This is a genomic window from Pandoraea soli (assembly GCF_902459595.1).
In the GTDB taxonomy this organism is placed as follows: Bacteria; Pseudomonadota; Gammaproteobacteria; order Burkholderiales; family Burkholderiaceae; genus Pandoraea; species Pandoraea cepalis.
Genome location: NZ_CABPSG010000022.1, coordinates 1 through 40,486 on the forward strand (window position 1 = coordinate 1; position 40,486 = coordinate 40,486).

The window sequence follows — 40,486 nt, forward strand, 5'->3', positions numbered from 1 at the left end:
GCCCGCGACGCGCAGGAAGCGGCGGCCGCGAGCGCGGTCGCACGCCTTGACGCGGAACTGGCGGCCGATGACACCGTGGACGCTGCGGCGGCCGGTTCGGTCGCCGCGGCAGCCGGGGCGCCCGACGTCGCCAACGCCGACACCGACGAGCCCGTTGCAAACGCCAAGGCGGGTGTGACATCCGCCGCCGCGCCCGAGGCTGCGGCGGCACCGGTGGTGCCTGCGGCGCAACCGGCTGCACCGAGCGGTCCGCCACCGGTCATCGACGAGCGCATCGACTGCGTCGTCGCACTGCCGTTGGCCAATGTGATCGCGGCGGAGCGTTTGATGCCGCTGACGGTACGCATGCGCCGCGCGGGCAGCAAACCCGTCAACATCGAAGGCCGTGCCGACGAGCATTCACCGTGGGAGTTGATTCGCTCCGGCGGGCGCTATCACCAGTTGCGCATGGCCGTGCAGTTGGCCAACCGCGCGGGCGCCCTCAATGAAGTCGAGTTCTCCGAGTTCTCGAATCTCGTGCAGACGCTCGCCGATGCGGCCGACGCCTTGCCCGAATTGCCCGACATGATGGAGACGGTCGCCCGCGGTCGTGAACTCGACAGCTTTGCCGCGCAATGCGACGCCCAACTATCGGTGAATGTGTTGTCGGACGGCGCGCCATGGTCGGCCAACTATGTTCAGGCGGTCGCCACGCAAGACGGGCTGCTCCTCTCGCGCGATGGCATGCGGTTCGTCAAACTCGATGCGCGCCAGAATCCGGTGTTCATGCTGCAGTTCGGCGACACCAACTTCCTGCGTGACGATCTGACGTACAAGGGCGGCGATCTGATCACGATGCTGCTCGATGTGCCGGTGGCCGACGAAGACCTGCTGCCGTTCCGTCTGATGTGCGATTACGCACGTTCGATCGGGCAGCGCATCGGGGGGCGGGTGGTGGACGATCAGCGTCGGCCGCTCTCGGATGCTGCGCTGCAAAACGTCGACAAGCAATTGCTCAAGCTCTACGAACGCCTTGAGGCGCGCGGTCTGCCGGCGGGCTCGCCGGTCACGCGCCGCCTGTTCAGCCAGTAATTTCGAGCCGAAGCGCGGCAGACGACGGTCCGTCGGATGCCGCATTCGATGCACGCCGTTCATCGTCGGGTGAGCGGCGTTTTTGTTCCAATCGATGGATGAAAGCGATCGACAACGCGCAGTTGCGCACGTCGAAGGCATAATGTCCTGACTTCCCGTCTCCCGAGTCTGCTTGCATGTCCCAAACTTCTGTTCCGGGTCAGGGCGCGAACGCCCCTACCGCTACCGATGCAGCGCCCGCCGCCCGTCGCGCGACCGAGTTGCGTGCCGAGTTGGCGCGTCACAACCGCGCGTATTACGAAGAGGATGCGCCGCTGATTCCCGATGCCGAGTACGACCGCCTGTTTGCCGAACTGGTCGCGCTCGAGACTGATCATCCCGAATTGACGCGTCCCGATTCGCCCACGCAACGTGTGGGTGGCAAGCCGGTGGAAGGGTTCGCGCAGGTGGTGCATCGCGTGCCGATGCTCTCGCTGAACAACGGCTTTGCCGACGAGGATGTCGAAGCGTTCGACCGTCGTGTATCGGATGGACTGCGCGATGGTGGTGCGCCCACCGGCGATCTGTTCGGCGCGCCCGTCGAATATGCGGCCGAGCTGAAGTTCGACGGGCTGGCGATCGCGTTGCGTTATGAGCGCGGGGTGCTCGTGCAGGCAGCCACGCGCGGCGACGGCACGACCGGTGAAGAGGTCACCGCGAACATCCGCACGATCAAGACCATTCCGCTGCGCCTGAAGACCGATAACCCGCCCGAGGTGCTCGAGGTGCGTGGCGAAGTGCTGATGTTCCGGGCCGACTTCGACAAGCTCAATCGGGCGCAGGAAGCGGCGCAAGAGAAGGTGTTCGTCAATCCGCGCAACGCGGCGGCGGGCAGTCTGCGACAGCTCGATTCGAGGATTACGGCGAAGCGTCCGTTGTCGTTCTTCGCCTATGGGGTGGGCGAACTGGTGGGTGTCTCGATGCCGGAGACGCACTCGGCCTTGCTCGACTGGTATGTCACGCTGGGCATTCCGGTCAATGAGCGGCGCGAAGTCGTGCGGGGCGCCTCCGGGTTGCTGGCGTTCTACCGCGCGGTGGGTGAGGCACGTGGGACACTGCCTTACGACATCGATGGCGTGGTCTACAAGGTCAACCGTCGCGACGAGCAGGATCGGCTTGGATTTGTCTCGCGCGCCCCGCGCTTCGCGCTGGCGCACAAGTTTCCGGCGCAGGAAGCGCTGACGACGTTGCTGGACATTGAAGTGCAGGTGGGCCGAACCGGGGCGATTACGCCGGTGGCGCGGCTCTCGCCCGTTTTTGTCGGCGGGGCGACCGTCACAAATGCTACGCTGCACAACGAAGACGAGATTCGCCGCAAGGATGTGATGATCGGCGATACGGTGATCGTGCGCCGGGCGGGCGACGTGATTCCGGAAGTCGTCGGGTCGGTGCTCGAGCGACGGCCGGACGATGCAAGAGCGTTCGTCATGCCGACGGCGTGCCCGGTGTGCGGATCGGCCATCGAGAAACTGCCCGACGAAGTGATCGCGCGATGCACGGGCGGCTTGATTTGCGCGGCGCAGCGCAAGCAGGCGTTGCTGCACTTCGCCCAGCGCCGGGCGCTCGACATCGAGGGGCTTGGCGACAAGCTCGTGGAGCAACTGGTCGACCAGCATATCATTCGCACGCCGGCCGATCTTTTCAAACTGGGCGTGGCGAAGCTTGCGGCGCTTGACCGGATGGCGGACAAGTCGGCGTCCAATCTGGTGGCGGCGCTCGAGACGGCCCGTCACACGACGCTGGCACGCTTCATCTTCGCGTTGGGTATTCGCCATGTGGGCGAGGCGACGGCGAAGGATCTCGCGCGTCATTTTGGCAAGCTCGACAACGTGATGGCGGCGAGCATCGAGGAACTGCTGGCCGTGCATGACGTTGGACCGATTGTGGCCCAATCCATCGCCAATTTCTTTGGCGAACCGCATAATGTGGAAGTGATTGAGCAGTTGCGGGCGGCAGGCGTGACGTGGGCGGAGTCCGAGCCGGCGGCTGAGGCACCGCTGCCGCTGGCCGGCAAGACGTTCGTGCTCACAGGCACGCTGCCGACGCTCTCGCGCGATGAGGCGAAAGCCATGCTGGAGGCGCGGGGGGCAAAGGTTGCCGGCTCGGTTTCTGCGAAAACCGACTACGTGGTCGCGGGCGCAGAAGCCGGCAGCAAGTTGGCGAAGGCTGAGGCACTGGGTGTGCCCGTGCTGGACGAAGACGCTATGCGGGCGATGTTGGCCGCGCTTTGATGGGAGGATCCAATCGATGATTCGCGACATCCTGAAGATGGGCGATCCGCGCCTGCTGCGCATCGCCAAACCCGTGGAACATCTCGACACGCCCGAGTTGCGGGAGCTGGTCGCCGACATGTTCGACACCATGAAGCACGCAAACGGCGCGGGACTGGCGGCGCCGCAGATCGGTGTCGATCTGCAGGTGGTGATCTTCGGCTTCGAGCACAACGAGCGCTACCCGGACGCGCCTGAAGTGCCTGAAACCGTGCTCATCAATCCCGTCATCACGCCGCTCACGCAGGACATGGAAGAGGGCTGGGAAGGTTGTTTGTCGGTGCCAGGGCTGCGCGGCATGGTCAATCGTTATTCGATGCTGCGCTATGAGGGGGTCGACCAGTATGGCCGAGCGATCGATCGCGTGGCTGAGGGCTTTCACGCCCGGGTCGTTCAACACGAGTGCGACCATCTGATCGGCAAGCTTTATCCAATGCGCATTACCGACTTCAGCAAGTTCGGATTTACCGAGATTCTCTTTCCGGGACTGGATCCCAAGAGCGACGACTGACGCGGGGGCGAGGCGCCGCCGCGTTATTCTGATTCGCGGCAAATGGCTGATCTTGCCGAGCGTCTGGACTGGATCGCGTGCCAGTTCGATAAGGCCCTCGCCTGAAACACAAAACCCCATGCGCCGAAAAGCATGGGGTTCATCTGCACGCTGAGCCCGCCTCGATGGCGGGCTTTTTCATGGGCTGTGTCGCTGACTCAGAAGCCTTCGCCAGCGCGCAGATAGCGCCACTCACCAACGGGCAGGTTGCCCAGCGTGATGCGTCCCATGCGAACGCGCTTGAGGCCGGTCACATGCAGACCGACCAGTTCGCACATCCGGCGGATCTGCCGTTTCTTGCCTTCCTTGAGCACGAAGCGCAGTTGCTCAGCGTTCTGCCACTCGACCTGTGCGGGCTTGAGCGGTTGATCGTCGAGTTCCAGGCCGTGACGCAGCAGGGCCAGACGGTCTGCCGGGAAATGCGCCTGAACGTTCTCGACATGCTCGTTATACGTAACGCGCACGAGGTACTCCTTCTCGATATCCGAATCTTCCCCGATCAGTTGCTTGGCAATGCGACCGTCTTGCGTCAGGACGAGCAAGCCGGTCGAGTCGATGTCGAGGCGTCCGGCGGGCGCGAGACTGCGTAGATGCGACGGCGAGAAACGCACGCCGGCATCGTCCTCGGCCCAGTGATGCTCGCGCGTGACCAGCACGACAGCGGGCTCGTAGCCGTCCTCCGCCTGTGCGGAGACGTAGCCCACGGGCTTGTGCAGCAGGATCGTCATGCGATTGGCTTGCTCCTTGTGCGCAGCCTGCACGACGGTGATTTCCTGGGTCGGCAGGATCTTCGTACCGAGTTCGGTCACAACCTTGCCGTCGACGCGAACCCATCCCTTGGCGATCCACTCGTCGGCTTCGCGACGCGAACACAGGCCGAGTTCCGACATGCGCTTGGACAGGCGCAGCGACCCGGCGGCGTCGTGATGGAGCTTGACGTCGTAATCGGTATCGCGCGCGGGGCGTGCGGGGCGTGCCGGCCGAGCGGTCCGCGCGTCGCGATCGTCGCGGGCGAAGCGGCCGCCGGGCGTGCCTTCGCCACGGGCGCCACCTTCGGCGGCACGGCGCGGACGGTCTTCGTCAAAACGGCGCGGGGCGCGGTCATCGGGTCCCCGTTTGGCCGGACGGGCGAAATCGCCACGGGCGCCACCTTCGGCGGCACGACGCGGACGCGCTTCGTCGTCAAGTCGTGCCGGACGCGCGCCAGCAACGCGCTCGCGTTGGCCACGTGCGGGCGGACGTTCGCCCGTCGAACGCTTTTCGTACGGCGTTGTGCTGCCGGCCGCAGGTTTGCGTGGCGCAGCGGCATTTCCGGCCGGGCGCCGTGCACCCGCCGGCGTAGCCGCATCGTCCACTGGACGCGGTCGTGCCGGTTTTGCGGCAGGTTTCTTTCTTGCGCCGCTGGCGTCGAGCATCGACGCGGGCACGGCTTTGGTCGGACGGCTCAGCGCGCCGGACGAACGCACCGGAGCGCGAGTCTTGTCGAGAGTGCGGGGATGTTTGGCACTCAGTTTGGTGCGCGGGGTATCGCTCATGATTCCAATGCTTCGAGTAATTCGGTCTCGACGGCGATTTGCAGACGACTGTCCTGCAAACGGCTGCCATCGAGCAGGAACGTGTCTTCGACACGCTCGCCGAGGGTGTTGATGCGGGCGGTACGCACGCTTACGCCGTGACGCGCAAGCACGCGAGCGACCGCGTACAGCAGACCGGTGCGGTCGTTAGCCGACACCGATAACAAGTAGTACTGACCGCGATCGTCGGGTCGCAAATCGACGCGCGGCGTGACTGGGAAGCTGCGAGACCGTCGCGGCAGCCGGCCCTTGCTGGGCTCTGCCAGCGGATCGACACGCGTGAGCAAAGACACCAGTTCGCTCTCCACCAGATTGATGATGTCGCGATAGCTTGTGTCGAGACCCGGGTCGGTCAGCAGAAAGCTGTCCAGGGCAAAGCCGTGGCTGGTCGTATGCACCTTGGCGTCGAGAATCGACAACCCTTTGCGCTCGAAATAGCCGCAAATGCGCGCGAACAGATCGAGCTGGTCGCGCACGTAGACCATCACCTGCAGCCCTTCGCCAATCGGTGAGGGACGTGCCTTGACAATAGGGGTCGCGCTGTCCACGTGCCGCCAAAGATGGCGCGTCTGCCACGCGACGTCGGCCGGATCGTTGCGCAGGAAGTAGGCGACGTCCAGCGTATTCCAGAGCGCCTCCTGCGCGCGCTCCGGCACGGTGTAGAGGCGCAGCAGCCCGAGCGCCTCTTCCTTGCGCGTTTTGAGCTGCGAGCGCGGATCTGGATTGGCACCGCCCAGCACCTGCAACGTTAGCCGGTAGAGGTCTTCCAGCAGCTTGCCTTTCCAGGCGTTCCACACCTTCGGGCTGGTGCCGCGAATATCGGCGACCGTCAGGAGATACAGTGCCGTCAGGCGCCGCTCGTTCCCCACTTTCGCCGCAAAGCGGCGGATGACCTCGGGGTCGGTAGTGTCCTGCTTCTGCGCCACCGTGCTCATCGTCAGGTGCTCTCCCACCAGCCAGACGATCAGGTCCGTGTCCTCCTTGTCGATGCCGTGACGCGTGCAGAAGCGTCGCGCATCGGTCATGCCAAGCGTGGAGTGATCGCCACCGCGGCCCTTTGCGATGTCATGGAAGAGGGCTGCGACCGTCAGCGCCCACGGTCGGTCGAAGTTCGCGATCAACTGGCTGCAGAATGGGTACTCGTGCGCGTGCTCCGCCACGGCGAAACGGCGAATATTGCGCACGACCATCAGGATGTGTTGATCGACGGTATAGACGTGGTACAGATCGTGCTGCATCTGACCGACCACGCGACGGAAGTTGATCAGATAGCGGCCGAGCACGCTCGTCTGGTTCATCAGGCGCAAGGCATGGGTGATGCCCTGCGGCTGCTGGAGAATGCCGAGAAACGTGCTGCGATTTTCGGGATCGGCGCGCCACTGCGCGTTCATCAGTTCGCGGGCGTTGTAGAGCGCCCGCAGCGTGCGCGCCGAGAGACCCTTCACGCCGACGACCTGTTCGTAAAGCAGGAAGGTCTCGAGAATGGCGTTCGGGTGACGCTGGTACAACTCGTCGTCCACGATCTCGATCATTCCCTGCTTCTCGACGAAACGCTCGTTGATCACCCGCGTGACCCCGCTGGTTTGCGGGAACAGGCGAGCTTCGACGTTGAGCAGCAGCACCGTATTGAGTTGCGAGACGGCCTTGGCGGCCCAGTAGTAGCGCCGCATGAGCTGCTCGCTGGCCCGCTTGGTGGCGGTGGCGTCGAAGCCGAGGCTTTGCGCGAGCGACGTTTGCATGTCGAATACGAGCACGTCCTGACGCCGTCGCGCCAGCAAGTGCAGCCGCGCCCGCAAGCCCTTCAGGAATTGCTCGTTACGGCGCAGCTCCTTGAGTTCGCGTTCGGTCAGCAGTTCCCGCGCGAACAGTTCCGCCCAACTGTTACCGAGGCCGGCAGCCTTCGTCATCCAGAGAATGACCTGCAGGTCGCGCAGTCCGCCCGGGCTTTCCTTGCAGTTGGGTTCGAGGCTGTACGGGGTGTCCTGATACTTGGCGTGACGCTGGCGGATCTCAAGCTGTTTGCTGCGGAAAAACGCGCGCGGATCGAGATCGGCCGAGAAGCGACGCTCGAAGTCGTCGAAGAGCGCCGCGTTGCCGGTGAGCAGGCGGGCTTCCAGCAGACTGGTTTGTACGGTGACGTCGGCGTGCGCTTCGGTGATGCACTCGTCGACCGTGCGGACCGACGATCCGATCTCAAGCCCGATATCCCACAGGAAGCCGATAAACGGCTCCACGTGCGACGTGAGCGCCTGCGCGTCGGCATCGCCGTGGAGCAGGAGAATGTCGACGTCCGAGTGCGGGTACAGCTCACCGCGCCCATAGCCGCCCACGGCGACGAGGGCGAAACCATCGGGCATCTGGCACTCGTTCCAGGCGTCGCGCATGGCTTGATCGACCGCCTGGCACAAGCCATGCAGAAGCACGTCGATCTTCCCGTGTGTGGAAAAGCGTTCGACGAGTTCGGCCTTGCGATCCTTGAGGGCCTGACGTAGCGGAGACGGGGCGTGCGCACGCGCGTGCATGGCGGCTTCCTGGTAATGAAAGTAACAAGTCAGGCCGGGTGGCCGCCGCGATGACAGGCGGCCGGACGACGGTGGCTCAGGTGGCGGTGGCGAACGACGTCACGTATGACGAACCGGGCGGCGGTGGCGGCGTCAGGGCGGAGTGCGTGAGCACCTCGTGGCCCGTCGGCGTCACGAGCACCGTGTGCTCCCATTGCGCCGACAGACTGCGATCGCGCGTCTTGACCGTCCATTGATCGGGCATCGTCCGAATCTCGCGCTTACCCGCGTTGATCATCGGCTCGATGGTAAAGATCATGCCCGCCTGCAACTCAAGACCGGTGCCTTGGCGACCGTAATGCACGATCTGCGGGTCCTCGTGGAATACCTGTCCGATGCCGTGGCCACAGTATTCGCGCACCACGCTGTATCCCTGCGCTTCGGCATGCGTCTGGATGGCTTGGCCGATGTCGCCCAGATGCGCGCCCGGGCGCACCTGGTTGATGCCGAGCCACATGCATTCATACGTCACCTGCGCCAAACGCTTCGCCAGGATCGAGCCTTCGCCGACGATGAACATGCGGCTGGTATCGCCGAAGTAGCCATCCTTGATGACGGTGATGTCGATGTTCAGGGCGTCGCCGTTCTTGAGTGTCTTGTCGCCGGGAATGCCGTGGCAGATCACGTCGTTGACCGAGATGCAGGTGGCTTTGGGGTAGGGCGGATAGCCCGGCGGCTGATAGTTCAGCGGTGCCGGCACGGTGCCCTGCTCGTTGAGCATGTACTCGTGGCAAAGCCGGTCGAGTTCCCCGGTCGTGACGCCTGCGCGCACATGCGGCGTAATGAAATCGAGCACCTCGCTGGCCAGTCGGCAGGCGACGCGCATCATTTCAATATCGTGGGCATTCTTGAGGGTGATGGCCATTGCTGAATCGGAGAGATTACGTAAACAGTGCCGCATTATCGCACCAACAGACGGTTTTCGCCCCGTCCGGCTTGGATTTCGGAGCGTTCCGACGATGAATTTCCAAGGTTCCCGGCGTGGCGCGCGGCTGCGCAGTGAACTGGCCGGAGTGCGGCGCGAACCGGGCGTTTCCGACTTGTCATCACAAGTTCACGCGTCGCTTGAGTGCTGGTGGGCTGCGATGCTATAATCTCGGGCTAAGTCGAGGACGAATTGCTAATAAACCCGAGGGTTTTCCCTTGTGTTTCAACGGTCTTCGCCGGGTTTTCAGGGGTGTTTTTGCCCCAGTGTGGTGCCGATCGGTGCCGCATCCGGCGGATTGCGGGGTGGCAGTGTCGATCATCGGCTTGGAAATTTTGAAATCGCGGGCCGGCGCACCCAGGGTGCCCGATCTTCGCAGGCGGGTCATGCAAAGCTGTGTGGCAGTCTGGCGAAACGGGTACGGCAGCCGGTCTAAGACCTAACCCTCACGGAGAATCACATGTCTGTCACTATGCGTCAGATGCTGGAAGCGGGCGTCCACTTTGGTCACCAAACCCGTTTCTGGAACCCCAAGATGGCCCCCTATATCTTCGGCCATCGCAACAAGATTCACATCATCAACCTCGAAAAGACGTTGCCGATGTACCAGGACGCACTGAAGTACGTGCGTCAACTGGCAGCAAATCGCGGCACGATCCTGTTCGTGGGCACGAAGCGTCAGGCGCGTGACATCGTGGCGGAAGCCGCGGGTCGCGCCGGCATGCCTTACGTCAACAACCGTTGGCTGGGCGGCATGCTGACGAACTTCAAGACGCTGAAGTCGTCGATCAAGAAGCTCAAGGACATGGAGCAGGCTCTGGAAGCCGGCGAGCAAGAGCGCATGAGCAAGAAGGAAGCGCTGCTGTTCGATCGCGAAATGGCCAAGCTGCAGAAGTCGATCGGTGGCGTGAAGGATATGGGCGGCATGCCCGACGCCATTTTCGTCGTCGACGTCGGCTACCACAAGATCGCCATCACGGAAGCCACCAAGCTGGGCATTCCGGTGATCGCCGTGGTTGATACGAACCACTCGCCGGAAGGTGTGGATTACATCATCCCGGGTAACGACGACTCGAGCAAGGCCGTCGAGCTGTACGTGCAAGGCGTTGCCGACGCCGTCCTCGAAGGCCGTGAAACCGCCGTCAAGGAAGTCGTGGAAGCCGTTCGCGGCGATGGTAACGACGAGTTCGTCGAAGTGAACGAAGAGGCGTAAGCGGCCACCGCTGCGTAACAAAAGGGGCTGCTGGTGGCGCCCCTTTTTTTTAGTCCGATTTTCCCGCGTCGGGTGCGCGGGGCGCCACGGGGCGGGCAGTGAGGCCGTCCGGACGCCATCCTCTCCCGACTGATTCGATATACAGGAGTAACGATATGCCGGCAATTACTGCAGCAATGGTGGGCGAACTGCGCGCCAAGACCGACGCGCCGATGATGGAATGCAAGAAGGCGCTGACCGAAGCCGATGGCGACATGGTCCGTGCTGAAGAAATCCTGCGTGTCAAGCTGGGCAGCAAGGCCAGCAAGGCCGCCAGCCGTATCACCGCCGAAGGCGTGATCGCCGCCTACATCGATGGCGGCAAGGGTGCCGTGGTCGAAATCAACTGCGAAACCGACTTCGTCTCGAAGAACGACGACTTCCTGAAGTTCGCGAACGACGTGGCCAAGCTGGTCGCCGAGCACAGCCCGGCCGACGTGGCGGCACTGTCGGCGCTGCCGCTCGACGGCAAGACCGTTGAGCAAGTGCGCGCGGACCTGATCGGCAAGATCGGCGAAAACATGACCATTCGTCGCTTCCAGCGCTACGACACGGCAGGCAAGCTGGCGGCTTACCTGCATGGCACGCGTATCGGTGTGGTCGTCGAGTATGACGGTGCTGACGCCGAAGTCGGCAAGAACGTCGCCATGCACATCGCCGCAATGAAGCCGGTGGCCGTGTCGGGCGATCAAGTCTCGCCGGAACTGATCGAGAAGGAGCGCAAGGTCGCTGCCGAGAAGGCCGCCGAATCGGGCAAGCCGGCCGAGATCGTGGCCAAGATGGTGGAAGGCAGCGTGCAGAAGTTCCTCAAGGAAGTCTCGCTGTTCAACCAGGCTTACGTGAAGGACGACAAGTCGAGCGTCGAGCAGATGCTCAAGGCCAACAACACCACGGTCAAGGCCTTCACCATGTTCGTGGTCGGCGAAGGCATCGAGAAGAAGCAGGACGACTTCGCGGCGGAAGTGGCGGCGCAAGTGGCTGCGGCCAAGCAGTCGTAATTCGCGCAGTATCGCAGTATCCGGGGGCGGCGGTGCCGTCCCCGTTGTTTCATCCAGAATACCCAACAGTGCCCGACCAGACTTCTTAAGGACCGCCATGTCTACTCCTTACAAACGCGTACTTCTCAAGCTCTCTGGTGAAGCCCTCATGGGTGACGACGCATTCGGCATCAACCGCGCGACCATCGAGCGCATGGTTGACGACATGGCCGAGGTCGTTCGCCTGGGCACGCAATTGGCCGTCGTGATCGGCGGCGGCAATATTTTCCGGGGCGTGGCAGGCGGTGCCGCGGGGATGGACCGTGCAACGGCCGACTACATGGGCATGCTGGCCACGATGATGAACGCCCTGGCGCTGCAGGATGCCATGCGCCATGCGGGTATCGAAGCGCGTGTGCAGTCCGCGCTGCGCATGGATCAGGTGGTCGAGCCCTACATCCGTCCGCGTGCGATCCGTCAGCTCGAAGAGGGCAAGGTCGTGATTTTCGCCGCAGGTACCGGTAATCCGTTCTTTACGACCGACACGGCAGCAGCGCTGCGCGGCTCGGAAGTCGGCGCCGAAGTGGTCCTCAAGGCGACCAAGGTCGACGGCGTATACTCCGCAGACCCCAAGAAAGATCCCAACGCGGTAAAGTATTCGACCATCAGCTTCGACGAGGCGATCTCCAAGCACCTGCAGGTCATGGACGCCACGGCTTTCGCGCTGTGCCGCGACCAGAAGATGCCGGTGCGAGTCTTCTCGATCGTGAAGCCGGGCGCGCTCAAGCACGTCATTCTCGGCGAAGACGAGGGAACGCTCGTCCACGTTTGAGTTCAAATTGCGGCGTCGGCGTGCATGGGCGCGCCGACGCCGTATTATTTACGTTTGCGTAACAATTCAAGGTTTGGAGGTTGTCATGAGCGTTGCTGACGTCAAGAAAAGTGTCGAGCAAAAGATGAAAAGCTCGATCGAGTCGTTCAAGAACAACCTGGCGAAGATTCGTACCGGTCGTGCGCATGTCGGCCTGCTCGATCACGTTCAGGTGGACTACTACGGCTCGATGGTGCCCATCTCCCAGGTCGCCAACGTGAACCTCGTGGATAGCCGTACGATCGGCGTGCAACCGTGGGAAAAGAAGATGATTGGCGTGGTTGAGAAGGCCATCCGCGAATCGGATCTGGGTCTGAACCCGGCCACGCAAGGCGATCTGATTCGTGTGCCGATGCCGATGCCGACCGAAGAGCGTCGTCGCGAGCTGACCAAGCTGGTCAAGTCGGAAGGCGAAGCCGCCAAGGTCGCCGTGCGTAATCTGCGTCGCGATGCCAATGAGCAACTCAAGAAGCTGGTCAAGGACAAAGAAGCGTCGGAAGACGACGAGCGCCGTGGCAGCGACGAAGTGCAGAAGCTCACGGACAAGTTTGTCGCCGAGATCGACGAACTGGTCAAGCAGAAGGACGCCGAGATCATGACGGTTTGAGTGCCACGGCACTCACCGCAAGATCTCCGCTGACTTTCGCGCTCGACTCCCGCACCGTACCTCAATGGGTTTTCTCAGCTCTACGCGCTCCGTTCCCAAGACAGAGAGCATTCCGCGCCACGTTGCTATCGTCATGGATGGCAATGGGCGTTGGGCTACCCGTCGCAAGTTGCCTCGCGTGGCGGGCCACAAGCGTGGCGTCGATGCCGTGCGCGAGGCAGTGACGGCCTGTGCCGAAATCGGCGTCGAGTATCTGACGCTGTTCGCGTTCAGTTCGGAGAACTGGCGCCGTCCGCAGGACGAGGTGTCGACGCTGATGCAGCTTTTCATTCTCGCGCTCGAGCGTGAAGTCGGGAAGCTGCACAGCAACGGTATTCGCCTTCGCGTCATTGGCGCGCTCGACGCGTTCGAGCCTCGTATTCAGGAACTGGTCAGGCGTGCGGAAGCCCGCACGCAGGACAACACGGGCCTCACGCTGACCATTGCGGCCAACTACGGCGGGCGATGGGACATTTTGCAGGCGGCTCAGAAGCTTGCCGCCGCGCGTGTGGCGGCCGGTGGTGCAGCGGCGCTCGACGCGTCGTTCACCGAAGACGATCTCGCGCCTTACCTGAGCATGGCCTACGCGCCGGAGCCGGATCTCTTCATTCGCACCGGTGGCGATCAGCGCATCAGTAATTTTCTGCTGTGGCAACTGGCGTACACTGAGTTGTATTTCACCGAAGAATTCTGGCCGGACTTCAACGCCAATACCCTCAAACGGGCCGTCGCCGAGTTTCAGCAGCGCGAGCGCCGTTTCGGCCGTACCAGCGCGCAAGTCCAGAGCCCTCCAGGACATTCCGCCTGATGCTCAAGACACGCGTCATTACCGCTGTCGTACTTCTCGCCATTCTTTTGCCCGTGATCTTCGTCGGTACGCCGGCGCAGTTCGCATTACTTGCCGCCGTGATCGTGGCCGCCGCCGGCTGGGAATGGGGGCGGCTCGTGGGTCTGAACGGCACGGGTGCCGTCTTTTATGGGGCACTCGCCCTCCTGGGTGTGGGCCTGACATGGGCGGGCGGCTGGATGCTGTCGTCGATCTGGCTCAAGCCTGCGGCCATCTTTTGGGTGCTCGCCGGACCCTACACGCTCGCCCGCAAGCCGGCGACGCGAGGGGCATGGCGCGGTTTGTTGCTCGTCGCCGGACCGGTGTTGCTGATCGCGGCATGGCAGGCGCTGTGCCTGGCGCGTGATCGCGGTGTGGCCTTCCTGCTCTCGGTGCTCGTGATCGTCTGGCTTGCCGATACTGGGGCGTATTTCGCCGGCCGTGCGTTCGGCCGTCGCAAGATCGCGCCGTCGATCAGTCCCGGTAAGTCCTGGGAAGGGGCGATCGGCGGATGGCTGCTGGTGCTCGTGGTCGCAGCAGGGGTGCTGGCGAGCGGCTTGCAGGCGCCAACCCTCGTTTCTCATTTCGCCGGCACGCAAGGTCTGGTACTGGGCGCATTGGCGCTGACGGTGCTGGTCGCTTTCTCCGTCGTGGGCGATCTGTTCGAATCTCAACTCAAACGGCAGGCCGGCGTGAAGGATTCCAGCGCGCTGCTTCCCGGCCACGGGGGCGTGCTCGATCGAATCGATGCGTTGCTCCCGGTGCTCCCGCTGGCTTTGCTCTTCGTCTGATCATGTCGCAACGACTCTCCATTCTTGGCTCCACCGGCTCTATTGGCGTTAGCACGCTCGATGTGGTGGGGCGTCATCCCGGCCGTTTCTCCGTCTACGCGTTGTCGGCGCACCGTAATCTGGATCGCCTGTTCGAGCAGTGCGTCGCGCATCGCCCGGCAGTGGCGGTGGTGGCCGATGCCGACGGCGCCCGCTCGCTGGCGGCGCGTCTGGCCGATGCCGGCCTGAAGATCGACGTGACCTACGGTCCGCAGGCGCTGGTCGAGATCGCGCAAGCGGCCGAGGCCACGATGGTCGTTGCGGCGATCGTCGGTGCCGCGGGGCTGCAGTCGACGCTCGCGGCCGCGCGCGCCGGCAAGCGCATTCTGCTGGCGAACAAGGAGTCGCTGGTGCTCTCGGGCGCCCTGTTCATGGCGACGGCCGAGCGCGCCGGGGCGACGTTGTTGCCGCTCGACAGCGAGCACAACGCCATCTTCCAATGCCTGCCGCAAGTGGCTGGCGAGAACCACGTGTCGACGCGCGGCGTCGAAAAGCTGGTGTTGACCGCGTCGGGTGGGCCGTTCCGCGAGCGCGCGCTGGCGTCGCTCGAGAACGTGACGCCGGACGAGGCGTGCGCGCACCCGAACTGGGTGATGGGCCGAAAGATTTCGGTCGACTCCGCCAGCATGATGAACAAGGGCCTCGAAGTCATTGAAGCGCATTGGCTGTTCAATATGCCGCCCGAGAAGATCGAGGTGTTGATCCATCCGCAGAGTGTGATTCACTCGATGGTGACGTACACGGACGGGTCGACGCTCGCGCAACTCGGCAATCCGGACATGCGCACGCCCATCGCCCACGCGCTGGCGTTCCCGGATCGGGTGACGTCGGGCGTGGCGAGCCTCAATCTCGCCGACATCGGCAAGCTGACTTTCGAAGCGCCGGATTTGCGCCGTTTTCCGTGTCTGCGACTGGCGTTCGACGCGCTGCATCGCGGCGGTACGGCGGGTGCGCTGCTCAATGCCGCCAACGAGATTGCCGTGGCCGCCTTTCTTGAAGGCCGCATTCGCTTTACGGCCATCGGCCAAGTGGTCGAGCAGGTGCTCGATACGCTCGCCGTGGGTGAGGCGACTTCGCTCGACGTCGTGCTCGACGCCGATCGCCGCGCACGCGAACTGGCGACGGCCATCGTCGCCAAACTGCCGGCCCGGGCGTCGTCCTGACGCCTGACCCTATGTCGTAACGCCTTCGCGCCCCCATTCGCTCATGACTCTGTTGACCACGTTGCTTGCGTTTGCCGTCGCCATTGGCGTGCTAGTGGTATTCCATGAGCTGGGGCACTACTCGGTCGCGCGGCTGTGCGGCGTCAAGGTTCTGCGTTTTTCGGTCGGGTTCGGTACGCCGCTGCTCAAGTGGACGATGGGTCGCGATCGTACGGAGTGGACGGTTTGCGCACTGCCGCTGGGCGGGTACGTCCGAATGCTCGACGAGCGCGATGAAACCCAGGTCGTTGCCCCGGAAGATCGCGCGCGAGCCTTCAACCGCCAATCGGTCTATAAGCGATTTGCCATAGTGGCGGCCGGTCCGGTCGCGAACTTCCTTCTGGCGATTACCCTTTACGCGGGCCTGAATCTCGCGGGCGTGACCGAACCCGTCGCGCGCATTGCGCCGCCGGCGGCTGGCACGCTGGCCGCTCGCGCGGGGCTGTCCGGTGGCGAATTGATTACCGGCGTTCGCGAGAACGGGAAGAGTTCTGACGAGGCCGTCGGAGACGAGGTGCCCGTGCGGTCCTGGGAAGACCTTCGCTGGCGCCTGGTCGATCCGATGATCGAGGGGCAGCGCGTGACGCTCGTGGCGCGCACCCGCGACGGGCGCGCTGAATACATGCTGGACGCGGCGGGCCAGCACTTCGATGCCGATGGCGAGCAGGACTTCATGCAACGCCTCGGTCTGACGCCGTCGGCGAGAATCAAGGTGGGCCAGCTTCTGCCCGGCGGAGCGGCAGGGCCCGCCGGACTTCGGGTCGGCGACGAGATCACGGCCGTCGACGGCAGTCCCGTCGAGTCGGCCAAGGCGCTGGTGGACGCCGTGCGTGCTCACCCGGGTAAGCCGATGACGCTCACCGTGCGACGCGACGGTGCGCTCCACAATGTGACCCTGACGCCAAGCGCGGAAGTGGATCCGGCCGAGGCGGGCGGCGCGCGTGTGGGCAAGATCGGCGCGGCGCTGGCGGCCCAGGTCGATACGGTGAAGGTCCGGTACGGGCTGATCGAGGCGATCGGCAGGGGGGCGCAGCGTACCTGGGACGTCACTTCGTTCAGCATAAGAATGTTCGGGAAGATGATGACCGGGCAGGCGTCGCTCAAGAATTTGAGCGGGCCGGTGACGATTGCGGACTACGCGGGGCGTTCGGCCCGACTCGGCCTGGATTATTTCGTCGCCTTTCTCGCGCTTGTCAGCATTAGTCTTGGGGTATTGAATCTGTTGCCGATTCCGGTTCTGGACGGTGGCTATCTGTTATATTATGCGGTCGAAGCGATTACCGGTCGGGCAGTTTCCGAGCGGTGGCAGGGCGCACTGCAACGAGTGGGCATCGTTTGCATCCTCGCGCTGTCTGCCGTAGCCCTGTTCAATGACCTGTCGAAATTGCTGCACTAGACGGCGTCACGCGCCTGCCGTCGCAGGCAAATCCGAGTTGTTACGATTCAATTGTTTCTTGGGGAAGCAAGTTGTCGAATAAATACCACCTTGTTCCGAAGACCCTGGTGATTGCGGTTCTGGCGGCACACAGTTTCCTGGCGCGGGCCGTCGAGCCGTTCGTGGTCAAGGATATCCGAGTGGAGGGCTTGCAGCGCATTGAACCCGGTACGGTGTTTTCGTACTTGCCGGTCAAGCCGGGCGACAAGTTCAACGACGATAAGGGCACCGAAGCAATTCGTGCCCTTTATGCAACGGGCTTGTTCTCCGACGTGAGCGTTGAAGCGCAAGGCAACGTGCTGGTGGTGCACGTCAACGAGCGTCCCGCGATTGCTTCCATCGACTTCCTCGGCATCAAGGAATTCGACAAGGACGGTTTGAAAAAGGCGTTGCGTTCGGTCGGCCTGACCGAAGGTCGCAGCTTCGACCGTAACCTGCTCGAGAAGTCGGAACAGGAACTCAAGCGTCAATACCTTACGCGCGGTTACTACGCTGCCGAGGTGAAGACGACGATCACGCCGCTCGAGCGTAATCGGGTGGGGATCCAGTTCGCCGTGACGGAAGGCCCGAAGGCCACGATCCAGCAGATCAACTTCGTCGGCAACAAGGCATTCTCATCGTCGGATCTGACGGCTGAGATGCAACTTGGCACGCCGAACTGGCTGTCGTGGTATTCGAAGAACGACTTGTACTCGAAGGACAAGCTCACGGGCGATCTGGAAAAGGTGCGTTCGTTCTATCTGAACCGCGGTTATCTGGAATTCAACATCGACTCCACCGACGTATCGATTACGCCGGACAAGGACGAGATGTTCCTGACGATCAACCTGCATGAAGGCGAGCCGTACAAGGTGTCGGACGTCAAGCTGACTGGCGAGATGCTGGGCAAGCAGGACGACGTGCGCAAGCTCGTGCAACTCAAGGCCGGCGACACGTTCTCGGCGGCCAAGCTGCAGGCCAGCACGAAGGCAATTTCCGACATGCTCGGCAACTACGGCTTCGCGTTCGCGAACGTGAACGCTCAGCCGACGATCGATCGGAAGGACCACACCGTGGCGCTCACGCTGACGGTCGATCCGGGCCGTCGCGTGTACGTTCGCAAGATCAACATCGTGGGCAACTCGCGTACGCGTGACGAAGTGATTCGCCGCGAGATGCGCCAGCTCGAAAGCTCCTGGTACGACGCCGACCGACTCAAGCTGTCGCAGGATCGTATCAACCGCCTGGGCTACTTTACCGACGTGAACGTGACGACCGAGCCGGTGGCCGGTTCGAACGACCAGGTCGACCTCCAGGTGAAGGTCGAAGAAAAGCCGACTGGCACGATCAACGTCGGTGCGGGCTTCTCGTCGACAGACAAGGTGGTGCTGCAAGCCGGTATTAGTCAGGACAACGTGTTCGGTTCGGGAACGTCGCTGTCGGTGAACGTGAACACCGGTAAAACGTACCGGACGTTGGCTGTCACGCAAGTCGATCCGTACTTCACCGTCGACGGTGTGAGCCGTATCACGGACATCTACTACCGCACGTATCAGCCGCTGCTGCTCACGAGCGATTCGGATTTCCGTATCAACACGCTGGGCGGCAACCTGAAGTTCGGCGTGCCGTTCTCGGAAGTCGATACGGTGTTCTTCGGTCTGGGCTTCGAACAGACGCGTCTGCATCTGACGAGCGACGGCTCGACCCCGCAGCGCTACATCGACTACGCCAACCAGTTCGGCTACGTCAGCAACAACTATCCGCTGACCATCGGTTGGTCGCGCGATTCGCGTGATAGCGCGCTGATCCCGAACCGCGGTCACTATCAGCAGGCCAACATCGAAGTCGGTACGCCGATCGGCACGACCAAGTACTACCGCGCCTACTACCAGCACCAGTATTACTACCCGGTGAGCCGTGGCTTTACGCTGGCACTCAACGGCGAAATCGGCTACGGCCACGGGATGGGCGGTCAGCCGTTCCCGATCTTCAAGAACTACTTTGCCGGCGGTATCGGTTCGGTGCGCGGCTATGAGCCGAGTTCGCTGGGTCCGAAGGACACCAATGGCGAACCGCTCGGCGGCGCATCGAAGCTGATCGGTAACATTGAGCTGACGTTCCCGCTGCCAGGCACCGGGTATGACCGTACGCTGCGTATCTTCACGTTCATGGACGGTGGTAACGTGTTCGATAACGGCCAGGCGATTACCTTCAATAACCTGCGCTATTCCTACGGCTTCGGTTTGTCGTGGATTTCACCGATTGGCCCGCTCAAGCTCTCGATGGGCTTCCCGCTGGTCAAGAAGGTGGGCGATCAGTACCAGAAATTCCAGTTCCAGGTCGGTACGTCGTTCTAACTACGGCGAGTCGATCGGTTCCGAACGTTTTATCGTTGTAAAGGGGTATGACATTGAACGGTATCCGTAAGCATTGCCTGCGCGGCTTCGCCGCAGCGTTGCTGGCTGGGGCAGCCTTTGCTGCCATGGCTCAGGATGCGCGCATCGCCGCCGTCAATTCGGATCGCATTTTGCGCGATTCGGCACCGGCCAAGGCCGCACAAGCCAAGCTCGAAGCCGAGTTCTCCAAGCGAGACTCGGATCTGCAGGCCATGGCCCAGCGCCTCAAAGCCATGTCGGACAAGCTCGACAAGGACAACCCGACGTTGTCCGACGCCGAGCGCGCCAAGCGTCAGCGCGATCTGGCCGCTGCCGACACGGAATTCCAGCGCAAGCAGCGCGAGTTTCGTGAAGACCTGAATCAGCGCCGCAACGAAGAACTCGCCGCGGTGCTCGATCGCGCCAATCGCGTCATCAAGCAGATTGCCGAAACCGAAAAGTACGATCTGATCGTGCAGGAAGCCGTCTACGTGAGCCCGCGTATCGACATCACTGACAAGGTGCTCAAGACCCTGAACGGAAGTTCGGGCGGCGGCACTGCCGGCAAGTGACGGTCTCGACTTCGATGCCGGGATCGCCGTCGGTTTCGTTAGCGCAGTTGGTTGCCCGCTTTGGCGGCGATCTCGTGGGCGATGGCGAAGTCACCGTGGCCGGTCTGGCACCGCTTGATCGTGCGGGCGCGAATCAGCTCGCGTTTCTGTCCAATCCACTGTATCTCGCCGAGGTGCCCAACTCGGGCGCGGCGGCCGTGATTCTCTCGAAGGCCGACTTCGACAAGCTGCCGTCGCATGAGGGGCGGGCGTGGATCGTCGCGCCGAACCCCTATGCGTACTTCGCGCGCGTTGCGCAGATGTTCGCGCAGGCGGCGACGCCGGTTCCCGCAGCAGGCACGCATCCGAGTGCGGTCGTCGACCCGACGGCCGTTGTGCCGGCATCGTGCGTGATTGGTCCGAATGTCGTGATCGAGGCGGGCGCTCGCCTGGGCGAGCGGGTGCATCTGATGGCGAACGTGTTCGTCGGTCGAGGCACGACCCTGGGCGACGACGTGCTGGTGTATCCGAACGCCACGCTGTACCACGCGAGTGTGATCGGTGCGCGTTGCGTGATTCACTCGGGCGCGGTGATCGGCTCGGACGGTTTCGGTTTCGCACCCGATTTCTCCGCCGCTGGCGGCGAATGGGTGAAGATTCCGCAGGTCGGACGCGCAGTGATCGAAGACGACGTCGAAATCGGTGCGTCGACCTCTATCGATCGCGGGGCGATGGCCGATACGGTGATCGAGCGCGGTTGCAAGATCGACAACCAGGTTCAGATCGCGCATAACGTGCGGGTCGGGGCCTTCACGGTGATTGCCGCGTGTACGGGCATTGCCGGCAGCAGTACCATCGGTAAATTCTGCATGCTGGGCGGTGCCGTGGGCGTGGCCGGGCATGTCAAGATCGGTGACCGCGTCATCGTGACGGCCAAGTCGGGGGTGTCGAAGTCGATTCCCGGCCCGGGTACCTATTCGAGCACGTTTCCGGTCATGCCAAACGCCGAGTGGAACAAAAACGCGGCCATCATCCGTAATCTGGACAAGATGCGCGATCGCGTGCGTCAACTTGAAGCGAAGGTCAAAGACCTGCAAGACAAATGAGCGAGACCACAATCAATATCGACATCCACAAGATCATGAAGCTGCTGCCGCATCGGTATCCGATGCTGATGGTGGATCGCGTGATCGGGTTGGAGCCGCACAAGAACATCAAGGTCATCAAGAACGTCACGATCAATGAGCCGTACTTCACGGGGCATTATCCGCAGCGTCCGGTGATGCCGGGCGTGCTGATCGTCGAAGCGCTGGCGCAAGCCGCGGCACTCCTGACGTTCTCCGACGAGCCGGTGCACGACGAGAACACGCTCTACTATTTCGTGGGTATCGAGAACGTTCGCTTCAAGCGGCCGGTCGAACCGGGTGACCAACTCGTGCTCGACATCGATTTCCTGAGCGAGCGTCGCGGCTTCTACAAGTTCAAGGGCAAGGCACTGGTAGACGGCAAGATCGCGGCGGAAGCCGAGTTCATGTGCATGGTCAAGAAGAACGGCGAATAACCGGAATTAAGACGCTCATGACGAACATTCACCCCACTGCAGTCGTCGACGCGAAGGCGCAACTGGCCGACGACGTCGTCGTCGGTCCCTATGCGATCGTCGGGCCGAACGTAACGATCGGCGCCGGTACGCAGATTCTCTCGCACTCGATTGTCGACGGTCATACGACGCTGGGCGAGGGCAACAAGATCGGCCCGTTCGCCTCGATCGGCGGCAGTCCGCAGGATATGAAGTACGCCGGCGAGCCGACGCGGCTCGTCATCGGCGATCGCAATACGATTCGCGAATTCACGACGATTCACACCGGTACGGTGCAGGACGGCGGTCTGACCGGCGTCGGCAACGACAACTGGATCATGGCTTACGTGCACATCGCGCACGATTGCCACGTGGGCAACCACACGGTCTTCTCAAGCAATGCGCAATTGGCCGGTCACGTCATTGTCGGCGACTGGGCGATCGTTGGCGGCATGACCGGGGTGCATCAGTTCGTGCGCATTGGCGCGCACTCGATGATCGGTGGCGCGTCGGTGCTTGTGCAGGATGTGCCGCCGTTCGTCATTGCCTCGGGCGACCGCGCAGTGCCTTACGGTATCAACGTCGAGGGGCTGCGTCGCCGCAACTTCACGGCCGATGCGATCACGGCGCTGCGTCACGCGTACAAGCTGCTCTACAAGAGCGGGCTGACGCTCGACGAAGCGAAGGTGCAGATCGAAGCCTTCGGCAACGCGGGTGCCCCGGATGTGTCCGACGCCGTGCGCGCACTGCTCGATTTCCTCAACGCCAGCACGCGCGGTATCGTGCGCTGACCCATGCCGCCGACCCTTCCCGGTGCCGGCCAGCGAACCCTGGCGATGGTGGCCGGGGAGCTGTCCGGCGATCTCATTGCCGGCAACGTGCTTGCCGGTCTCAAGCAGAGCCTTCCGTCCGACATCGCTTACGCAGGTGTCGGCGGTCCGCATATGGCGGAGGAGGGCTTCGACGCTTATTGGCCCATCGACAAGCTCTCCGTCATGGGCTATGTCGAAGTCATCAAGCATTTGCGCGAGATTCTCTCGATTCGCAAGCAACTTCGCGAGCGCTGGCTGGCCGAGAGGCCGCTCGCGTTCGTCGGCTTCGATGCCCCGGACTTCAACTTCGATCTCGAAATCAAGCTGCGTGAGGCGGGCATTCCCACGATTCATTTCGTGAGCCCGTCGATCTGGGCGTGGCGCGGTGGGCGCATCAAGAAGATCAAGCGCGCCGTCGATCACATGTTGTGCCTGTTCCCGTTCGAGCCGGAGATTTACCGTCGGGCAGGCATCGACGCGACGTTTGTCGGCCATCCGATGGCCGACAAGATTCCGATGGTGCCCGATGTCGCAGGCGCGCGAGCCAGGCTGGCGCTGCAAGGCACTGGCCCGGTCGTCGCTATTTTGCCGGGTAGCCGGACGTCGGAAGTGCAAAGGCTCACGCCCGTGTTCTTCGCGGCCATGCGCCTGCTGGCCGAGCGCGAGCCGTCGATTCAGTTCGTGCTCCCGGCAGCGACGCCGCGGCTGCGCACGTTGATGCAACCGATCGTGGACGCGCACAGCGATCTCAACCTGACCGTGATCGACGGCCGAGCACCGCTCGCATTGGAGGCGGCGGACAGCGTGCTTCTGGCGAGCGGTACGGCCACGCTGGAAGCGGCCCTGTACAAGAAGCCGATGGTCATCTCCTACAAGGTGCCTTGGTTGACGGCGCAGATCATGAAGCGTCAGGGATATCTGCCATACGTAGGTTTGCCGAACATTCTGTCGGGCGAGTTCGTCGTGCCGGAGTTGTTGCAGCAGTTCGCGACCCCGGAAGCACTCGCTGACGCCGTCTGGAAGCAATTGACCGACCCGGCGTTGCGCGACGCTTTGCAGGCGCGCTTTACGAAGATCCACGAGCAACTGCGCCAGAACACGGCCGCGCGCGCGGCAGAAGTGATCGAGCGCGTGCTGCGTGAGAAGGGGCGGTTATGAGCGAGGAAGTGAAGGGGCGTCGCGGTGCGCGCAAGGGGACCTCGGGCGACGATGTGCCGGCCGCAAAGCCGCGCCCCCGCGCGCCCAAGGCGACGCTGCCGCAAATGGCGCTCGATCTGTTCGCCGACGTGGCTGCCGATCTGACGTGCGGCGTGGATGAAGTGGGGCGCGGCCCGCTCGCCGGGCCTGTCGTGACGGCGGCAGTGATTCTCGATCCGGCGCGTCCGATCAAGGGGCTGGCCGATTCGAAGAAGCTCACGGCGCAGCGTCGCGAGGCGCTTTACGAGGAGATCGTTGAACGCTCGCTTGCCTATTGCATTGCCGAGGCGAGTGTGGCGGAGATCGATTCGCTGAACATCCTCCATGCGACGATGCTTGCGATGCAGCGGGCGGTCATTGGGCTCCCGCGTGTACCGACGCTGGCGCTCATCGACGGCAATCGGTGCCCCGCGTTGCCGATGCGGGCAGAGGCCATCGTCAAGGGCGACGACAAGGTGCCTGCGATTTCGGCGGCGTCGATTCTCGCGAAGGTCACGCGTGACCGCCAACTGGTCGCGCTCCACGAGGCATTCCCCCAGTACGGTTTCGACGAGCATGTCGGCTACGGCACGCCGCGCCATCTCGCCGCGTTGCGTCTGCACGGACCGAGTCCGCATCATCGCCAATCGTTTGCGCCGGTGCGCGACGCCTTTGCATTATTCGGTGCGCTCACCGTCGCCCGCGTGGGCCATTCGTCATGAAGCTGATCAGTTCCAAAGACAATCCGTTCTACAAGCGGCTAAAACAGCTGGCGCAGTCGAACCCGCAGCGGCGCAAACTCGGCCAGACGCTGCTCGAAGGCGTGCACCTGGCCGACGCCTATCTCGACGCGCTGGGGCAGCCGCTCGTTTGCGTGGCAGCGGAATCGGCGCTGGGGAACCCCGAAGTGGCGCAGATCTGGGCGCGGGTAGACGGCGATCGTCGCGTGTGTCTGCCGCATGCGCTGTTCGAACCGTTGTCGACGCTCGTCAACGGTGTGCCGCTGCTTTTCGTGATCGAGATGCCGTCGGGCCATCTGCCGGCAACGCAAACGACGGATTGCGTCATTCTCGACGCCGTGCAGGACGCGGGCAATGTCGGTTCGATCCTGCGTAGCGCGGCGGCGGCCGGTGTTCGCGATGTGTATTGCATGTCGGGCACGGCGCTCGCTTGGTCGAGCAAGGTGCTACGTGCCGGTATGGGGGCGCATTTCTCGCTGAACATCGTGGAGCATTGCACGCCGGATTCGCTCGCGCCGCGCTTGTCGGTGCCGTTGCTGGCGACGAGCTTGCAGGCCAGCACGTCGCTCTATGCGCAGGATCTGCGCGCGCCGGTGGCGTGGGTGTTCGGAAACGAGGGGGCCGGTGTGTCCCCGCAGTGGCTCGAACGCGTGCAACGGCCGATCCGTATCCCGCAGCCGGGCGGCATGGAGTCGCTCAACGTGGCGGCTTGTGCGGCCATCTGCCTGTTCGAAGCGGTGCGTCAGCGGCTCTCCTGAGGCGACGCGCGGCGGGTCGCACGTGGACATCCGGGATATCAACAAGAAGGGACGCTCATGGCGTCCCTTCTTGCATTCGGCACGGCGCAGCATGCGCGGCGGACAACGTCAGTAGACGTCTCGCTCCAGCTTGATTTCCTGCAGGATGGTCGTGGCGATTTCTTCGATGGACTTGTGCGTCGAGGACAGCCACTTGATGCCCTCACGTCGCATCATCGCCTCGGCCTCGTTGACCTCGTATCGGCAGTTTTCCAGCGATGCATACTTGCTGCCGGGGCGACGTTCGTTGCGAATCTCCGACAGCCGCTGCGGATCGATGGAAAGCCCGAAGATCTTTTCCTTGTACTGATCGAGCGTGGAGGGCAGCTTCTCACGCACGAAGTCTTCCGGAATCAACGGATAGTTCGCGGCCTTCACGCCGTATTGCATGGCGAGATAGAGCGTCGTGGGTGTCTTGCCGCTGCGCGACACGCCCACTAGAATCACATCCGCGCTTTGCAGGTTCTTGTTGGACTGCCCGTCGTCGTGCGCGAGCGAGAAATTCACCGCCTCGATCCGGTTCTTGTACGCCTCGCTGTCGGCGTTCTGGTGCACGCGACCGATGGCGTGCATCGACTTGAGGCCCAGCTCCAGTTCCAGCGGTTCGATGAACGTCTGGAACATGTCGAGAATCACACCCTGGCAGTTACGCAGGATCTCATTGGCCCGAGCATCGACGAGCGTGCTGAAAATGATCGGGCGGATGTTGTCGGCTCGATACATTTCATTGATCCGTTGCGCCGTTTCATAGGCTTTATCGACGGAATCCACGAAAGGAACGCGAATCTGACGAAAACGCATCTCGAATTGCGCGAGGATCGAATGCGCGAACGTTTCGGCGGTAATCCCCGTGCCGTCGGACACGATGAAGACCGGGCGCGCAGCGACCGGTTTGGCCAGTGCGGCGGGGGATGTCGGGGAGTTTCCGGGTGTCGTGGCGTCGGTCATGCGCAGAATCGCAAAATGGTGCGTTGCACGGTAGAATAGCGGCAACTTGTTGGATAAGCAATTGCGCGACCCTCGCGCGCCGCCCGGCTTCAGGCCCATGGAGCGGGGCGGGACGGGAGGTCTGGAGGGAGCGGCGCTCGTCGTCGAGGCGTTGCCCCCAGTTTGCGACGCCGCGTATGCGCGATTTCTTATCCAACAGGTCGATCGGCCCCTGTCAGTCCCAGCCGATCCTCCGAAAATTTTTTTTCTTACCTTAGGGGCTTTTATGACTAACGCAGCACACGACGGCGCCTACGTGGTGCCGTTTGAGCATTTGCGCATGACCGACGTCGAGTCGGTCGGCGGCAAGAATGCATCGCTTGGCGAAATGATCAGCCAACTGGCCGGCGCCGGCGTGCGCGTGCCGGGTGGTTTCGCCACGACGGCTTACGCCTTCCGCGAGTTCCTCCAGCACAACAACCTGACCGAGCGTGTGGCCCAGCGTCTCGAGGGCTTGGACGTGGATGACGTCAAGGCGCTCGCGCAAGCCGGTGCCGAAATCCGTCAATGGATCGTCGACGCCCCGCTGCAGCCGCAGCTCGAGAAGGATATCCGCGAGCAGTTCGCCCGTATCACGGCCGATCAGCCGGACGCATCGTTCGCCGTGCGCTCGTCGGCCACGGCCGAAGACTTGCCCGACGCTTCGTTTGCCGGTCAGCAAGAGAGCTATCTGAACGTCGTCGGCATTGAAGACGTGCTCGATCGCATGAAGCACGTGTTCGCGTCGCTGTACAACGACCGCGCCATCTCGTACCGCGTTCACAAGGGCTTCACGCACGCCGAAGTGGCGTTGTCGGCTGGCGTGCAGCGCATGGTGCGCTCGGACTGCGGCGCGTCGGGCGTGATGTTCACGATCGACACCGAGTCGGGCTTCCAGGACGTCGTTTTCATCACGGCCAGCTACGGCCTGGGGGAAACGGTCGTGCAGGGCGCCGTGAACCCGGACGAGTTCTACGTCTTCAAGCCGACGCTCAAAGCCGGCAAGTACCCGATCATTCGCCGCACGCTCGGCTCGAAGCTGCTCAAGATGGAATTCACGCAACCGGGCGAGCCGGGCCGCGTGAAAACAATCGACGTGCCGATGGAACTGCGCAACCGTTACTCGATCACCGACGACGATTGCGTCGAGCTGGCCAAGTTCGCGCTGATCATCGAGAAGCACTACGGTCGTCCGATGGACATCGAGTGGGGCAAGGACGGTAAGGACGGCAAGATCTACATTCTGCAGGCACGTCCGGAAACCGTGAAGAGCCAGGCGATCGGCAAGGTCGAGCAGCGCTTCAAGCTCAAGGGCGAGGCGCCGGTATTGGCCACGGGCCGTGCCATCGGCCAGAAGATCGGCGCGGGCGCAGTGCGCGTGATCATGGACCCGAGCGAGATGGAACGCGTACAGCCGGGCGATGTGCTGGTGGCCGACATGACCGACCCGAACTGGGAGCCGGTGATGAAGCGTGCCGCCGCCATCGTGACGAACCGCGGCGGCCGTACCTGCCACGCGGCGATCATCGCGCGCGAACTGGGTGTGCCGGCCGTGGTGGGTTGCGGCGACGCCACCGACGTGCTCAAGGACGGCGCGCTCGTGACGGTCTCGTGTGCCGAGGGCGACGAAGGCAAGATTTACGATGGTCTGCTCGAAACTGAAATCACCGAGATCCACCGCGGCGAAATGCCGAAGATTCCGGTGAAGATCATGATGAACGTGGGCAACCCGCAACTCGCCTTCGATTTCGCGCAACTGCCGAACGACGGGGTGGGGCTGGCACGTCTGGAATTCATCATCAACAACAATATCGGTGTGCATCCGCGCGCGATTCTCGAGTACCCGAATATCGACGCCGACCTGAAGAAGGCGGTCGAATCGGTGGCGCGCGGTCATGCATCGCCCCGTGCGTTCTACGTCGACAAGCTGGCCGAAGGGATCGCCACGATTGCCGCCGCCTTCTATCCGAAGAGCGTGATCGTGCGTCTGTCGGACTTCAAGTCGAACGAGTACAAGAAGCTCATCGGCGGTTCGCGCTACGAGCCGGATGAAGAAAACCCGATGCTGGGCTTCCGTGGCGCGTCGCGTTACATCTCGGAAGACTTCGCCGAAGCGTTCGAGATGGAGTGCCGCGCACTCAAGCGCGTGCGCGACGAAATGGGCCTGACCAACGTCGAGATCATGGTGCCGTTCGTGCGTACGCTGGGCCAGGCGGAGCGTGTGGTCAACATGCTGGCCGGTTACGGCCTGAAGCGTGGCGAGAACGGTCTGAAACTGGTGATGATGTGCGAAGTGCCGTCGAACGCCATTCTGGCCGACGAGTTCCTCGAGTACTTCGACGGTTTCTCGATCGGTTCGAACGACCTGACGCAGCTCACGCTGGGTCTGGACCGCGATTCGGGCATGGAGCTGCTGGCGAAGGACTTCGACGAACGCGACCCGGCGGTGCAATTCATGATCAGCCGTGCGATCAAGGCGTGCCTGTCGAAGGGCAAGTACGTCGGCATCTGCGGTCAGGGCCCGTCGGACCATCCGGATCTGGCCGTGTGGCTGGCGAACGAAGGCATCGCATCGATGTCGTTGAACCCGGACACGGTGATGGAAACGTGGCAACAACTCGCCAAATTGGCGAAGTAACCGTCGCCGACGGTCACGATAGCGACCTCGGTTAGGACGCGTCCGAGCGGCACCTCGGACGCTACCGAAAGGCCGGCCCATCCCCTGGGATGCGCGCGCTGATCGGTGGGTTTCGTGCTATAAACCCCGGTATCACACCGGGGTTTTTTTGTGTCTGGGAGTTACGATGGAACAGGCTTGGCTGTGGTTCGGCATTGCCGGATTGACCGTGGTGCTGGAGCTGGCAAGTGGTACGTTCTATCTCCTGATGGTGGCGCTCGGCATGACGGCCGGCGGCATTGCGGCGCTGTTGCGTATCGACTGGCCATTGCAGTGGGTGGCAGCGGCGGCGGTCGCGGGCGTGGCGGTCTGGATTCTGCGCCGCAGCCGGTTCGGCCAGCGGCGCATCAAGGTCGACGCGACGGCAGACCCCAATACCAACCTCGATATCGGTCAGCGTCTGCGGGTGGAAGTCTGGGGCTCTGACGGTCAGGCGCGGGCGATGTATCGCGGAGCCGAATGGGACGTCGAGCTTTTGCCCGGGGAGTCGCCCAGCCCAGGATGGTTTGTCATTTGCGAGGTTCGCGGCAGCCGGCTGTACGTTGCTCACGTGACGGCATAGGCGCCGGGATCGACGCGCGAGCGCGCGTCTCACTTTCGCTTGCGCGTCTTCGCATTGCATGTATCGTGTCGCCCGTGGTCGCGGGTGACGGGGAATTCGCCCGCCGTCATGGCAGGCGCTTCAAGGGGGAAGCATGTTTTCCAACGTCGCGTTTATTCTCTTCATCATCGCCGTGATCATTGCGGCGCGCTCGATCAAGATCGTGCCGCAGCAACACGCCTGGGTGGTCGAGCGTCTCGGCAAGTATCACGCGACGCTCACGCCGGGGTTGTCCATCGTCGTGCCATTCGTGGATCGCGTGGCGTACAAGCATATGCTCAAGGAAGTGCCGCTCGACGTGCCGAGCCAGGTCTGTATTACGAAGGACAACACGCAATTGCAGGTCGACGGAATTCTGTACTTCCAAGTCACGGATCCAATGAAGGCGTCGTACGGATCGAGCAACTTCATCGTCGCCATTACCCAACTGGCACAAACAACGCTGCGTAGCGTGGTCGGCAAGCTCGAACTCGACAAGACGTTCGAGGAGCGCGAATTCATCAACCACAGTGTGGTGAATGCCCTCGACGAGGCGGCGTCGAACTGGGGCGTGAAGGTCTTGCGTTATGAAATCAAGGACCTCACGCCGCCGAAGGAGATCCTGCATGCGATGCAGGCGCAGATCACGGCCGAGCGCGAAAAACGCGCGTTGATCGCGGCGTCGGAAGGCAAGAAGCAGGAACAGATCAACCTGGCGTCCGGTGGGAGGGAGGCGGCAATTCAGAAGTCGGAAGGCGAGCGTCAGGCGGCGATCAACCAGGCGCAAGGTCAGGCCGCGGCCATTCTGGCGGTGGCGGAAGCCAACGCCGAGGCTATCCACAAGGTTGCGACGGCCATTCAGACGCAGGGCGGTATGGAAGCGGTCAACCTGAAGGTCGCGGAGCAGTACGTGGAAGCGTTCAGCAAGATCGCCAGAACCAATAACACCTTGATCGTGCCGGGGAATCTGACGGACATGAGCAGCATGATCGCCTCGGCCCTCAAGATCGTGCGCGGTACCGAAGGCGGATCGACGGCCGGTGGGTCGACGGCGAGCGGTGACGGTGCGGGCGGCTTCGGCAATTCGGGTGCCCGACGTTAGTCCGGCCGCGCAAAGAAAAACGGCCCGCGCTGAACTGAACCGTCCAACCTCTGGCGTTCAGTGCAATGCGGGCCGTTTTCTCTTGGCGGCAGACGAAGACCGTTGGCCGGCCGCGATGCGCGCGCCACTTTGACACAGCGCCTTACGTCGGCGTGCGCATCAGGCGCGCTCTCTCGCGCTCCCAGTCTCGCGCCTTTTCCGTCTCACGCTTATCGTGCAGCTTCTTGCCCTTGGCCAGGCCGATCTCGCATTTTACGAGGCCCTTGCTGTAATGCAGGTTGAGCGGCACGAGCGTGTAGCCGCGTTGCTCCACCTTGCCGATGAGCTTCTTGATTTCGTCGGCCTTGAGCAAGAGCTTTCGGGTGCGCACGGGGTCGGGGTTGATGTGCGTCGACGCCGACTGTAGCGGGCTGATATGTGTGCCGATCAGAAAGATCTCGCCATGCTTGATGACGACATAGCCTTCCTTGATCTGCGCCCGCCCGGCGCGAATGGCCTTGACTTCCCACCCTTCGAGCGCGATCCCGGCTTCGTATCGCTCCTCGATGAAGTAATCGAAGAAGGCCTTCTTGTTGTCGATGATGCTCATGGATCCTTGGCGGGTAACTTGGTCGGACCCGGTGAGTCGGGCTCGGGTAAAATACTGATTTTAACAAAGAGTCTCGGCAACAGGCGGCTTGCGTCGCGCGTACATCGATATGGCCTCGATGGCCGGCGCATCATGCATGCCTCTCGCCCGACAGACGATGGCCGAAGTCAGTAAAACCGTTCTCGTGCATTTCTCCGCTGAGCAAATGTACGACCTGGTGACCAATGTCGCCGATTACCCCAAATTCCTGCCTTGGTGCGGTGGTGTCGATATTCGGCACCAGGACGAGCACAGTATGGAGGCGTCGCTGATCATCGACTTCAAAGGGCTGAAGCATTCGTTCGCGACGCGCAATCTCCAGGAGCGCCCGCACTCCATTCAGATGACCTTCGTCGAAGGGCCTTTCAAACGTTTTCACGGCACCTGGAAGTTCACGCCGCTGCGCGAGAACGCTTGCAAGATCGAGTTCGGCCTTCACTACGAATTTGCGAGTTTTCTGCTCGAGAAGGTGATCGGCCCGGTGTTCAGCCACATCGCCAATACGTTTGTCGACGCCTTTGTCAAACGCGCGGAGACCGTCTATGCCGGGTGAGTTGAACGTCGAGGTTTGCTACGCATTGCCTGCCGAGCAGACAATTGTCCCGCTGACGTTGCCGCAAGGCGCCACAATGCGCGAGGCGATCGAGCGAAGCGGCCTGCTGCAGCGGTTTCCGGCGCTGGACATCTCGCGCATGAAAGCCGGCGTCTTCGGTAAGCTGCGCGCGCTTGACGCGGCTGTGGAGGACGGGGATCGCATCGAAATTTACCGGGCGTTGAAGGCCGATCCCAAGCTCGCGCGTCAGCGACGCGTCGAAAAGGTACGCAACGAAGGGAGCCGCGAAGGGCAGAAGTGGCTGGGTAGCCGTCGCGGCAGTTGACGTTTGCGGTGCGTGACCCGGCGCCGTACCGACTGGGGCGCCAACCAGAATGCTCACGTGTGCGCTGGGTAGTACACTGATGGGAGTTGATCGGCGTCTGGCGTGCGAATCACGGCGTGCGAATCACGGCGCGCGAATCAGTGCGCCGATTTTCGCGCATGCAATTTTACCGAAGCGCTGACGCCCGCCAGCAGCAACGCGATGGCAGCGATTTCCAGCAGGCGTGGCAAGCGCTGTTCGTAGACGAAGCCATAAATCAGCGCGAACAGCGTTTCAAACACGATCATCTGTCCCGACAGGGTGAGCGGCAGCCGTCGGCTCGCCGCGTTCCAGAACGCATTGCCGATGGTCGATGCCCCCACCGCCACGGCGATGTTGACGATCAGGAACATCTGCCAGTCGCGTGGCGCGTCGAGCACGACCGGATGCGGGACCCACACGGCCGGAATCGCCAGCATGAGCGCGAGCACACCCGTGGCGACGCCCGTCAGCAGCGACCATTCCTGGCTCGTGAAGTGTCCGAATCGCGCCAGATAGCGGGCGTTGGCCACCGCATACCATGTCCAACTCACGAGCGCGCCGACCGCGCAGCCAATGCCGGCGAGCGTGAGCCGCCAGTCCCCGCCGCTTGCCGAGGCATGGGCGAACACGTCGACGTTGATGCAGACGATGCCCCCCGCGACCAATGCCAGCGGCCCCGCCAGTCGCGACAGGGGGAGGGCGCCGTGGTCACGGCTGCCGACCAGCGTGACCGTCACGGGCAGCACGCCTACGATCAGCGAGGCCGGCGCAATCCCTGCCATCTGGACCGCGCCCGCGAGAAACAGGTAGTAAATGAGATTGCCGACAAGGCTCAGCCGGAACAGTGCCCGCCAGTCGTTGCCGGTGACGGTATGCCGCAGACGCGCCCAGAGCGGGGCGAGCAGCAGGGCGGACACCAGTCCGTAAAGGACGTAACGGGCGGCCGACAGTTCCAGCGGTGAGAAGCCAGGCAGCAGGCGAGGGGCCAGGAAGACCAGGCCCCACAAGGCGCCTGCGGCCAGTCCGAACGAAATGCCTTGCCCCATGAAATTCGTACCCGTGGTTCGTGTTGGCGAGATGCCGATGATCCGCACCGGACATCGCCTCGTGATACCGGCCGGGACGGTGCAGGAAGGGCCGAAGAATAGCATGGGCCCAGGGCGCCGCTCTTGTGAAATCCGGCAGTCGGCTGGGTTGGCAAATCGGTCGCCGCGAGGCGGGATGCGCGTTCGTTCCGGTCCTCGGGGAAAAAGCCCCTTGACATGTGGGGCAGACGTGCCATGCGTCCTGCGATTTCTGTATAATTCGGTTTTGCGCCTATAGGATTTGCCATGCGTCTGATCCAAAAAGCACTCACTTTCGATGACGTGCTCCTCGTCCCGGCTTACTCTGCCGTTCTTCCGCGCGACACCAGCCTGAAAACCAAGCTCACGCGCAACATCACCTTGAACATGCCTTTGCTGTCGGCCGCCATGGATACGGTGACCGAAGCGCGTCTGGCTATCGCCATGGCACAACAGGGCGGCATCGGCATTATTCACAAGAATCTGAAGCCGGCCGAGCAGGCGCGTGAAGTGTCGAAGGTCAAGCGCTTTGAATCAGGCGTTCTGCGCGATCCGATCACGATTCCGCCGCACATGAAGGTGCGCGATGTGATCGCGTTGTCGCGCCAGCATGGCATTTCCGGTTTCCCGGTCGTCGAGGGCGCTCAGCTCATCGGTATCGTGACGAACCGTGACCTGCGTTTCGAGAGCCGCCTGGACGAGCCGGTGCGCGCGATCATGACGCCCAAGGAAAAGCTCATCACCGTGCGCGAAGGTGCGTCGCCGGCCGATGCCGAGCACTTGATGCACAGCCACCGCCTCGAGCGCGTGCTGGTCGTCAATGACGCCTTCGAGCTGCGCGGCCTGATGACCGTCAAGGACATCATGAAGGCGACCGAGCACCCGCTCGCGAACAAGGACGAACACGGCAAGCTGCGTGTCGGTGCGGCCGTCGGCGTGGGCGCGGACAATGAAGAGCGTGTCGAGTTGCTGGTGGCGGCGGGCGTTGACGTGATCGTGGTCGACACGGCGCACGGCCACAGCCAGGGTGTGCTGGACCGCGTGCAGTGGGTCAAGAAGCATTTCCCGCAGATCGAAGTGGTCGGCGGCAACATCGCGACGGCGAGTGCCGCCGTGGCGCTGGTCGAACATGGGGCGGACGCCGTCAAGGTCGGTATCGGCCCGGGCTCGATCTGCACGACGCGTATTGTGGCGGGCGTGGGTGTGCCGCAAATCACGGCAATCGCGAACGTCGCAGAAGCGCTCAAGGACACGGGTGTGCCGCTCATCGCGGACGGTGGTATTCGTTACTCGGGCGACATCTCCAAGGCACTGGCCGCTGGCGCGCACACGGTGATGATGGGCAGCATGTTCTCGGGCACGGAAGAAGCGCCGGGCGAGGTGTTCCTGTACCAGGGCCGTTCGTACAAGAGCTATCGCGGCATGGGTTCGGTGGGGGCGATGAAGGATGGCGCCGCCGACCGTTACTTCCAGGATCCGGCCAACAACGCCGACAAGCTGGTGCCGGAAGGCATTGAAGGCCGTGTGGCCTACAAGGGCAGCGTGATGGCCATTCTGCATCAGTTGACGGGCGGTATCCGCTCGTCGATGGGGTATCTGGGTTGCCCGACGATCCAGGACCTGCACGAGAAGGCGGAGTTTGTACAAATCACGGCCGCCGGCATGCGCGAATCGCATGTGCACGACGTCCAGATCATGAAGGAAGCCCCCAACTACCACGTGGAGTAATCACCCATGAAGGCCATGTTGCGTACGGTACTGTTCCTCGATGCGGCGTTGAATCTGGCACTCGGTGTGCTGTTGATCGCGTCGTTCTGGTCATCGCTGTATGCGGCCATTGAAGTGCCCGCGCCATCGCCCGTGCTGTATGCGCAGGCGCTTGGCGTGGCCTTCGTCGGCGTGGCCTGGCTGCAATGGCACGCCACCGTGAACGGCCAGTTGACGGCGACCGTCGCGAAAGTGACGGGGCATATCAACTGGGTGATCGGTGCTTTCGTGCTGGGGTGGCTGATTTCCGGCCAGTTGGCGGTGACGGGGGGCGGCAAGTGGTTGATGCCGGCGCTCGGGGCCGTCTTGCTGGTGGTGGGTGCCATTCTCGTCAAGCTGGCGTCGAGCGTGCGCACGAAAGAGCGCGTGCAGGCGGCACAGCAGGCGGGCGGTCGCGGGCGTGGCGGGGTCGTGAGCGACACCCGGCGCGGCGCACCGTACGATGATCCCGATGCCCGGGCCGGCGACGAGGCCCGAGGCAAGCGCGCTGAGCCGCGTATGGAGGCGCCTCGCGGCGGCTCCGCTTCCGTCAATACCACGCCGGTCGCGCCTGCAGGCACCACCGGCATTGTCACGCCCGTGCCTTCCGCCACGGCGCCGACGTCCAACGAATCCACTTCCTCCTCCGTACCTCACGATGCACGACAAAATCCTCATTCTTGACTTCGGTTCGCAAGTCACCCAGCTAATCGGCCGCCGTGTTCGCGAAGCGCACGTCTACTGCGAGATCCACCCGAACGACGTGTCGGACGAGTTCGTTCGTGAATTCAATCCGAAGGCGATCATTCTGTCGGGTAGCCATGCGAGCACGTATGAGGATCAGGATCTGCGCGCCCCGCAGGCCGTATGGGATCTGGGCGTGCCGGTGCTGGGCATCTGCTACGGCATGTTCGCGATGACGGTTCAGTTGGGCGGTCAGGTCGAGGCGAGCCATCATCGCGAGTTCGGTTACGCCGAGGTTCGTGCCCAGGGCCATACGCCGCTGCTCGACGGCATCGAGGATTTCCGTACGGCCGAAGGTCACGGCATGCTGAAGGTGTGGATGAGCCACGGTGATAAGGTCACGCAATTGCCGCCGGGTTTCGTGCTGATGGCGTCGACGCCGAGCTGCCCGATCGCCGGCATGGCGGACGTATCGCGTCGCTATTACGCGGTGCAGTTCCACCCGGAAGTCACGCACACCGTGAAGGGCCGTGAGTTGCTCGAGCGTTTTGTGCTGGAGATTGCCGGGGCAAAGCCGGACTGGATCATGCGCGACCACATCGAGGAGGCCGTCAAGGCGATCCGCGAGCAGGTGGGCGACGAGGAAGTGATTCTGGGCTTGTCGGGTGGTGTCGATTCGAGTGTTGCTGCGGCGCTGATTCATCGCGCCATTGGCGACCAACTGACGTGCGTGTTCGTCGATCACGGTCTGCTGCGTCTGAACGAAGGCCAGATGGTGATGGAGATGTTCGATGGCCGACTGCATGCCAAGGTCGTGCACGTGGACGCCGCCGAGCAGTTCATGGGGCATTTGAAGGGCGTGACCGATCCAGAGCAGAAGCGCAAGATCATCGGCCGTGAGTTCGTCGAAGTGTTCCAGGCGGAAGCGAAGAAGCTGAAGAATGCGAAGTGGCTGGCGCAAGGCACGATCTATCCGGACGTGATCGAGTCGGGGGGGGCGAAGACGAAGAAGGCGACGACGATCAAGAGCCACCACAACGTGGGTGGCTTGCCGGAGACGCTGGGTCTGAAGCTGCTGGAGCCGCTGCGCGACCTGTTCAAGGATGAAGTGCGCGAGTTGGGGGTGGCGCTGGGTCTGCCGCACGATATGGTGTATCGTCACCCGTTCCCGGGCCCGGGGTTGGGTGTGCGCATTCTGGGCGAAGTGAAGCGCGATTACGCCGATCTGCTGCGTCGCGCCGATGCGATCTTCATCGAAGAGCTTCGCAGCACGGTCGAACCGAACAGCGGCAAGACGTGGTATGAGCTGACGAGCCAGGCATTCGCGGTGTTCCTGCCGGTCAAGAGCGTGGGCGTGATGGGCGATGGCCGCACGTATGAGTGGGTCGTGGCGCTGCGCGCCGTGCAGACGCAAGACTTCATGACGGCGCATTGGGCACACCTGCCGCATGACCTGCTCGGCAAGGTGTCGAATCGCATCATTAATGAAGTGCGTGGTTTGAACCGGGTTGTTTATGACATCTCGGGCAAGCCGCCTGCGACGATCGAGTGGGAGTGAATTGACGTCTGGCAGCGGTTGGTAACTGCTGGCAAGAAGGTGTGGATAAGCCATTGATTTAACGGGATTTTTTTCGTTTACGTCTGGCACTCGATGGCATCGGCTGGCACCTAGAAGCACGATTTTTTCATGGTGCGAGACGTGGTATCGTTTTGGCGTGATGCCATGAGGTGCGGGCGATACCATGATTGGTTTTTGAGGGTGTCATGGTATTGATTTCGCTTAATTCATTGATTTCATTGTAGTTCATAGGTGAAATTCAGTGTGTTTTGATCATGGTATTGGAACCGAATCTGGATACATGCCATGCTGACCGATACCAAGTTGCGAAACCTGAAGCCGCAGGACAAGCTCTACAAAGCGAACGACCGCGACGGCCTCTATGTGGCCGTCACGCCGACCGGGGCGATCTCGTTCCGCTACAACTACTCCATCAACGGCAGGCAGGAGACCATCACCTTCGGCCGTTACGGTGTCGGCGGCATCACCCTGGCGGAAGCCCGCGAGCAGTTGGGCGAGGCCAAGAAGTTGATCGCGGCAGGGAAGTCACCGGCCAAGGAGAAGGCGCGGGACAAGGCCCGCGTCAAGGATGCCGAAACCTTCGACGCCTGGGCCGAAAAGTGGCTGCGCGGCTACCAGATGGCCGATTCCACCCGCGACATGCGCCGGGCGGTCTACGAGCGCGAGCTGAAGCCCAAATTCGCCAATCAGAAGCTGGTCGAGATCACCCACGAGGATTTGCGGGCGCTGACCGATGCCATCGTGGAGCGCGGCGCGCCGGCCACGGCCGTGCATGCCCGTGAGGTGGTGCTCCAGGTTTACCGCTGGGCCATCGAGCGCGGGCAGAAGGTCGAGAACCCGGCCGAGCTGGTGCGACCCACCAGCATCGCCAAGTTCGAGCCGCGCGACCGGGCCCTGACACCCGATGAGATCGGGCTGATGTACCAGTACATGGAGCGTATCGGCACGACGCCATCCATCCGGGCGGCGGCCAAGCTGTTGTTGCTGACGATGGTGCGCAAGAGCGAGTTGACGAACGCGACGTGGAGCGAGATCAATTTCAGCGAGGCGCTTTGGACAATCCCGAAGGAGCGGATGAAGCGGCGCAACCCGCACTTGGTCTTTCTGTCTAGGCAGGCCCTGGACATCTTCATCGCCCTGAAAACCTTTGCCGGCGGATCGGACTACGTGCTTCCATCGCGGTACGACTCGGACCAACATATGAGCAGCGCGACGCTGAACCAGGTGTTGACGCTGACGTACAAGCTGGCGCAGAAGGAGGGTAAGCCTTTGACCAAGTTCGGGCCGCATGATCTGAGGCGCACGGCCAGTACGTTACTGCACGAGGCCGGGTATAACACCGATTGGATCGAGAAATGCCTTGCCCACGAGCAGAAGGGCGTCCGGGCCGTGTACAACAAAGCGGAGTACCGTGAGCAGCGGACTGCGATGTTGCAGGATTGGGCGGATATGATTGATGGCTGGACGGCTAGGAGGGCGCTGTAGCCACTAACAGGAAGTCTGCCAGATCGATAGTCAGTCACTACTCCACTTTATCAAGACGGAAGTCCTTCGGGGTCGCCTTGAGGGCCTTGGAAACGGCCTGTCGGCTGATCCCGAGAGCCTTGGCGACTTGCGATTGATTCTGTCCTGCGGCGATCATCATGATGATTGCCTTCTTTCGGTCGGTCAGCCTCTTGTCGGCCATCTGGCGCGCCTGGTTTCTCAACTCGGCCTTGTCGTCGGGCTGCAAGGATTTTTGGGCCACATGGCCTTGGATGTAGCGGTCAACAGCCCTATCCCCTGAGGCTGCACGCAGTTTCTCCGGTTTGGCGCTTTGTTTTCTCAGCCGCAGTAGTTCCTGATCGAAGCGATCCGCCGAACGCATGGCGCGTCGATAGGCTGGATTCTGGGTGCCGTCCGAGAGCATCGGCCGATGCTCGGCACAATAGCGGTGGCTCAAGCGTAGTTTCTCTTGATCCCTCTGGGGCCAATTTCCGTGTTCGATGAACGAGGCTAATTCCGTCAGCGCGCCGCAGAACCTGCAAAAACCTTGACGGCGCTGCGCATTCCCAAAGGGGAGCAAAGGGGGACGGTGTTCGCCTGGTATCTTGGATCGTGCTGGTCTTTTGCAGGCGCAGTCCCAAACCAGTCCGATCAAGGATTCGAGGGTCGCTATGAAGCGTTGATCCCTGGCAGTCCATTTGTTCTCGGTTTTGATGAACTTGCGTAGCAACTCTCGTTGTACGCGAACCATTGCATCTAATCCAACCAGCCTAATGATTCCGCTGAGGTTCACTCCCCCGGGAACGTGGTCCATGTAGCGCTGCGGCAACGTTGCCATGTACGCCGCCAAGGCGGGGTCGATGAGTTCCCCTACCAGTCCGGCGATGGGGTACTGCCGCGAGGACGCGGAGTAGGGTTTCCAACGTTCGCGGAACTCCTTGATCGCTTGAGAAACGACGGGCGCGCATCCATCACCGATATGGATGTAGTGCCGCCCCAGGCGTTTTCGTGCTTGCTCTTCCGTTTCCATGTCTACCAAAGCGTACAGCCCGCCCACTGATAGCGTCAACCTAATTGGATAATCAAATCGCTGACAGTCAAACGGTCTGACGGCTAGCCTTGTGGTTATCAATTGATGACCACGAATGCCGGACCCGCTTTTCTTATCACTGGGGCCGCTCCGCTCGCCTCGTGACGAGAGGGACGAGCGCGCAGCCTCGGAGGCCACAGCACACCTTGCACCTGACCGTGGCAGGCAGGGCGATTTCTTCGCGCTCGGTATTCCTGACGCCGCGCCGAAAGATGATCTCGCCAGCATGGAGCATCCCCTGTTCGCGTTGAAGGCTGGCGATACTCGCGTGCGCACCTATGAGCGCAACGGCAATACCGTGACGGTGAAGCCCGGCCCGGACGGCTGCGCAACGATCCACGATAAGGATTTGTGGCTCTATTGCACCAGCCAGCTAGTCGAGGCGAAGAATCGTGGGGCAAGAATCTCGCGCACGGTGCGACTCACCATGTACGACTTCCTCACGGCCACCAACCGCGACACCAGCGGTCGCGCCTACGAGCGGGCTGGCGAGATGCTTGGGCGGCTCACCGGGACGCGGGTTGAAACCAACATCGAGACGGGCGGGCTGCGCACTCGTGCGTTTTGGGGCCTGGTGGAGTCGGCCAAGATCATCCAGAAGTCCCCCGGCGACGGGCGCATGGTGTCACTGGAAGTGACCTTGCCGGAATGGCTGTTTCGGGCCATTGTCGCCGACGAATTCCTCACGCTCTCGCGCAGTTATTACCGACTGCGCAAGCCGCTCGACCGGCGCATCTACGAGTTGGCGCGAAAGCACTGCGGCAGTCAACCAAGCTGGCGCGTGTCGCTGGCCGTTTTACACCAGAAGAGTGGCAGCACCGATGCGCTGCGGAATTTCCGCGTGGCGGTGCGCTCGCTGGCCGAATCTGGCGCGGGGGGTGTCAGAATTTCCGTGTTCAAGGCGAGTTGAGAATTACACGGACGGTCGAACGAATCGATCCGCGTAAA

The 40,486-nt window shown here is 62.5% G+C and carries 36 protein-coding genes and 1 pseudogene; 29 read left to right on the forward strand and 8 right to left on the reverse strand.

The window, feature by feature from the left end; translation table 11 throughout:
- On the forward strand, window positions 1-1,071 hold a 1,071-nt coding region (locus PSO31014_RS21120; RefSeq protein WP_150553411.1), incomplete at its 5' end, for a cell division protein ZipA C-terminal FtsZ-binding domain-containing protein.
- On the opposite strand, the gene PSO31014_RS21125 is transcribed toward PSO31014_RS21120, so the two are convergent.
- The gene (locus tag PSO31014_RS21125; RefSeq protein ID WP_150553412.1) at window positions 1,061-1,249 is read right to left on the reverse strand and encodes a hypothetical protein; all 189 of its coding nucleotides are present in this window, start codon (window positions 1,247-1,249) and stop codon (window positions 1,061-1,063) included. The genes PSO31014_RS21120 and PSO31014_RS21125 overlap by 11 nt on opposite strands.
- Here PSO31014_RS21125 and ligA point away from each other — a divergent pair.
- Complete coding sequence (gene ligA / locus PSO31014_RS21130) at window positions 1,248-3,341, forward strand: NAD-dependent DNA ligase LigA (RefSeq protein WP_150553413.1); 2,094 nt, start codon at window positions 1,248-1,250, stop codon at window positions 3,339-3,341. The genes PSO31014_RS21125 and ligA overlap by 2 nt on opposite strands.
- A 16-nt stretch (window positions 3,342-3,357) precedes the next feature.
- Window positions 3,358-3,891, forward strand: a complete 534-nt coding sequence (def, locus tag PSO31014_RS21135; RefSeq protein ID WP_150553414.1) for a peptide deformylase — start codon at window positions 3,358-3,360, stop codon at window positions 3,889-3,891.
- 197 nt (window positions 3,892-4,088) lie between these two features.
- On the opposite strand, the gene PSO31014_RS21140 is transcribed toward def, so the two are convergent.
- The 3 genes from PSO31014_RS21140 to map all read right to left on the reverse strand — a co-directional run bounded on the left by PSO31014_RS21140 (window position 4,089) and on the right by map (window position 8,966).
- Entirely contained in the window at window positions 4,089-5,465 is a 1,377-nt protein-coding gene (locus tag PSO31014_RS21140; protein WP_150553415.1) for a pseudouridine synthase, read from the reverse strand.
- Window positions 5,462-8,026, reverse strand: coding sequence for a [protein-PII] uridylyltransferase (locus PSO31014_RS21145; protein ID WP_150553416.1), 2,565 nt, complete (start codon window positions 8,024-8,026; stop codon window positions 5,462-5,464). The genes PSO31014_RS21140 and PSO31014_RS21145 overlap by 4 nt, the downstream gene beginning before the upstream one ends.
- A gap of 76 nt (window positions 8,027-8,102) precedes the next feature.
- Window positions 8,103-8,966 carry a type I methionyl aminopeptidase gene (map, locus tag PSO31014_RS21150; RefSeq protein ID WP_150553417.1) on the reverse strand — a complete coding sequence of 288 codons (864 nt, stop codon included), beginning with the start codon at window positions 8,964-8,966 and terminating at the stop codon, window positions 8,103-8,105.
- A gap of 484 nt (window positions 8,967-9,450) precedes the next feature.
- Here map and rpsB point away from each other — a divergent pair, with 484 nt between their 5' ends.
- The 16 genes from rpsB (at window position 9,451) to PSO31014_RS21230 (ending at window position 24,999) form a co-directional block, all read left to right on the forward strand.
- Window positions 9,451-10,203, forward strand: coding sequence for a 30S ribosomal protein S2 (gene rpsB, locus PSO31014_RS21155; RefSeq protein ID WP_150553418.1), 753 nt, complete (start codon window positions 9,451-9,453; stop codon window positions 10,201-10,203).
- A gap of 155 nt (window positions 10,204-10,358) precedes the next feature.
- On the forward strand, window positions 10,359-11,240 hold the full coding sequence (gene tsf, locus PSO31014_RS21160) for a translation elongation factor Ts (protein WP_150553419.1): 882 nt from the start codon (window positions 10,359-10,361) through the stop codon (window positions 11,238-11,240).
- Window positions 11,241-11,337: 97 nt separating this feature from the next.
- Window positions 11,338-12,051 (forward strand): UMP kinase, encoded by a 714-nt coding sequence (gene pyrH / locus PSO31014_RS21165; RefSeq protein WP_150553420.1) that lies wholly within the window; start codon window positions 11,338-11,340, stop codon window positions 12,049-12,051.
- An 85-nt stretch (window positions 12,052-12,136) separates the two neighbouring features.
- Window positions 12,137-12,697, forward strand: coding sequence for a ribosome recycling factor (frr, locus tag PSO31014_RS21170; protein ID WP_150553421.1), 561 nt, complete (start codon window positions 12,137-12,139; stop codon window positions 12,695-12,697).
- A gap of 64 nt (window positions 12,698-12,761) precedes the next feature.
- On the forward strand, window positions 12,762-13,544 hold the full coding sequence (gene uppS, locus PSO31014_RS21175) for a polyprenyl diphosphate synthase (protein WP_150553422.1): 783 nt from the start codon (window positions 12,762-12,764) through the stop codon (window positions 13,542-13,544).
- A complete protein-coding gene (locus PSO31014_RS21180; protein ID WP_150553423.1) occupies window positions 13,544-14,353 on the forward strand; it encodes a phosphatidate cytidylyltransferase in 810 nt (269 codons plus the stop codon). The genes uppS and PSO31014_RS21180 overlap by 1 nt, the downstream gene beginning before the upstream one ends.
- A gap of 2 nt (window positions 14,354-14,355) precedes the next feature.
- Entirely contained in the window at window positions 14,356-15,555 is a 1,200-nt protein-coding gene (ispC, locus tag PSO31014_RS21185; RefSeq protein WP_150553424.1) for a 1-deoxy-D-xylulose-5-phosphate reductoisomerase, read from the forward strand.
- 43 nt (window positions 15,556-15,598) lie between these two features.
- Complete coding sequence (gene rseP, locus PSO31014_RS21190) at window positions 15,599-16,990, forward strand: RIP metalloprotease RseP (protein ID WP_150553425.1); 1,392 nt, start codon at window positions 15,599-15,601, stop codon at window positions 16,988-16,990.
- Between the two features lie 71 nt (window positions 16,991-17,061).
- Window positions 17,062-19,365, forward strand: coding sequence for an outer membrane protein assembly factor BamA (gene bamA / locus PSO31014_RS21195; protein WP_174976613.1), 2,304 nt, complete (start codon window positions 17,062-17,064; stop codon window positions 19,363-19,365).
- A 47-nt stretch (window positions 19,366-19,412) separates the two neighbouring features.
- Complete coding sequence (locus PSO31014_RS21200; protein WP_150553427.1) at window positions 19,413-19,955, forward strand: OmpH/Skp family outer membrane protein; 543 nt, start codon at window positions 19,413-19,415, stop codon at window positions 19,953-19,955.
- Window positions 19,956-19,969: 14 nt separating this feature from the next.
- Window positions 19,970-21,040, forward strand: a complete 1,071-nt coding sequence (lpxD, locus tag PSO31014_RS21205; protein ID WP_150553443.1) for a UDP-3-O-(3-hydroxymyristoyl)glucosamine N-acyltransferase — start codon at window positions 19,970-19,972, stop codon at window positions 21,038-21,040.
- Window positions 21,037-21,495 carry a 3-hydroxyacyl-ACP dehydratase FabZ gene (gene fabZ, locus PSO31014_RS21210; protein ID WP_150553428.1) on the forward strand — a complete coding sequence of 153 codons (459 nt, stop codon included), beginning with the start codon at window positions 21,037-21,039 and terminating at the stop codon, window positions 21,493-21,495. Before lpxD ends, fabZ begins: the two co-directional genes overlap by 4 nt.
- Window positions 21,496-21,512: 17 nt before the next feature.
- Window positions 21,513-22,304: an acyl-ACP--UDP-N-acetylglucosamine O-acyltransferase gene (lpxA, locus tag PSO31014_RS21215; protein WP_150553429.1), complete on the forward strand. Its 792-nt coding sequence runs from the start codon at window positions 21,513-21,515 to the stop codon at window positions 22,302-22,304.
- A 3-nt stretch (window positions 22,305-22,307) separates the two neighbouring features.
- Window positions 22,308-23,483 (forward strand): lipid-A-disaccharide synthase, encoded by a 1,176-nt coding sequence (lpxB, locus tag PSO31014_RS21220; protein WP_174976614.1) that lies wholly within the window; start codon window positions 22,308-22,310, stop codon window positions 23,481-23,483.
- A 104-nt stretch (window positions 23,484-23,587) separates the two neighbouring features.
- Window positions 23,588-24,223: a ribonuclease HII gene (gene rnhB / locus PSO31014_RS21225; RefSeq protein WP_174976615.1), complete on the forward strand. Its 636-nt coding sequence runs from the start codon at window positions 23,588-23,590 to the stop codon at window positions 24,221-24,223.
- Window positions 24,220-24,999: a TrmH family RNA methyltransferase gene (locus tag PSO31014_RS21230; protein ID WP_150553431.1), complete on the forward strand. Its 780-nt coding sequence runs from the start codon at window positions 24,220-24,222 to the stop codon at window positions 24,997-24,999. Before rnhB ends, PSO31014_RS21230 begins: the two co-directional genes overlap by 4 nt.
- A 108-nt stretch (window positions 25,000-25,107) precedes the next feature.
- Here PSO31014_RS21230 and ppsR read toward each other — a convergent pair whose 3' ends face one another.
- Window positions 25,108-25,986, reverse strand: a complete 879-nt coding sequence (gene ppsR / locus PSO31014_RS21235) for a posphoenolpyruvate synthetase regulatory kinase/phosphorylase PpsR (protein WP_150553432.1) — start codon at window positions 25,984-25,986, stop codon at window positions 25,108-25,110.
- 265 nt (window positions 25,987-26,251) lie between these two features.
- Between ppsR and ppsA the strand changes: the two genes are divergently transcribed.
- From ppsA to PSO31014_RS21250, 3 genes are all read left to right on the forward strand, one after another.
- A complete protein-coding gene (gene ppsA / locus PSO31014_RS21240) occupies window positions 26,252-28,642 on the forward strand; it encodes a phosphoenolpyruvate synthase (protein WP_150553433.1) in 2,391 nt (796 codons plus the stop codon).
- Window positions 28,643-28,808: 166 nt separating this feature from the next.
- Complete coding sequence (locus PSO31014_RS21245; protein ID WP_150553434.1) at window positions 28,809-29,243, forward strand: NfeD family protein; 435 nt, start codon at window positions 28,809-28,811, stop codon at window positions 29,241-29,243.
- A gap of 133 nt (window positions 29,244-29,376) precedes the next feature.
- Complete coding sequence (locus PSO31014_RS21250; protein ID WP_150553435.1) at window positions 29,377-30,363, forward strand: SPFH domain-containing protein; 987 nt, start codon at window positions 29,377-29,379, stop codon at window positions 30,361-30,363.
- 142 nt (window positions 30,364-30,505) lie between these two features.
- Here PSO31014_RS21250 and smpB read toward each other — a convergent pair.
- A pseudogene (smpB, locus tag PSO31014_RS21255) lies at window positions 30,506-30,955 on the reverse strand (SsrA-binding protein SmpB); the annotation flags it as partial.
- Window positions 30,956-31,109: 154 nt separating this feature from the next.
- On the opposite strand from smpB, the gene PSO31014_RS21260 reads away from it, so the two are divergent.
- Entirely contained in the window at window positions 31,110-31,544 is a 435-nt protein-coding gene (locus PSO31014_RS21260; RefSeq protein WP_026131979.1) for a type II toxin-antitoxin system RatA family toxin, read from the forward strand.
- Entirely contained in the window at window positions 31,534-31,869 is a 336-nt protein-coding gene (locus PSO31014_RS21265; protein WP_150553436.1) for an RnfH family protein, read from the forward strand. The genes PSO31014_RS21260 and PSO31014_RS21265 overlap by 11 nt, the downstream gene beginning before the upstream one ends.
- A 137-nt stretch (window positions 31,870-32,006) precedes the next feature.
- Here the strand turns inward: PSO31014_RS21265 and PSO31014_RS21270 are convergent, their stop codons facing one another.
- Window positions 32,007-32,936 (reverse strand): DMT family transporter, encoded by a 930-nt coding sequence (locus PSO31014_RS21270; RefSeq protein ID WP_150553437.1) that lies wholly within the window; start codon window positions 32,934-32,936, stop codon window positions 32,007-32,009.
- A 285-nt stretch (window positions 32,937-33,221) separates the two neighbouring features.
- Between PSO31014_RS21270 and guaB the strand changes: the two genes are divergently transcribed.
- From guaB to PSO31014_RS21290, 4 genes are all read left to right on the forward strand, one after another.
- Window positions 33,222-34,682: an IMP dehydrogenase gene (gene guaB / locus PSO31014_RS21275; protein ID WP_017234118.1), complete on the forward strand. Its 1,461-nt coding sequence runs from the start codon at window positions 33,222-33,224 to the stop codon at window positions 34,680-34,682.
- Between the two features lie 6 nt (window positions 34,683-34,688).
- Window positions 34,689-35,384, forward strand: coding sequence for a hypothetical protein (locus PSO31014_RS21280; protein ID WP_150553438.1), 696 nt, complete (start codon window positions 34,689-34,691; stop codon window positions 35,382-35,384).
- Entirely contained in the window at window positions 35,359-36,942 is a 1,584-nt protein-coding gene (guaA, locus tag PSO31014_RS21285; RefSeq protein WP_150553439.1) for a glutamine-hydrolyzing GMP synthase, read from the forward strand. The genes PSO31014_RS21280 and guaA overlap by 26 nt, the downstream gene beginning before the upstream one ends.
- Window positions 36,943-37,248: 306 nt before the next feature.
- Complete coding sequence (locus tag PSO31014_RS21290; RefSeq protein WP_150553440.1) at window positions 37,249-38,448, forward strand: tyrosine-type recombinase/integrase; 1,200 nt, start codon at window positions 37,249-37,251, stop codon at window positions 38,446-38,448.
- A gap of 37 nt (window positions 38,449-38,485) precedes the next feature.
- On the opposite strand, the gene PSO31014_RS21295 is transcribed toward PSO31014_RS21290, so the two are convergent.
- Window positions 38,486-39,478: a helix-turn-helix domain-containing protein gene (locus PSO31014_RS21295; RefSeq protein WP_150553441.1), complete on the reverse strand. Its 993-nt coding sequence runs from the start codon at window positions 39,476-39,478 to the stop codon at window positions 38,486-38,488.
- A 115-nt stretch (window positions 39,479-39,593) separates the two neighbouring features.
- Here PSO31014_RS21295 and PSO31014_RS21300 point away from each other — a divergent pair, with 115 nt between their 5' ends.
- Window positions 39,594-40,448 carry a replication initiator protein A gene (locus PSO31014_RS21300; protein ID WP_150553442.1) on the forward strand — a complete coding sequence of 285 codons (855 nt, stop codon included), beginning with the start codon at window positions 39,594-39,596 and terminating at the stop codon, window positions 40,446-40,448.
- Window positions 40,449-40,486 lie beyond the last annotated feature (38 nt).

Excerpts from the sequence above, each read along its gene's own strand:
- ligA (WP_150553413.1), top strand. The coding sequence starts at position 1,248 with ATGTCCCAAACTTCTGTTCCGGGTCAGGGCGCGAACGCCCCTACCGCT.
- PSO31014_RS21125 (WP_150553412.1), bottom strand. The coding sequence starts at position 1,249 with ATGCAAGCAGACTCGGGAGACGGGAAGTCAGGACATTATGCCTTCGAC.
- def (WP_150553414.1), top strand. The coding sequence starts at position 3,358 with ATGATTCGCGACATCCTGAAGATGGGCGATCCGCGCCTGCTGCGCATC.
- PSO31014_RS21140 (WP_150553415.1), bottom strand. The coding sequence starts at position 5,465 with ATGAGCGATACCCCGCGCACCAAACTGAGTGCCAAACATCCCCGCACT.
- PSO31014_RS21145 (WP_150553416.1), bottom strand. The coding sequence starts at position 8,026 with ATGCACGCGCGTGCGCACGCCCCGTCTCCGCTACGTCAGGCCCTCAAG.
- map (WP_150553417.1), bottom strand. The coding sequence starts at position 8,966 with ATGCGGCACTGTTTACGTAATCTCTCCGATTCAGCAATGGCCATCACC.
- rpsB (WP_150553418.1), top strand. The coding sequence starts at position 9,451 with ATGTCTGTCACTATGCGTCAGATGCTGGAAGCGGGCGTCCACTTTGGT.
- tsf (WP_150553419.1), top strand. The coding sequence starts at position 10,359 with ATGCCGGCAATTACTGCAGCAATGGTGGGCGAACTGCGCGCCAAGACC.
- pyrH (WP_150553420.1), top strand. The coding sequence starts at position 11,338 with ATGTCTACTCCTTACAAACGCGTACTTCTCAAGCTCTCTGGTGAAGCC.
- frr (WP_150553421.1), top strand. The coding sequence starts at position 12,137 with ATGAGCGTTGCTGACGTCAAGAAAAGTGTCGAGCAAAAGATGAAAAGC.
- uppS (WP_150553422.1), top strand. The coding sequence starts at position 12,762 with ATGGGTTTTCTCAGCTCTACGCGCTCCGTTCCCAAGACAGAGAGCATT.
- PSO31014_RS21180 (WP_150553423.1), top strand. The coding sequence starts at position 13,544 with ATGCTCAAGACACGCGTCATTACCGCTGTCGTACTTCTCGCCATTCTT.
- ispC (WP_150553424.1), top strand. The coding sequence starts at position 14,356 with ATGTCGCAACGACTCTCCATTCTTGGCTCCACCGGCTCTATTGGCGTT.
- rseP (WP_150553425.1), top strand. The coding sequence starts at position 15,599 with ATGACTCTGTTGACCACGTTGCTTGCGTTTGCCGTCGCCATTGGCGTG.
- PSO31014_RS21200 (WP_150553427.1), top strand. The coding sequence starts at position 19,413 with ATGACATTGAACGGTATCCGTAAGCATTGCCTGCGCGGCTTCGCCGCA.
- lpxD (WP_150553443.1), top strand. The coding sequence starts at position 19,970 with ATGCCGGGATCGCCGTCGGTTTCGTTAGCGCAGTTGGTTGCCCGCTTT.
- fabZ (WP_150553428.1), top strand. The coding sequence starts at position 21,037 with ATGAGCGAGACCACAATCAATATCGACATCCACAAGATCATGAAGCTG.
- lpxA (WP_150553429.1), top strand. The coding sequence starts at position 21,513 with ATGACGAACATTCACCCCACTGCAGTCGTCGACGCGAAGGCGCAACTG.
- lpxB (WP_174976614.1), top strand. The coding sequence starts at position 22,308 with ATGCCGCCGACCCTTCCCGGTGCCGGCCAGCGAACCCTGGCGATGGTG.
- rnhB (WP_174976615.1), top strand. The coding sequence starts at position 23,588 with ATGGCGCTCGATCTGTTCGCCGACGTGGCTGCCGATCTGACGTGCGGC.
- PSO31014_RS21230 (WP_150553431.1), top strand. The coding sequence starts at position 24,220 with ATGAAGCTGATCAGTTCCAAAGACAATCCGTTCTACAAGCGGCTAAAA.
- ppsR (WP_150553432.1), bottom strand. The coding sequence starts at position 25,986 with ATGACCGACGCCACGACACCCGGAAACTCCCCGACATCCCCCGCCGCA.
- ppsA (WP_150553433.1), top strand. The coding sequence starts at position 26,252 with ATGACTAACGCAGCACACGACGGCGCCTACGTGGTGCCGTTTGAGCAT.
- PSO31014_RS21245 (WP_150553434.1), top strand. The coding sequence starts at position 28,809 with ATGGAACAGGCTTGGCTGTGGTTCGGCATTGCCGGATTGACCGTGGTG.
- PSO31014_RS21250 (WP_150553435.1), top strand. The coding sequence starts at position 29,377 with ATGTTTTCCAACGTCGCGTTTATTCTCTTCATCATCGCCGTGATCATT.
- PSO31014_RS21260 (WP_026131979.1), top strand. The coding sequence starts at position 31,110 with ATGGCCGAAGTCAGTAAAACCGTTCTCGTGCATTTCTCCGCTGAGCAA.
- PSO31014_RS21265 (WP_150553436.1), top strand. The coding sequence starts at position 31,534 with ATGCCGGGTGAGTTGAACGTCGAGGTTTGCTACGCATTGCCTGCCGAG.
- PSO31014_RS21270 (WP_150553437.1), bottom strand. The coding sequence starts at position 32,936 with ATGGGGCAAGGCATTTCGTTCGGACTGGCCGCAGGCGCCTTGTGGGGC.
- guaB (WP_017234118.1), top strand. The coding sequence starts at position 33,222 with ATGCGTCTGATCCAAAAAGCACTCACTTTCGATGACGTGCTCCTCGTC.
- PSO31014_RS21280 (WP_150553438.1), top strand. The coding sequence starts at position 34,689 with ATGAAGGCCATGTTGCGTACGGTACTGTTCCTCGATGCGGCGTTGAAT.
- guaA (WP_150553439.1), top strand. The coding sequence starts at position 35,359 with ATGCACGACAAAATCCTCATTCTTGACTTCGGTTCGCAAGTCACCCAG.
- PSO31014_RS21290 (WP_150553440.1), top strand. The coding sequence starts at position 37,249 with ATGCTGACCGATACCAAGTTGCGAAACCTGAAGCCGCAGGACAAGCTC.
- PSO31014_RS21295 (WP_150553441.1), bottom strand. The coding sequence starts at position 39,478 with ATGGAAACGGAAGAGCAAGCACGAAAACGCCTGGGGCGGCACTACATC.
- PSO31014_RS21300 (WP_150553442.1), top strand. The coding sequence starts at position 39,594 with ATGCCGGACCCGCTTTTCTTATCACTGGGGCCGCTCCGCTCGCCTCGT.